52 protein-coding genes and 5 pseudogenes (2 of these 57 running past the window's edge) are annotated in these 57,671 nt (G+C 39.1%); 27 read left to right on the top strand and 30 right to left on the bottom strand.

Annotated elements, in window-relative coordinates; all coding sequences use genetic code 11:
- The 4 genes in view from PTRA_RS08160 to PTRA_RS08145 are tightly spaced (at most 5 nt apart) and all read left to right on the top strand, a layout consistent with a single transcriptional unit that may run on beyond the window.
- A protein-coding gene (locus PTRA_RS08160) for an AAA family ATPase (protein WP_058373390.1) crosses the window boundary here: on the top strand, positions 1 to 635 show its 3' portion. 271 nt of this gene lie to the left of the window's left edge; 635 of the gene's 906 nt are visible here — the last part of the coding sequence; its start codon lies off the left edge, out of view; the stop codon is at positions 633 to 635.
- Between the two features lie 5 nt (positions 636 to 640).
- Positions 641 to 1,630 carry a DUF58 domain-containing protein gene (locus tag PTRA_RS08155; protein ID WP_058373389.1) on the top strand — a complete coding sequence of 330 codons (990 nt, stop codon included), beginning with the start codon at positions 641 to 643 and terminating at the stop codon, positions 1,628 to 1,630.
- A complete protein-coding gene (locus PTRA_RS08150; protein WP_058373388.1) occupies positions 1,627 to 3,609 on the top strand; it encodes a transglutaminase TgpA family protein in 1,983 nt (660 codons plus the stop codon). Before PTRA_RS08155 ends, PTRA_RS08150 begins: the two co-directional genes overlap by 4 nt.
- A complete protein-coding gene (locus PTRA_RS08145; RefSeq protein ID WP_058373387.1) occupies positions 3,606 to 4,928 on the top strand; it encodes a Na+/H+ antiporter family protein in 1,323 nt (440 codons plus the stop codon). The genes PTRA_RS08150 and PTRA_RS08145 overlap by 4 nt, the downstream gene beginning before the upstream one ends.
- Positions 4,929 to 5,137: 209 nt before the next feature.
- Here the strand turns inward: PTRA_RS08145 and PTRA_RS08140 are convergent, their stop codons facing one another.
- From PTRA_RS08140 to PTRA_RS08130, 3 genes are read right to left on the bottom strand one after another with little or no spacing between them, the layout of a single operon-like run.
- Complete coding sequence (locus PTRA_RS08140; RefSeq protein WP_011328175.1) at positions 5,138 to 5,572, bottom strand: acyl-CoA thioesterase; 435 nt, start codon at positions 5,570 to 5,572, stop codon at positions 5,138 to 5,140.
- 5 nt (positions 5,573 to 5,577) lie between these two features.
- Positions 5,578 to 6,396 carry a M23 family metallopeptidase gene (locus PTRA_RS08135; RefSeq protein ID WP_058373386.1) on the bottom strand — a complete coding sequence of 273 codons (819 nt, stop codon included), beginning with the start codon at positions 6,394 to 6,396 and terminating at the stop codon, positions 5,578 to 5,580.
- Entirely contained in the window at positions 6,389 to 7,246 is an 858-nt protein-coding gene (locus PTRA_RS08130; RefSeq protein WP_058373385.1) for a 6-carboxytetrahydropterin synthase, read from the bottom strand. Before PTRA_RS08130 ends, PTRA_RS08135 begins: the two co-directional genes overlap by 8 nt.
- A gap of 203 nt (positions 7,247 to 7,449) precedes the next feature.
- Here PTRA_RS08130 and fabA point away from each other — a divergent pair, with 203 nt between their 5' ends.
- Positions 7,450 to 7,965 (top strand): bifunctional 3-hydroxydecanoyl-ACP dehydratase/trans-2-decenoyl-ACP isomerase, encoded by a 516-nt coding sequence (fabA, locus tag PTRA_RS08125; protein WP_058373384.1) that lies wholly within the window; start codon positions 7,450 to 7,452, stop codon positions 7,963 to 7,965.
- 78 nt (positions 7,966 to 8,043) lie between these two features.
- Here fabA and rmf read toward each other — a convergent pair whose 3' ends face one another.
- A complete protein-coding gene (gene rmf, locus PTRA_RS08120; RefSeq protein ID WP_058373383.1) occupies positions 8,044 to 8,214 on the bottom strand; it encodes a ribosome modulation factor in 171 nt (56 codons plus the stop codon).
- 375 nt (positions 8,215 to 8,589) lie between these two features.
- Between rmf and acuR the strand changes: the two genes are divergently transcribed.
- The 3 genes from acuR (at position 8,590) to PTRA_RS08105 (ending at position 10,754) form a co-directional block, all read left to right on the top strand.
- Positions 8,590 to 9,225 carry an acrylate utilization transcriptional regulator AcuR gene (gene acuR, locus PTRA_RS08115; RefSeq protein WP_058373382.1) on the top strand — a complete coding sequence of 212 codons (636 nt, stop codon included), beginning with the start codon at positions 8,590 to 8,592 and terminating at the stop codon, positions 9,223 to 9,225.
- Between the two features lie 47 nt (positions 9,226 to 9,272).
- The gene (acuI, locus tag PTRA_RS08110; RefSeq protein WP_058373381.1) at positions 9,273 to 10,265 is read left to right on the top strand and encodes an acrylyl-CoA reductase (NADPH); all 993 of its coding nucleotides are present in this window, start codon (positions 9,273 to 9,275) and stop codon (positions 10,263 to 10,265) included.
- A gap of 72 nt (positions 10,266 to 10,337) precedes the next feature.
- Entirely contained in the window at positions 10,338 to 10,754 is a 417-nt protein-coding gene (locus PTRA_RS08105; protein ID WP_058373380.1) for a VF530 family protein, read from the top strand.
- 116 nt (positions 10,755 to 10,870) lie between these two features.
- On the opposite strand, the gene PTRA_RS08100 is transcribed toward PTRA_RS08105, so the two are convergent.
- Both PTRA_RS08100 and PTRA_RS08095 read right to left on the bottom strand, forming a co-directional pair.
- The gene (locus PTRA_RS08100; protein WP_058373379.1) at positions 10,871 to 11,302 is read right to left on the bottom strand and encodes a DUF3859 domain-containing protein; all 432 of its coding nucleotides are present in this window, start codon (positions 11,300 to 11,302) and stop codon (positions 10,871 to 10,873) included.
- Positions 11,303 to 11,362: 60 nt separating this feature from the next.
- A complete protein-coding gene (locus PTRA_RS08095) occupies positions 11,363 to 13,177 on the bottom strand; it encodes a protein kinase domain-containing protein (RefSeq protein WP_058373378.1) in 1,815 nt (604 codons plus the stop codon).
- Between the two features lie 215 nt (positions 13,178 to 13,392).
- On the opposite strand from PTRA_RS08095, the gene PTRA_RS08090 reads away from it, so the two are divergent.
- The gene (locus PTRA_RS08090; protein ID WP_058373377.1) at positions 13,393 to 14,910 is read left to right on the top strand and encodes a leucyl aminopeptidase; all 1,518 of its coding nucleotides are present in this window, start codon (positions 13,393 to 13,395) and stop codon (positions 14,908 to 14,910) included.
- A gap of 111 nt (positions 14,911 to 15,021) precedes the next feature.
- On the opposite strand, the gene PTRA_RS08085 is transcribed toward PTRA_RS08090, so the two are convergent.
- Positions 15,022 to 15,375 (bottom strand): TM2 domain-containing protein, encoded by a 354-nt coding sequence (locus PTRA_RS08085; protein WP_011328163.1) that lies wholly within the window; start codon positions 15,373 to 15,375, stop codon positions 15,022 to 15,024.
- Between the two features lie 350 nt (positions 15,376 to 15,725).
- Here PTRA_RS08085 and PTRA_RS08080 point away from each other — a divergent pair, with 350 nt between their 5' ends.
- Entirely contained in the window at positions 15,726 to 16,385 is a 660-nt protein-coding gene (locus PTRA_RS08080; RefSeq protein WP_058373376.1) for an SCO family protein, read from the top strand.
- 357 nt (positions 16,386 to 16,742) lie between these two features.
- On the opposite strand, the gene PTRA_RS08075 is transcribed toward PTRA_RS08080, so the two are convergent.
- The 3 genes from PTRA_RS08075 to PTRA_RS08065 form a co-directional block, all read right to left on the bottom strand.
- Positions 16,743 to 17,291 carry a cytochrome b gene (locus PTRA_RS08075; RefSeq protein ID WP_058373375.1) on the bottom strand — a complete coding sequence of 183 codons (549 nt, stop codon included), beginning with the start codon at positions 17,289 to 17,291 and terminating at the stop codon, positions 16,743 to 16,745.
- Positions 17,292 to 17,441: 150 nt separating this feature from the next.
- Positions 17,442 to 18,251: a hypothetical protein gene (locus tag PTRA_RS08070; protein WP_058373374.1), complete on the bottom strand. Its 810-nt coding sequence runs from the start codon at positions 18,249 to 18,251 to the stop codon at positions 17,442 to 17,444.
- A 195-nt stretch (positions 18,252 to 18,446) separates the two neighbouring features.
- Positions 18,447 to 18,920 carry a hypothetical protein gene (locus PTRA_RS08065; RefSeq protein WP_058373373.1) on the bottom strand — a complete coding sequence of 158 codons (474 nt, stop codon included), beginning with the start codon at positions 18,918 to 18,920 and terminating at the stop codon, positions 18,447 to 18,449.
- 257 nt (positions 18,921 to 19,177) lie between these two features.
- On the opposite strand from PTRA_RS08065, the gene nirK reads away from it, so the two are divergent.
- The 3 genes from nirK to PTRA_RS08050 are packed head-to-tail and all read left to right on the top strand — an operon-like array spanning position 19,178 to position 21,933.
- Entirely contained in the window at positions 19,178 to 20,581 is a 1,404-nt protein-coding gene (gene nirK, locus PTRA_RS08060) for a copper-containing nitrite reductase (RefSeq protein ID WP_058373372.1), read from the top strand.
- Between the two features lies 1 nt (position 20,582).
- Positions 20,583 to 21,341 carry a formylglycine-generating enzyme family protein gene (locus PTRA_RS08055; protein ID WP_083497512.1) on the top strand — a complete coding sequence of 253 codons (759 nt, stop codon included), beginning with the start codon at positions 20,583 to 20,585 and terminating at the stop codon, positions 21,339 to 21,341.
- A 4-nt stretch (positions 21,342 to 21,345) separates the two neighbouring features.
- On the top strand, positions 21,346 to 21,933 hold the full coding sequence (locus PTRA_RS08050) for an SCO family protein (protein WP_058373370.1): 588 nt from the start codon (positions 21,346 to 21,348) through the stop codon (positions 21,931 to 21,933).
- A gap of 422 nt (positions 21,934 to 22,355) precedes the next feature.
- On the opposite strand, the gene PTRA_RS08045 is transcribed toward PTRA_RS08050, so the two are convergent.
- The 5 genes from PTRA_RS08045 to PTRA_RS08025 all read right to left on the bottom strand — a co-directional run bounded on the left by PTRA_RS08045 (position 22,356) and on the right by PTRA_RS08025 (position 29,301).
- Positions 22,356 to 23,354 carry a transposase gene (locus PTRA_RS08045; RefSeq protein ID WP_083497511.1) on the bottom strand — a complete coding sequence of 333 codons (999 nt, stop codon included), beginning with the start codon at positions 23,352 to 23,354 and terminating at the stop codon, positions 22,356 to 22,358.
- A 592-nt stretch (positions 23,355 to 23,946) separates the two neighbouring features.
- Positions 23,947 to 24,876, bottom strand: coding sequence for an MBL fold metallo-hydrolase (locus PTRA_RS08040; RefSeq protein WP_058373369.1), 930 nt, complete (start codon positions 24,874 to 24,876; stop codon positions 23,947 to 23,949).
- Between the two features lie 89 nt (positions 24,877 to 24,965).
- The gene (locus tag PTRA_RS08035; protein WP_208855505.1) at positions 24,966 to 27,521 is read right to left on the bottom strand and encodes a TonB-dependent receptor plug domain-containing protein; all 2,556 of its coding nucleotides are present in this window, start codon (positions 27,519 to 27,521) and stop codon (positions 24,966 to 24,968) included.
- Positions 27,522 to 28,259: 738 nt separating this feature from the next.
- Positions 28,260 to 28,610: a tautomerase family protein gene (locus PTRA_RS08030; RefSeq protein ID WP_058373368.1), complete on the bottom strand. Its 351-nt coding sequence runs from the start codon at positions 28,608 to 28,610 to the stop codon at positions 28,260 to 28,262.
- A 376-nt stretch (positions 28,611 to 28,986) separates the two neighbouring features.
- Positions 28,987 to 29,301, bottom strand: a complete 315-nt coding sequence (locus PTRA_RS08025) for a DUF6693 family protein (protein WP_058373367.1) — start codon at positions 29,299 to 29,301, stop codon at positions 28,987 to 28,989.
- Between the two features lie 537 nt (positions 29,302 to 29,838).
- Here PTRA_RS08025 and PTRA_RS08020 point away from each other — a divergent pair.
- Together PTRA_RS08020 and PTRA_RS08015 are read left to right on the top strand one after the other, a co-directional pair.
- Complete coding sequence (locus PTRA_RS08020; protein ID WP_058373366.1) at positions 29,839 to 30,813, top strand: DUF1852 domain-containing protein; 975 nt, start codon at positions 29,839 to 29,841, stop codon at positions 30,811 to 30,813.
- 70 nt (positions 30,814 to 30,883) lie between these two features.
- A complete protein-coding gene (locus PTRA_RS08015; protein ID WP_058373365.1) occupies positions 30,884 to 31,933 on the top strand; it encodes a methionine synthase in 1,050 nt (349 codons plus the stop codon).
- A 131-nt stretch (positions 31,934 to 32,064) separates the two neighbouring features.
- Here the strand turns inward: PTRA_RS08015 and PTRA_RS08010 are convergent, their stop codons facing one another.
- Positions 32,065 to 32,895 carry a sulfite exporter TauE/SafE family protein gene (locus PTRA_RS08010; RefSeq protein WP_058373364.1) on the bottom strand — a complete coding sequence of 277 codons (831 nt, stop codon included), beginning with the start codon at positions 32,893 to 32,895 and terminating at the stop codon, positions 32,065 to 32,067.
- A 271-nt stretch (positions 32,896 to 33,166) separates the two neighbouring features.
- Here PTRA_RS08010 and PTRA_RS08005 point away from each other — a divergent pair, with 271 nt between their 5' ends.
- On the top strand, positions 33,167 to 34,051 hold the full coding sequence (locus PTRA_RS08005) for a LysR family transcriptional regulator (protein WP_058373363.1): 885 nt from the start codon (positions 33,167 to 33,169) through the stop codon (positions 34,049 to 34,051).
- A gap of 133 nt (positions 34,052 to 34,184) precedes the next feature.
- A pseudogene (locus PTRA_RS19420) lies at positions 34,185 to 34,394 on the top strand (hypothetical protein); the annotation flags it as partial.
- Between the two features lie 36 nt (positions 34,395 to 34,430).
- Here PTRA_RS19420 and PTRA_RS08000 read toward each other — a convergent pair.
- Positions 34,431 to 34,727 carry a HigA family addiction module antitoxin gene (locus tag PTRA_RS08000; protein ID WP_058373362.1) on the bottom strand — a complete coding sequence of 99 codons (297 nt, stop codon included), beginning with the start codon at positions 34,725 to 34,727 and terminating at the stop codon, positions 34,431 to 34,433.
- Positions 34,727 to 35,006 (bottom strand): annotated as a pseudogene (locus PTRA_RS07995) (type II toxin-antitoxin system RelE/ParE family toxin). Before PTRA_RS07995 ends, PTRA_RS08000 begins: the two are co-directional and overlap by 1 nt.
- Positions 35,007 to 35,089: 83 nt before the next feature.
- Here PTRA_RS07995 and PTRA_RS19365 point away from each other — a divergent pair.
- Positions 35,090 to 35,384, top strand: a pseudogene (locus tag PTRA_RS19365) (group II intron maturase-specific domain-containing protein); the annotation flags it as partial.
- 86 nt (positions 35,385 to 35,470) lie between these two features.
- On the opposite strand, the gene PTRA_RS07990 reads toward PTRA_RS19365, so the two are convergent.
- On the bottom strand, positions 35,471 to 35,890 hold the full coding sequence (locus PTRA_RS07990; RefSeq protein WP_058373361.1) for a peptidoglycan-binding domain-containing protein: 420 nt from the start codon (positions 35,888 to 35,890) through the stop codon (positions 35,471 to 35,473).
- Between the two features lie 269 nt (positions 35,891 to 36,159).
- On the opposite strand from PTRA_RS07990, the pseudogene PTRA_RS07985 reads away from it, so the two are divergent.
- Together PTRA_RS07985 and PTRA_RS07980 are read left to right on the top strand one after the other, a co-directional pair.
- Positions 36,160 to 36,819, top strand: a pseudogene (locus PTRA_RS07985) (transposase); the annotation flags it as partial.
- Between the two features lie 73 nt (positions 36,820 to 36,892).
- Positions 36,893 to 37,372 (top strand): annotated as a pseudogene (locus tag PTRA_RS07980) (transposase); the annotation flags it as partial.
- Between the two features lie 44 nt (positions 37,373 to 37,416).
- On the opposite strand, the gene PTRA_RS07975 reads toward PTRA_RS07980, so the two are convergent.
- From PTRA_RS07975 to PTRA_RS07965, 3 genes are read right to left on the bottom strand one after another with little or no spacing between them, the layout of a single operon-like run.
- On the bottom strand, positions 37,417 to 38,364 hold the full coding sequence (locus PTRA_RS07975; protein WP_058373360.1) for a DUF4435 domain-containing protein: 948 nt from the start codon (positions 38,362 to 38,364) through the stop codon (positions 37,417 to 37,419).
- Positions 38,364 to 39,716 carry an AAA family ATPase gene (locus tag PTRA_RS07970; RefSeq protein WP_208855525.1) on the bottom strand — a complete coding sequence of 451 codons (1,353 nt, stop codon included), beginning with the start codon at positions 39,714 to 39,716 and terminating at the stop codon, positions 38,364 to 38,366. Before PTRA_RS07970 ends, PTRA_RS07975 begins: the two co-directional genes overlap by 1 nt.
- 31 nt (positions 39,717 to 39,747) lie before the next feature.
- Entirely contained in the window at positions 39,748 to 40,791 is a 1,044-nt protein-coding gene (locus PTRA_RS07965) for a hypothetical protein (protein ID WP_058373359.1), read from the bottom strand.
- Positions 40,792 to 41,180: 389 nt separating this feature from the next.
- On the opposite strand from PTRA_RS07965, the gene PTRA_RS07960 reads away from it, so the two are divergent.
- On the top strand, positions 41,181 to 42,449 hold the full coding sequence (locus tag PTRA_RS07960) for an IS110 family RNA-guided transposase (protein WP_058373358.1): 1,269 nt from the start codon (positions 41,181 to 41,183) through the stop codon (positions 42,447 to 42,449).
- A gap of 28 nt (positions 42,450 to 42,477) precedes the next feature.
- Here the strand turns inward: PTRA_RS07960 and PTRA_RS07955 are convergent, their stop codons facing one another.
- Positions 42,478 to 43,176: a hypothetical protein gene (locus PTRA_RS07955; RefSeq protein WP_058373357.1), complete on the bottom strand. Its 699-nt coding sequence runs from the start codon at positions 43,174 to 43,176 to the stop codon at positions 42,478 to 42,480.
- A gap of 242 nt (positions 43,177 to 43,418) precedes the next feature.
- Here PTRA_RS07955 and PTRA_RS07950 point away from each other — a divergent pair, with 242 nt between their 5' ends.
- Positions 43,419 to 44,381: an integron integrase gene (locus PTRA_RS07950; RefSeq protein WP_058373356.1), complete on the top strand. Its 963-nt coding sequence runs from the start codon at positions 43,419 to 43,421 to the stop codon at positions 44,379 to 44,381.
- A gap of 74 nt (positions 44,382 to 44,455) precedes the next feature.
- Here the strand turns inward: PTRA_RS07950 and PTRA_RS07945 are convergent, their stop codons facing one another.
- The 7 genes from PTRA_RS07945 to PTRA_RS07915 all read right to left on the bottom strand — a co-directional run bounded on the left by PTRA_RS07945 (position 44,456) and on the right by PTRA_RS07915 (position 52,120).
- A complete protein-coding gene (locus PTRA_RS07945) occupies positions 44,456 to 45,226 on the bottom strand; it encodes an SDR family oxidoreductase (protein ID WP_058373355.1) in 771 nt (256 codons plus the stop codon).
- Positions 45,227 to 45,235: 9 nt separating this feature from the next.
- The gene (gene mmsB / locus PTRA_RS07940) at positions 45,236 to 46,126 is read right to left on the bottom strand and encodes a 3-hydroxyisobutyrate dehydrogenase (protein ID WP_058374566.1); all 891 of its coding nucleotides are present in this window, start codon (positions 46,124 to 46,126) and stop codon (positions 45,236 to 45,238) included.
- Positions 46,127 to 46,130: 4 nt separating this feature from the next.
- Complete coding sequence (locus PTRA_RS07935; protein ID WP_058373354.1) at positions 46,131 to 47,273, bottom strand: enoyl-CoA hydratase/isomerase family protein; 1,143 nt, start codon at positions 47,271 to 47,273, stop codon at positions 46,131 to 46,133.
- Positions 47,273 to 48,070, bottom strand: a complete 798-nt coding sequence (locus tag PTRA_RS07930) for an enoyl-CoA hydratase (protein ID WP_058373353.1) — start codon at positions 48,068 to 48,070, stop codon at positions 47,273 to 47,275. The genes PTRA_RS07935 and PTRA_RS07930 overlap by 1 nt, the downstream gene beginning before the upstream one ends.
- A 10-nt stretch (positions 48,071 to 48,080) precedes the next feature.
- The gene (locus tag PTRA_RS07925; RefSeq protein ID WP_011328136.1) at positions 48,081 to 49,238 is read right to left on the bottom strand and encodes an acyl-CoA dehydrogenase family protein; all 1,158 of its coding nucleotides are present in this window, start codon (positions 49,236 to 49,238) and stop codon (positions 48,081 to 48,083) included.
- A gap of 126 nt (positions 49,239 to 49,364) precedes the next feature.
- Positions 49,365 to 50,855: a CoA-acylating methylmalonate-semialdehyde dehydrogenase gene (locus tag PTRA_RS07920; protein ID WP_011328135.1), complete on the bottom strand. Its 1,491-nt coding sequence runs from the start codon at positions 50,853 to 50,855 to the stop codon at positions 49,365 to 49,367.
- Positions 50,856 to 50,938: 83 nt separating this feature from the next.
- Positions 50,939 to 52,120 carry a thiolase family protein gene (locus tag PTRA_RS07915; protein ID WP_058373352.1) on the bottom strand — a complete coding sequence of 394 codons (1,182 nt, stop codon included), beginning with the start codon at positions 52,118 to 52,120 and terminating at the stop codon, positions 50,939 to 50,941.
- Positions 52,121 to 52,450: 330 nt separating this feature from the next.
- On the opposite strand from PTRA_RS07915, the gene PTRA_RS07910 reads away from it, so the two are divergent.
- The 5 genes in view from PTRA_RS07910 to PTRA_RS07890 are tightly spaced (at most 39 nt apart) and all read left to right on the top strand, a layout consistent with a single transcriptional unit that may run on beyond the window.
- Positions 52,451 to 52,885 (top strand): MerR family transcriptional regulator, encoded by a 435-nt coding sequence (locus PTRA_RS07910; protein WP_011328133.1) that lies wholly within the window; start codon positions 52,451 to 52,453, stop codon positions 52,883 to 52,885.
- 39 nt (positions 52,886 to 52,924) lie between these two features.
- Positions 52,925 to 54,100, top strand: coding sequence for an isovaleryl-CoA dehydrogenase (locus PTRA_RS07905; RefSeq protein ID WP_011328132.1), 1,176 nt, complete (start codon positions 52,925 to 52,927; stop codon positions 54,098 to 54,100).
- 10 nt (positions 54,101 to 54,110) lie between these two features.
- Positions 54,111 to 55,718, top strand: a complete 1,608-nt coding sequence (locus PTRA_RS07900) for a carboxyl transferase domain-containing protein (protein ID WP_058373351.1) — start codon at positions 54,111 to 54,113, stop codon at positions 55,716 to 55,718.
- 12 nt (positions 55,719 to 55,730) lie between these two features.
- Positions 55,731 to 56,501 (top strand): enoyl-CoA hydratase/isomerase family protein, encoded by a 771-nt coding sequence (locus PTRA_RS07895; protein WP_011328130.1) that lies wholly within the window; start codon positions 55,731 to 55,733, stop codon positions 56,499 to 56,501.
- A gap of 8 nt (positions 56,502 to 56,509) precedes the next feature.
- Positions 56,510 to 57,671, top strand: the 5' portion of a protein-coding gene (locus PTRA_RS07890) for an acetyl/propionyl/methylcrotonyl-CoA carboxylase subunit alpha (RefSeq protein ID WP_058374565.1). 845 nt of this gene lie beyond the right edge of the window; 1,162 of the gene's 2,007 nt are visible here — the first part of the coding sequence; its start codon is at positions 56,510 to 56,512; its stop codon lies beyond the right edge, outside the window.

The following is a 57,671-nucleotide window of genomic DNA, read 5'->3' as shown; positions in this document are numbered from 1 at the left end:
ATAAAGGGCCTATTTTTAGTCAAGTTGTTTTAGCAGATGAAATAAACAGAGCAGGACCTAAAACACAAAGCGCATTACTAGAGGCAATGGAAGAACAACAAGTTACTGTTGATGGTAAAAAGCACTCTCTTCCTACCCCATTTTTTGTTATTGCTACACAAAATCCATTACATCAATCAGGTACTTACCCTTTACCTGAGTCACAGCTAGATCGTTTTTTAATGCGTATTAGCCTAGGTTTCCCGCCAAAAGAAGCCGAAAAAAGGCTGTTACTAAATATGCAAAAACGCGATTACACCCAGCTTCCACAACGCATTACTGAGCAACAATTAGCTCAAATCCAAGCTCAAATTAGCAATATTACGCTAAGTAACCCTGTGATTGATTATATTATTGAATTGGTAAATTACACACGCGAGAGTAATAATTTTGCTGCATCGTTATCGCCACGCGCTAGCATGGCATTAGCAAAAGCAGCTAAATCATGGGCTTATATAGATGGTCGTGATTTTGTTATGCCTGAAGATGTGCAAGCCGTTTTCGCCAGCGTTTGTCAGCACCGTTTAGGGTTACATAATGAGTCGGGCGAAGCGCAAGTTATGCAAATATTAAAAGCTGTTTTGGTTCCGGTATAGCATTTATGCCAAATAAAACAGCTAAGCGCCCTGCTTTGTTTAAGTCGTTTAAACGTGCGATATTTAATAAATTATTAAAAAACAAACATTTAAAGCAGTCTATTACACTTGAGCACAAAACAATTTATGTTTTCCCGTCATCCCTTGGCTGCTACTTTATTAGTGTAGCTATTTTAAATTTTGTGATGGGAATTAACTATCAAAACAACTTAATTTTGATCATGGCTTATTTAATGTTTGTGGTTATGATTATTGCTGTACTACTGGGTTACAGCAATGCAAAAGGGCTAACTGTTACCTTTAAAAATTCACTTTCGAGCTTTGCACCACAAAAACCACAAGTTCAGTTTACTGTACAAAGCCCCTCGATTTGCCAATCTGTGATGCTAATTTATCAAGGCGATCAACAAACGCAAATTAATCATGATGAAATAACTAATACAACCCAAACGCTAAGCTTACCACTACCTTATAACAAACGCGGGTGTTACGCACTACAGCGAATAAAAATTGCCAGTAATTATCCGTTTGGTTTGATCACTGTGTGGAGCTATATTCAATTACACACTCGTGTTTATGTTTACCCTTCACTTGAAAAAGTGTTTAGTGACGCTCAGATTAATAGCCTAGCCGAGCAAGCCGAAAACGGTATTGCCAAACAAATTGGTAGTGAAGAGTTTGAAACATTAATACCGCACTTGCCTGAAATGGGATTGCAAAGAATTTCTTGGAAACATTTTGCTAAAACACAGCAGTTATTAGTTAAAGAGTTTGTTGATTTTAAAGCTGCTGATGCATTATTTGATTTTGATTTAATGCATGGCGATACCGAGCAACGCTTAAGCCAGCTGTGCTTTTTAGTATGTGAAGCAACAGAAAATAACACTCCCTTTATGCTAAAACTACCAAGTAAAATAATAGCTACCAACGTAGGTGTGAAACATAAAACACTTTGCTTAGAAGCACTTAGTACATTTAATGGTGATACAAAGTGACGGCATTAAAAAACTTAAAGGTAATAAATTATTCACTGTGTTTTATATACAGCGCTTTAGTAATGTTTTTTACTGCCCACTTACCAATTGTATTTATTAGTGTATTAGCATTACTTTGTGCATGGAATTTTTATGTAACCATAAGTAATAAAACTAAACCTAATGCCTGGTTGGCTAACGCTTTAGCAGCTCTTGCTTTAGGGTTAATGCTTTTTAGTGTGGGATTTAGCGACACGGTTATTTTATTTGTGGCTATGTTGTTGCTTTCAAGCTTATTTAAGTTATTACAGGCGAAAACTAAAAAACATTATCATGTAATAACAACGCTGACATTTTTTTCGCTTTCGGCGGTTTATTTATTTAACCAAAGTATTTTAACTACTTTAGTAGTGAGTAGTTTGTATATTTTAAACTTTGCTGTATTGGGCTTGTTAGAATCAAAACATAATTTAAAAGTCGCATCTAAACAAAGCGGTAAATTACTATTATTGGCATTACCGCTGGCGATATTTTTATTAATATTTTTACCAAAAATGCCGGCATTTTGGCAACTTCCTGGGCCAAAGTTAGCTAAAACAGGCTTGTCTGAGCAAATAGATCCGTTTGATATTGCCAAGTTATCTAATTCAGATGAACTGGTTTTTAGAGCTAAATTTAATGATCTAGCGCCTAAAGCACCTCTATATTGGCGAGCCTTAGTACACGATGAGTTTAACGGTAATGCGTGGCTCACTTCCGATTTATTAAAACATAACAGCGTAATTAAAACTAAAGCGCAACAAGTTAGTAGTTTAACAAAATACGACTATTCGATTATTGCCGAGCCCTCAAGTCAAAAATGGTTATATGGGCTCAACTTTGCAACCAGTAATAACGATAACGTAGAGAGTAATTCGCTGGGGTTATTACGTAAAAAAAATTACCAAGCTAAAAGTGTGCAGTACACAGCAAGTAGCTCTGCATTAACACTAGCCCCTTTATTACAGTGGCAAACTAAGCATTACAAACATTTAATAAATAACGACAATAACAAAGCAAGTGCCCTTGCCCACAATTTAAAGCAAAATTTAACCAGCGATCGCGATTTTTATACTGTATTACTACAGTACTTTATAGACAAAAAATTTAGTTATACGCTTAATCCAACGCCAATGAGCGGTAACAATACTATTGATCAGTTTATGTTTGAGCAACAACGCGGTTTTTGTGGGCACTATGCTAGTGCCGCAGCTTATATTTTTAGAAGTGCGGGTATACCTGCAAGAGTTGTCAGTGGCTATTTAGGTGGTGAGCTTAATACTGATAATAATACATTGTCCGTTCGCCAATATGATGCACATGCATGGGTAGAAGTGTATTTAGATAATGAAGGCTGGCAAATATTTGATGCCACAGCGGTGGTTGCGCCCGATAGACTTACAGGTTCGCTTTCGCAAAATGATGAATTAAATAATGAGTTTAAAAGTAATCTCGACTTTGGTTTGGTTAGTTTAAGTAACTTTGCAGCTATTAACTGGTTAAGGCTAGAGCTAGAAAACTTAGATTATAAGTGGTCTAGCTGGGTACTTGGTTTTGATGATGAAAAACAAAACGAATTTTTAAAATCTATTTTTGGCAGCCAGAATATTTGGCTGATACCGCTGGCTGTAATTGTTACTTTAGGGCTGACATTTGCTAGTTATTTTGTTTATTTAAATTGGCCTAAGCCCGCGACTAAATTAGCCCCCATGGTTAAAGAGTTTGAACAATTAATAAAATGGGCTAAAAAACGTAAATTTAAGATAGCCGATCATTTAACGCCTACCCAACAATTACACCACTTAGCTGCACAAGCGCCGCATATTGAGCAACAATTAATCGTGTTTAGCCAATTATTTAACCAAGTACGTTATGCTAAGAAACCATTTAATAAACAACGTAAAACTCAGGCAAAATATCTGATAAAATTAATTAAATCTACGAAACAGAGAAATCTATGAATGCGGTTGTTATAGGCGTTTTATTAATGCTTGGGCTAACCTTGGTCCGCGTAAATGTTATTGTTGCAATGATAATAAGTGCCCTAGTTGCTGGTTTAACCGCTGGTTTGGGCTTAAAAGAAAGTATAGACGCCTTTAATTCGGGGTTGTCGGCTGGTGCTGAAATAGCACTAAGTTATGCCATGTTAGGTGCTTTTGCAGTGGCTATTTCTAAGTCAGGTTTAACACGTATTTTAGCCGCAAAATTATTAGCAAAAGTTAATGCACAAAAAAGTGGCAGTGAAACCCTGCTCAGTTATTTTATTTTATTTATAATATTGATCTGCGCCGTTTCATCGCAAAACTTAGTGCCAGTTCATATCGCCTTTATTCCTATTCTTATTCCACCGCTGCTGGTGATTTTTAATAAACTTAGGCTAGATCGACGTGCCATAGCCTGTATTTTAACTTTTGGTTTAGCTACTTCTTATATGGTGCTACCGTATGGCTTTGGTGGTATTTATTTATATTCAATACTACATAAAAATTTAGTCGATAACGGGTTAGAAATAATAAATACCCAAGTGCCTATAGCAATGATAATTCCGGCTTTGGGCATGTTTGCTGGTTTATTAATTGCGATATTTTTTAGTTACAGAAAACGTCGTGATTACAAAGCGCTCCCGCTTACCATAGAAAGTAAAGAAACCACGGTAGAAAACCCTAAAAAGGTAATGTTGGTTGGCCTGTTTGCTGTACTTGCTTCACTTATTGCGCAAAATGCTAGCGGCTCAATGATTTTAGGCGGCTTAGTTGGTGTGATGATTTTTAGCGTTTTCGGTATCGTTAAATGGGAAGATAATGGTGACGTATTTAGTAAAGGCGTCGCTATGATGGCAATGATTGGTTTTATAATGATTTCAGCTCAAGGGTTTGCAGCTGTTATGCAAGCAACAGGTCATGTGGCTAGTTTAGTACACAGTGGCGCTGAGTTATTTGCTGGGAATAAACCCATTGCTGCGGCAGTCATTTTATTAGTTGGATTGTTTATTACCATGGGTATAGGTAGTTCATTTTCTACCGTGCCAATTATAGCTACTTTATTTGTTCCTTTATGTTTAGAGCTGGGCTTTTCGGTTATGGCCACTGCTGCCTTAGTGGGAACAACCGGTGCGTTAGGTGATGCAGGCTCCCCCGCTTCAGACTCTACACTTGGGCCAACTTCCGGGCTAAATGCTGATGGTCAACACGACCATATTTGGGACTCAGTTGTGCCTACCTTTATTCACTTTAATATACCGTTATTAATATTTGGCTGGATAGCCGCCATGGTACTTTAATCTAAGTAACGTAAAACTAAATTGAGGGATAACCTAATAATAGATTAGGTTATCCCTCCATCTCTGATTATTTATTAAAAAAACTTATACTGTTGTTTAGTTTATAGCATTTATAACTATATAGTATGATGTGTTCTTTAATGGGTTTTAAATAAGCACTACTTAAAGTGCTTACTTTTAATAACATTAAAATTTTTTATTCTAATGTTTTACTTGTCAAAACCATAAATCATTTTATCGCAAACCACAGGTGTTGGTCTGTGATCATCATTTACTGCTACAAAGGTAAAGCTGCCACTAATAGCAGAATGCTTGTTGTCATTATGCATAGTTTCAAGAAGTATATCGACATCAACTTTTAAACTGGTATTACCTACATGCACTACTTTAGCTATAAGTTCAGCAAAAGTTCCAGCAGGTATCGCTTCTTTAAAGTCTACTCTATCTGATGAAATGGTAACTAAAGGCTTACGGCAAAAACGCGTTGCCGCTATAAAAGCAACCTCGTCCATCCAAGCTAAAGCGTCGCCACCAAATAAAGTGTTGTGGTGGTTAGTTCGTCCCGGAAACACTGTTTTAGTTACCGACGTGGTGGAATCTTTAATACGTTGCGCGATAATAGCATCGCGCTCTACTTGTGTCATAATGTCTACTTTTTATTAGCTAATTTGTCTTGCATTAATAAGGCCGGATCAAGGCGTTGACCTTGCCAGTTAAAACGCCAATCTAAATGCGGGCCTGTTACTCGCCCTGTTGCACCTATTTCAGCTATTTTACTACCTTGCTCAATTTTATCGCCCAGCTTTACATCAAGCTTACTTAAATGAATATAAGTAGAAGTAACGCCGTGGCCATGGTCTAAAATAAGTGTGCCGCCAGAGTAATAAATATCAGGCTGCGAAAACACCACAGTGCCACTTATAGGTGCATACACAGGTGTGCCCGTTTTATTGGCTATATCTAAGCCAAAATGTGGTCTGCGTGGCTCGCCATTAAAATAACGTTGGCTACCATACACCCCAGATATACGCCCTTGTGCAGGTTTTAGCACAGGATCTAAAAAGTACAATAGGTCAGAATTAACTTGGCGCGCAGCTCTAATCGCAGCAGCCTCTTTACTTATACGTGCGCTGAGTTCTTTAGCCGGCGATACATACTTTTTAGCAACGCCAGTAATTTTATCAATTTGATAGTCGCGCTTAGTAATTACTAGGCTTTCACTGTGCTCAACACCAGCTTTATCAACCCATTTAAGTGTGTGATTTGTTGGTGCATCGCGACCAAAGCCAAATACAAAATCACCCTTACTCGAAAGCTTAAGTGCTTTATCGTTAAAGCTAACCGACTGCGCGTTACTTATATTACCGGTTACTAAACCGCCTTGAGTTAATTGCCCTTTTAGCTCAAGCGCCATCGCACTTAAGCTAGTAGAGGAAATTAACACGGCTGCTAATAATGTTTTAAGCATGGCTAATAGACCCTTTGCCTACTCCTTCGTAGGCCGTTATTTTTACCGCTTTTTCTGGATACTGTGCTTTTACCTGACCCGCTAAGTATTCGGCAATGCATTCAACCGTGGTATCGCTAGGTAAAATATCGCAACGCGATTCGCTAATAGCCATTTCAAAATAGCCTTGCGCTGAAGTATATGCAAAACATACATCACCGGCTTTTGCGCTAACGTGTTGTAACTCGTCTGCCTTAATTTGATCCTCAGCGGTGGCTAAATAAATGTCTTGCCACTTTTGTGACCATTCTTTTTGCAAGCGTGGCATAGAAATACCATCTAAGCTAATGCCAATTTGAGAACGGTGCCCATGAATAATACGTTGGCAATTGCCATCATGCTTTTTAAGGCCATGACTGTAATGGTAATAATAGCTTTGGTTATGCTCTGGCTTTAATGACAGCTCAATTTTTTCTATATTATCTGGTAGCTGTGGCAAAATAGTCGCTATTAAAAAATCAGTAACCGATGCAATAGTTACTTCATCAGCGTTAATCATACAATAAGCTTGATGTGGAGCACTCATAGCCAAATGGTGGTTATCACCAAAAGTACAATCTAATGTTTTATGGTCGCTAAACTCGCTAACCATGCCATTTAGATTATTAGGTACAGCTAAACGATGATCAATACACTCATCTATAATGCCTTTAATTTGCTTTTTAACTAACCCAAAGTCTAATACCATAGACTCATCGTTTAGTTTGCCATGCAAAGTTAAATCAACAATCCAGCTTTCGCCAACTGCGCCGCGTTTATTACACAAGTAAGAAAAATCTATCACTGTTAGTGAGTTAACAAAAAGGATCATAAATTTCCTTTAAACAGGTTAAAAGTCAGCTGTAATTATAATGATTTATGATTGTAATTGCGCGGTTTAATCAGGCTAAAATCAATTACACCAATCGATTGATGAAAAAACCTGCTAAATTTAGCTTTTTTAACTGATCCGAGTTGTTCAGCGTACAAGTGTACGCTAAAGTAGTTGGCAATTTATAAGCGAAGATAAGTGTTATGGAACCTAAAAATAGCTATACAAAAGAAGACTTGATCCTATGTGGTGAAGGTGAAATGTTTGGTGAAGGTAACTGCCGTTTACCAAGCGACAATATGTTAATGATGGACCGCATTACCTCTATTACTGCCGATGGCGGAATACACGGTAAAGGCGAAATTGTTGCTGAGCTAGATATTGACCCTAGCTTATGGTTTTTCGACTGCCATTTTAAAGGTGACCCTGTAATGCCTGGTTGCTTAGGTTTAGACGCTATGTGGCAGTTAGTTGGATTTTACTTAGGTTGGTCTGGCGGCCCAGGTCTTGGCCGTGCGCTAGGTGTGGGTGAAGTTAAATTTACCGGCCAAATTTTACCAACCGCTAAAAAAGTAACCTACCGCCTGGTAATGAAACGCGTAATTAAACGTAAATTATTTATGGGTGTTGCCGATGGCACGGTAGAAGTAGATGGCCGTGTAATCTACGAAGCGAAAGATTTAAAAGTGGGTCTATTTCAAGACACCAGTGCATTTTAATTAACTGTTAATAATTAAAATACACATACAAAAATGCCTCCACTTGGAGGCATTTTTGCTTAAATTCAGTTATATATACTATGTTTTATAAAGATTACGATTATCTATTGCTTCGCGCCAACCACCTAACCATTCTGATTTTGGATCAACTTGTTGATAGGGACAATGCTCTTTAGAGCGACCTGCTAAACCTGCTTTAAATCCTTGAGAATGTGCTCTCTCTAAACGATCTCTTTTTTGTCTCTTCATCGGTAATATCCTCACCTTTGTATTTATATATTTTGTAGCATTAGTGAAATCTACATGTAATGAATAGCTAATAAAAAAGGTTAATTCAAATTATAAAAGCAATTAATTAGTTTGACTTTAACTAAGTTGCTGATGCAATGATGAATTAGCTTTTTAAAAAGTAAGTGGTCGTACTTGCACTGTATTGACCGGTTTAAACTAACTTAAAAACACGATTAAACAATCGCTTTATTACACTCTTGTGTACATATTGTGACCGGCTAATTTAGCCTTAGTTCCAAATAAATTCAGTCTATTTTTGAATTTTTTTAGTTTATTTAATAAACAACACAATTAACGCTTGATTATTTAAAGTCGATCGGTCTAATATGATGCATGAACAAAAACACATCAACTCCAGTAAGGCGTGGTCGCCCACCCAAAGTAGCCAGAGAAAACGCTGATACCAAAGCGTTACTTATTCGCACAGGCCTAGAAACACTAACCGAGTTTGGCTTTAGCGCAACCGGTCTCGATACCATATTAAAAAAAGCAGCCGTGCCTAAAGGCTCTTTTTATCATTACTTTAAAAGTAAAGAAGCGTACGGTATTGCCCTAGTTGATGCTTACGACAGTTATTTTATTGCCAAACTTAATCATTATTTACAACAAAGTGACGTTCCCCCGCTGGAGCGAATAGTCAACTTTACCCAAAGTGCCATTAAAGGTATGAAAAAGTACGATTATAAGCGTGGCTGTTTGGTAGGTAATTTAAATCAAGAACTGAATCACTTAAGTGACGAGTTTAAAACCCGCTTATTGCAAAGTTATACTAGCTGGCAAAACCTGGTAGAGGTGTGTTTAAACCAAGCAAAGCAGCAAGGTACAATTGCCAGCAGTGTAAACACCCAATTAATGAGTGAGTATTTTTGGATTGGTTGGGAGGGTGCGGTTATGCGTGCCAAGCTCACTAAGTCTAATACCCCACTTACTTTATATACAGAAATGTTTTTACGCGCATTACTAACCTAATGCGTTTTTTTACCAATTAAAAGACGATCGGTCTAAAAGGATATCCCATGAGTAACCCAATTAAAGCCATTGTTATTAATAAAGATGATAATAACTACAGCGCCTCTTTAAGCAGCATTAATGGTAGTGACTTGCCGAATGAAAATGTGAATATTGATGTGCTATACAGCACTTTAAATTATAAAGATGGCTTAGCAATAACCGGAAAAGGTCCTGTGGTACGCAGTTTTCCTATGGTGCCGGGCATAGATTTAGTAGGCACTGTGAGCCACTCCACCAGCGATGAATTTAAAAGTGCCGACAAGGTAATTTTAAATGGCTTTGGTGTAGGCGAAAAACACTGGGGTGGGCTTGCTCAAAAAGCAGCACTTAATAGCGATTGGTTAATACCCTTGCCTGCTGGCATTTCACCTAAACAAGCTATGCAAATTGGCACTGCGGGTTACACCGCTATGCTCAGTGTAATTGCACTTGAAAAACAAGGCATAACACCCGATTCAGGCGAAGTACTGGTAACCGGTGCTAATGGTGGCGTAGGTAGTTTTGCAATATATTTACTAAACAAGCTTGGCTACAATGTAACCGCTGCCACAGGACGTATGGAGCAAAGTGATTATTTAAAAGAGCTTGGGGCAACAAACGTAATTAATCGTGATGAGCTTTCAACCCCCGGCAAGCCGCTACAAAAAGAACGCTTTGCCGCTGCTATAGACTCAGTGGGCAGCCATACTTTAGCTAATATTTGTGCCTCGTTAAAATACGGTGGTGTTGTAACCGCATGTGGACTTGCACAAGGTATGGATTTACCAGGCTCTGTAGCACCGTTTATATTACGTGGCATTCGATTAATAGGCATTGATAGTGTAATGCGCCCAAAAGCCGACCGAATTGAAGCATGGGATCGTTTAGCGTCTTTGGTAGTAGCTGATTACCTTGATAAAATATCGACTGAAATAACGCTTGAACAAGTAATTGATAACGCCGAGCAGCTTATGGAAGGTAAAATTCGTGGCCGTGTTGTAGTTAATTGTCAAAGTTAAGCTATTTACTCTGTTAAAGCCTCGTTATTAAATTTATAATACAATTTGTATTTTAATAACGAGGTAACACCTATGAGCAACCAAGAACTTTTCAGTAATAACCCACTGCAAGGCGTAAAATTAGAACAAGTGGTTGAAGAGCTGGTTGAACAATATGGGTGGGAACTCCTATACGCTTATTTACAGCTAAATTGCTTTAAAAATAATCCTGATCTTAAATCTGCGGTTAAATTTTTACGTAAAACACAGTGGGCACAAGAAAAAGTAGATAACTTTTATTTGTATCGCCTTAAAAACTTACCACGTCCTGATGATGTGCAATACGAATTACCACCGCGTGATCGCGTGATCCCTGCTGATCATAAACCTGGTGAGCCGTGTGAGTTAAGCTTTACTGATGCAAAGCGTATCATGGAGAAAAAAGAGACTAAGCAACGTGCGCGTACCCGTAAACAGCGTGTTAGCTCAACTAACCCTTGGGGTAACTAAACCACAAGGTTACAGTACACACTATTAAAGCTGGCATTGCCGGCTTTTTTATTACGCTAATCTACTCATACCATGTAAATTAACTACAACAGCTATATAAACTCCACTTTAGTAACTTAGTAGCCCCTATCTTGCCAAAAATCTACATCTGAGCGCTCTGTAGCCAGTGCTACATTAAATGTTTTATCCGCTATAAGTTTGCCATTGTACTCTATGGTCATGCGCCAATTACCAAGTTTATTATTAATTGGTGGCCATAAAGTATCGCCTAAATAAAAATGCCAGTCGCTGTCTTTAACATACACTACTCCGGAAAAAGGAGGCATTATATCGCCTTCGTCATCAGGTATATTAGGATGATAAATACAGTAATGTAGTTTTTCGCCTTTGGCTTTTTTAATATTTATGATCAAACCAAATTCAACATCAAGAGTAGCGATGACCTCAGTAGTAAATTGCTCTATTTGTGGCAATGCTTTACTGTCGTTATCCCATGTTGAGTATATACCGTAGCTTTGCAGCGTAATTATCGGTTTTATTTTAGCCATATTACCTAACTTTATATTTAACCTTTATTGTAACCAACTAAATGGTTGAATTTTCTATGCTTAAACTGTCACTTTTGGGTTTTTAGGATAGTAATGATTGCCCTGCTGCTCACACAAACTAAACTCACGAGTATTTTTGTAAGGTAACTTCATAAAACCGGCTACCCCTACATCGGTAATATTAACTGCGTATTGCATCAACTTATTAAGCAGCCGCCTAAACTCATCTTCTTTACTGGCATCGAGCAGTCGGTAGTAATGATGTATTTTGAGCCTATCGGGCAGCGCTTCAAAAATAATACAGCCAGTGTGATGTATTTGGTTTAGTTCAAACACACATTTAATTACTTTTTTAGGCAGTTGTAGTTGCTCGTCGGGATCTTTACCATCTTCAAAGTAAGAATGTGACCGGGTTACATCACTGGCATTTACATTCACCGTTTCAAAATCAAGTTCGGGTAAACTTTCAAACTTAAAAGCGCCGGTTCTGTCGCGCTCTAGCTGAATAGTTTTACGCGCGTCAAACAAACAACATTTAAACAGTCCTTTTTGGCTAATTGCTTGTGCCAGCATTACGGTGTTATTTACTGCATCGGTAAATGCAGCGGCTAACGTTTCGTTATACAAAATTAGCGATGATTCAACAAACAGTGACTCATCTTTCCAATGAAAGCTTAACCCGCCTACAGCAGGGTATTTTGCTAAACGACTAATTGAAGCTAAAAATGCTTTTTCGGTATCCCCGGTATCAAACAAAAATTCTTTATAGTAACGATCTAATTGGGCATCGTTTACATCAAGTAATTGCTGCTTATGATCCGCTTGGCGTAAAAACTGTTTTCGTGAACTGTATACAACGGTTTCGGGCTCTTCGTCATAACTAAACCAAAACGGAATAGCGGCTTTAACTACTTTTTTAGGCAACTCGGGTAAGTAGGCTTTCGCCATATTAGTAATGTTACGCATAAAGTAGTCACCTGCGCTATTTCTCACTTGTTTGTTTTTAGAGAGCATACCGTCAATTACTTTAGCCAGCTCTATTGGAAGCCCTAAACTGCTGGCCGGAATAACGTCTACTCCAAACCGGCAAGACTGTGCAGAAGCAAGCGCGTACAAAGTTGCCGCTACGCCTTGCTCATCAAAACGCGGAGATGATTGCTCTCCCGACATTTGTGCTTCACCAATAAAGTACACATCGCCCATACGTGCGTTAGTTGTGCTTAGGTCTGCCGACATTAAATCCATAAAATTACTGGCAATAGGGTTGCCGTCACTGTCTATTTGCGCGTATACCGAGCTTCCCCAATCCACTAACGACAGTGCATCACTGGCTTCGTCCCATACTAAGTTTGAAGGTTTAATGTCGCCGTGCACAATAGGTTGCGCTGTTATACCCGTATTATGATTACGCAGATCGAGCAGCACGTTTCTGAGTCGCACTGCCAGCGTCATAATTTTTGCAGCGCCAATTCGGCCTTTTTTTAACGATACTTTTTCAAGGTCTTCGCCCATAGCGCGAGCCATCATTAAAATACCTTGTTTTTTAATTCGCTCAAATGCATAAAATTCAGGTACAAGTGGATTGTTAATTTGCGATAGCATGTAAGCTTCGTCTTCTAGGCGGTCGCGTATACTTTGCGCTAGTGTAATACGCGAAAACTTAAATACCCAAGGTAAGCCGGTATCGTCATGCCCCGCAAATACAAAACCAAAAGCGCCTGAGCCAATCATTTCTACATTTTCGTAACCAAGTAAGGTAAGTTTTTTAATACATATATTAAGCCACTGCCGATGCTTTTTAGCATCGTGGTGTGAGAGCAAATAAACAGATTGCTCTTCGTTAATATAAAAGTTACGAATTTCTTTGGCTTGCACTGTATTTTCTCAATTAAGGAAGTAATAACGGCTTAAATTAATAACCCTTTTAGCTGTGTAATACTCTATTTTATTTAAAGTTTTATCTCAAGTAATAGCGCTCGTTTAAATTTAAAGGCTACATATCGCTATAAATTGCGCATTCAACGTATAGGGCTTAACCTATTGGGCTAAAATAAGGTAAAACAGGGCTTTGTATTCTTTTGGGTTAAACAATGACAAACATAATTAAAGCCTCTTCCTTAGCTATAGCGCTTTGTGCTGGCATGAGTTCGCACGCAGCTGAGTTTACTTTCTCATCAAACATAAACAAAGATGCACAAACATTAGTCGTATTTTATAGCCAAGATGGAAAAAACAAACAGTTTAAAGCACTTAATAAAGAGTTTAAACAGCATTTACAGCGCGTAATAGACATTGAAAATTTTAAGGGCGATTACGCCAGTGTTGCCGAACTTATAGCACCACAAAACAGTAAATATGATCGTATATTAGTGGTAGGTACGGGTAAACAAAAAGAACTAGATAAAGCCCGTATTGCAAAATTAGGTGGCAATATACATGCTCGCTTACTTGGCAATAAAGTAACAACCGCAAGTGTAATATTTGATGACGTAACCGGCTTAAATAATAATGCCGAGTTAGCAGCTAACTTTGCTCATGGTGCTAATTTACGTGACCACCGCTTTGAAAAGTATAAGCAAAAAGCCAACACAGAAACCATTAGTTACACATTTGATGTTACCAATACTAAGCAAACACAAAAAACATATCAGTTGCTGCAAAGCATTCAAGCAGGGGTGTTTTTAGCCCGCGACTTAACCTCTGAAGTTGCTACCCACATGACCCCGGTCGACTTTGCAAATGCAGCTAAAGAATTAGAGTCTCTTGGCGTTACTATTAGCGTACTTGAGCCAGCCCAATTAAAAGAGCTAGGCATGGGAGCGCTTGAAGCCGTTGGTCGTGGTAGCGAACAAGGCGCTCGCCTTGTAGTTGCTCATTATAAAGGCTCTAACGACGCACCTATTGCCCTAATAGGTAAAGGTATTACATTTGACTCTGGCGGCTACAGCATTAAAACAGGTGCATCTATTGCACGAATGAAATCAGACATGGCAGGTGCAGCAGCGGTGCTGGGTACAGTAAAAGCTATGGCCCTTGCTAAAGCAGATAAAAACGTAGTTGCAGTGATGGGGATGGCCGCTAACATGGTGTCGCAATTTGCTGTAGCACCGGGCGACGTAGTACGTACCGCTGAAGGCTTAAGTGTAGAAATACTTAATACCGACGCAGAGGGCCGCTTGGTTCTTAGCGATTCAATGTGGTATGCGCGCAAGCACTTTAATCCTGAAATTATGATTGATGTAGCTACCTTAACAGGCTCTAAAGTAGGTGCTGTTGGCAATGAATATGCGGCAGTATTTTCACAAGATGATAAATTAGTGACGCAATTAACCTTAGCCGGTAAACAGGTTAACGAAAACTTATGGCGCCTACCTTTAGGTTATAAAGATGCTTTAAAGTCGGATATTGCTGATTTAACCAATGTTGGCTCCAGCGGCCCTGGTGCAACTACTGCAGCAAGCTTTTTAGAGCATTTTGCCGGTGACACTCGCTGGGTACACATTGACATAGCTGGTAATGCATTAGCTAAAAAAGGCAAAGACGAAGTATCTGCAGGCGGTACCGGGTTTGGCGTGCGTTTATTGAGTGAATGGCTACTTAGTAATTAAATATACACATTAGGCTAAAACACAAAAACGCCAAAAGCGCATACATGCTTTTGGCGTTTTTTATTGTTAGTTAAAGCAATATAACCCTTAACCTAGAAGGTCAAACACCTTCTAGTCGTAACCATACTTATTATTAAACGCTTCATCGCTCATGGTTAATAAAATAATAAACTCTACAAATGCAATGATCGCCGGAATAGCTGTCCAAAAGAACAACAGATAAATAAAGCCTAAGCCAATTTGCCCTAAGTAAAACTTATGAACACCAAAGCCACCCAAAAATACCGCAAGCAGTGCTGCAGCTATTTTACTTTTACCATTGGGCGCAGTACCACCTAATGAGTTAGGTTGCGCTGTTTGTCTTACCCCACATTTAGGACAAATCTCTGCTTTTAAACTAATTACGCCTCCACAGTCCGAACAAAACTTTTCGTCTGCACTTTTTAATGTTGCTGCATCACTCATTAATAACTCGCCATTGTTTATAAATATGCTTCATAGCGTAGTTAAGTAAATATCAGTATATAAATTATTAGTTTTAATTTTTAGATACTTGAAAATATTTAACAGCTAAAAACTGAGCACAACAGGCAAACAACACCCAACATAAATAAAACAATAATTTTACATTTAAATGCTTTTAGACGATTTATATAGTACAAATAAACGATGTGCAGCTATTAAAACTCGATAGTATCAATAATCAACACTAAATAATGTTAACATAATTTACATTTAGTTAGTTGTTCTGCATAAACCCTTTTGCTTAATAGCGCAACACCAAGTTAATTGTGGTTTTTTAATGGAGTATCAAAATGATAAAATTTAAATCGATAACACTATTTTTTAAAATGTGTACTGTTACGGCATTATTAAGCAGTTCAGCCTCTTACTCATTAGGCTTCTCACAAACCTACACACAGGCTTACTTACAAGCCTATGCTCAAGCTTCATCTAAAGATAGCAAGCAAGCTCCAGCTCAAAACATTCCTCAAAACTCGGTATACCAATTAAATAATACCTGGTTAGATCAAGACGGCCACGAGCGTTTATTAAGTAGCTTTAGTGGTAAAAAGCAAATAGTGAGCCTTATTTATACACACTGTGCGCATACCTGCCCTACTATAGTGTCGACCATGCAAGCTATTGAAAATAAGCTTAGTGATGAAGAAAAAAACAATGTTGGGTTTATATTAGTCTCGCTTACCCCTGATACAGACACCCCGACGGTATTACAAAGCTTTGCACAAAGCAGAAAACTAAGTGCACATAATTGGAGCTTATTAACAGGCTCAGCCGATGATGTGCGCAGCTTAGCTGAGGTATTAAACATTAAGTATCAAAATATAGGGGATAGCGAGGTAGAGCACTCTAATTTAATGACGGTGCTTGATAAGCAAGGCAGGATCAAGTTTCAAAAAACGGGGTTAATTAGTAATGCAACTTTCACTGCTAAGGAACTTGCCAATTTTTAAACTTCTAACCTATTCACTATTACTAAAAATACAAATATAAACACTTTATTGGCAAATAGAGTGTTTATATTATTTTTATAATTATTTACTTTAAATACTTCCCTACCAGTTAAGTCCACTTTTAATCTCTAATATATTTTTAATCATCTACTTCAATTACTTACAACATAGAGCATTATGACGTATAGCTTGCTTTATCTCCCCCATCGCTAATTTTTCATTGTCTGGTTGGATTTACCTCGTTTTATTACTGCTTGGTGGAATACTGGGTAAGAAACTGCAACATGCTGTTATTAAATAATACCTTTTATATTAAAATGCCGACTTAAGTTATAAGGCGACATTTTTTACTAACCGTTATTTTTTAAACAGCATGCGCTTAAGTGTATTGTCTTTAATAATATAATGATGCAAAAGTGCTGCGCTGGCATGTAATGCAATTAAGTAATAACCAAGTACGCCCGTTGTTTCGTGTATGTATTTAATTTGTTTTGCCAGATCAGTGTTTTTTGCCGCTAATGCGGGTAATTCAAAGCCATAAAAAGGGATTGGCGCATCAAATAAACTCAGCATAAACCAACCAGCCAAAGGCATTGCAAACATAAAAGCATAAAGTGCAATGTGCGTAATACTAGCTGCCATGGTTTGCCATTTTGCTGGTCTGGGCGTTATTAATGGTTTAGAACCACTTTTTAAACGAATAAATAGCCTAATAGTAACAAGCAATAAAACTGATAACCCCAGCATAAAATGCCACATTTTAAATAAATCGCGAGTTTCTGTGCCCTTATCAAATAAAACCCGTAGTTCAATAGATGCATACACAGCAATTAATACTAATAGCATTAGCCAGTGCAAGGTTATTGAGAATTTATTGTAATGGGTAGATGTGTTTTTTATAGCCATAAAACCTCTAAAAATCTAAGAAATAAATGCGCTGTGTACTTCTCAAGCACACCGTACTTAAGAAGTTTAGCGCGTTTAAAACTTTTACAGTGTTTAAAGTAAGCTTTTAATGATCTAGCACAATGACTATTTAATTTATATCTATCGGCACTATCGGTATTGATAACTTAAACCAAGTCCCGCCCAAAATACATCTTGTAATAATTCATCATCGGCATAGCGGTTAGAATCTTTATTAATAGCCAAACTGTAGTTGCTATATGCGTATAACTGTATGTTTTTTATTACTGAGTAAGATAAATTGGTACTAAATTGCACATGATTAGCACCATTATGCCCATCGGCCACATACCCCGAATTAAAGCCAACACTGGTTTTAAAATCAAGCTGCATTACTGGCGTTAATTGATACTGTTTATTTAGCGCAACATCTAAAAAAGCACCTTGTGCATCAAAAGAATAATATAAACTACTTATAAGCTGAATCTGCTGTGCAAAAGAGTAAATAAGCTCAAGGCTAACCTCATTATCGTAAGCGTTACTGCTTTCTTCGCGCGAGGCAATTGCACTATACCCACTTAATAGCTCAAGGTTTTTTGATAAGGCCGTTGCATATATTATATTTAAATTAACTTCTGAATAGTCGGTATTAATACCTTTAGCAAACCAAGGAATAATTATGAAATTTTCATAATTTAGCTCTGTAGATACAGATGCAATCCCTTTATTTGCTAAATTATCACGCCCCTCAGTAACATAGCGGTTTTCCCAATAGGAGTGAATGTGCCAGTCGTAGCTGTTATTAGGTTCAATGTTAGTTAACGTCTCAACTTTTATATGACCCGCTGCATCTGCTGAAACATTTTGCACAGCACTATACTCTTGCGTAGTTTGCGCTAAAGCAAGGGAACTAAAACAGACACTAAACGCAAATAAAAAACCGAAAATACATAACTTCATTAATAACCTAAATTTTTATAGTAGTATTTAGCTCAGTTACTGAGCTAAAAAGGTCGGCTATACTACTACTCGAATAGGTAAATGAGCAATAAATTTTGTTAACTTTATTAAATAAAAACACTGCAGCTAGGGCTAGCTACAGTGTTAAAAATACGGAATATAATGTAGGTAATTTAAAATTTTATAAATGCGTTACTAAAGCTCTTCGCACTCCCAGTTTGGTTTTTCAAATTTAAACAGTGCTAATCCTAAAAGTGCTATCACTATTGCAAAAGCTAACCAAGATGATAAAAGCTGTGCTGCAAAAAACCAACCCACTGCAGCGGCAATAACACTAATAACAAGCTGAGCCATAAGCGGAACTTTACCTTTGGTACCGTAAGTAAGTTTATAAGCTTTAACTAATTCATCAGCCACAAAAAACTCACAAAGTGTTACGCTTTTAGTTAAACCGTGGGCATTTAACCTAATTTTGGCTGGGTTGCCATTTACTTCAAACTGATGAGTAGAGCTAAACTTAAAGTTTTGTGCTTCGCTAACTATCTCACCGTTAACTTTTACAACTTCTTTTCCCGATACGGGCGAGCAGTAATAGGTAACTTCTACGTCATCACTATAAAACTTAAAATGCATTCCATTTTTGGCCGAAACCTCTACTTGATTTGTCATCATCATCCTTATTGATATTAACTTTATTATATCGTTTCCAAAGAAAGTTAACAGTATGCTTACAACAATAAATCGCTAACTGACTGATAAAAATCTATACCTCAATAAAAACAAACTGTAGGCCTAAAATCAAACTCGTTAACATTGCTGATCAGTACTAAACTTTTGTTCATCGGCAGTTAATTGATCTGCATCAATACATTTTTGCACTTAAGCGCAATACTAAGTTAATCGTCATTTATAATGGAAAATATAAAATGAAAATACAACCTAATAAGCACACTCTATGGCTCCCTCTATTAGCTATTTTATTTAGTGGTAACCTACTTGCTGCCAGTAATTTAAAAACTGAACAAGCAATACTAACGCCTCCTCCTATGGTGCCACCCGCCATTAATAGAGATCACAGTGCAAAAGTAGTTATCAACCTAGAAACAAGAGAACAAGTAGGCAGAATTGCCGATGGCGTTGAATATGTATTTTGGTCATTTGGTGAAACCGTACCAGGGAGCTTTATTAGAGTTAGAGAAGGAGATGAAATAGAGTTTAACCTCTCAAATCACCCTAGTTCAAAAATGCCGCACAATATTGACCTACATGCAGTAACAGGCCCTGGTGGTGGCGCGGAGTCGTCATTTACAGCCCCAGGGCACACTTCTACATTTAATTTTAAAGCACTTAACCCAGGGCTTTATATTTACCATTGCGCCACTGCTCCTGTTGGTATGCACATAGCCAATGGCATGTATGGCTTAATTTTAGTTGAACCAAAAGAAGGCCTTGCGCCTGTAGACCGTGAGTATTATTTAGTACAAGGGGATTTTTATACTAAAGGTGAATTTGGTGAAGCTGGCTTGCAACCTTTTGATATGGCAAAAGCAATTGATGAAGACGCAGACTACGTAGTATTTAATGGCTCAGTAGGCAGTACCACAGATGAAAATTCTTTAATCGCTAAGGTAGGTGAAACAGTTCGGTTATATATTGGCAATGGTGGCCCTAATTTGGTTTCATCTTTTCATGTAATAGGCGAAATTTTTGATACCGTTTATGTAGAAGGCGGCAGTTTAAAAAATCACAACGTACAAACCACATTGATCCCCGCTGGCGGCGCTGCCATTGTTGAATTTAAAGTAGAAGTACCGGGTACTTTTATTTTGGTCGATCATTCTATTTTTAGAGCATTTAACAAAGGCGCGCTAGCAATGCTAAAAGTAGAAGGCCCTGACGACCATTCTATTTTTACAGGCAAAACAGCTGAAAACGTATATTTACCAGAAGGCTCAGCAATACAGTCGTTAGATAATACTTTTACCAAAATAACAGCCAACAATAAAAATGAACAAATACGATTCGGTCAACGTATTTATGAAGCTAACTGCATGGCTTGCCATCAAGCTAATGGCGAAGGTATTCCCGGAGCATTCCCGCCTTTAGCAAAGTCTGATTATTTGAACAACAACCCACTTTTAGGTGTTAATGCGATTATTAAAGGCTTATCGGGTCCGATTAAAGTTAATAACGTTAACTACAACGGCGTAATGCCAGCAATGAACCTAAATGACGAAGATATTGCCAATGTTATTACCTTTGTACTAAATAACTGGGATAACGCCGGCGGAAAAATCTCTGCTGAACAAGTTGCTAAGCAGCGCAAGTAACATGATTTTTTCTTTATTAATGATGTCATTGGCACTGGCAGAGCCACCTAAAATGGTAGCGCTGCCCGCAGGTAACTACAGGCCACTTTATATGAATAAAAACAGCCCACAAACATTTGTGGGCGCTTTTAGCATAGATATTACACCTGTGACTAACGCGCAATATTTAAAGTTTGTAACAAACAATCCACGTTGGCAGCCACAGCAAATACCTAGCATATTTGCAGAAGCTCAATATTTACAACATTGGCAACAAAATCAAACAGCAAAGCAGCCATCACAGGGGCAATTAAACAGCCCTGTAGTTAACGTGTCGTGGTTTGCAGCCCAAGCTTATTGCCAGTCACTTAATAAAAGCTTACCCACGGTTGCTCAGTGGGAGCGTGTTGCCAGTGCCAGTGCAACTCAGCCCAATGGCAGCCTAGAGAAAAGTTATAACCAACGTATTTTACAATGGTATAGCCGCCCTAGTAGCAAACAACTCCCTGAGGTTGGTACTAATCCAGCAAACTATTGGGGAGCACAAGACCTACACGGCTTAATTTGGGAATGGACAGAGGATTTTAACTCCGCTTTGGTCAGCGGCGAATCTCGTGGTGATAGTGATATAAATCAAAAATTATTTTGCGCCGCAGGAGCGCAAGGCGCTGCTGATCCCAGTGATTATGCCGCATTTATGCGCTTTGGCTTTCGCTCTAGTTTGCAGGCCAAATATACTTTACCTAATTTAGGGTTTCGCTGTGCGAAATCAAAGGAATAAACAAATGATAAAATATAACCCAGCTATAATTTCTAATAATATAACACTTAAAATATTAGGGCTGATCTGCATGCTTGCCAGCTCATACGCTTACTCGCAAAACATACCACAAGACTCTGTTTATCAGCTTAACAGTACATGGTTAGATCAAGACGCTAATAAACGTACTTTAAGTAGCTTTAGCGGTAAAAAACAAGTCATAAGCCTTATTTACACACACTGCTTACATACCTGCCCTACTATTGTTTCTACCATGCAAGCCATTGAAAATAAGCTGAGTGAAACTGAAAAACAAGACGTAGGCTTTATTTTAGTATCGTTAACTCCAGACACAGATACACCTGCAGCCCTAAAAGAATTTGCACAAAGTCGAAAGTTAAATTTACAAAACTGGAGTTTATTAACCGGCACACTACAAGACGTTCGTAGTTTAGCCATGGTATTAAATATAAAGTTTCAAAACATAGACAACAATGAAGTAAACCACTCCAACTTAATGACAGGTTTAGACGAACAAGGACGCATTAAATTTCAAGAGCTTGGAGTAATAAATAACGCAGCAATAGCCGCTGAAAAGCTCGAAAACTTTTAAAGCACGTTATCCAAACTATAAAAACAAATAAACACTCGCTCAAAAGCAGAGTGTTTATTTTAACTTTAAAAATTTTTAATATGGAATCTTTAATATGGGACAGGCATATAAATACTATTAAAAAGCAAATGCGAGTATATTTATTATTTACTCGAGCGTATTACTTTCTGGTTTGAAGTTTATTCGATTTTAGGGGGATAACGAGAGTAAGAGGCTTATCCCTCACCTGCTGGATATTTGCTAACTTAAACTGGCACAATATTTTGAATGACCTCAAGCCATTGTTATTTAGTTATTTAGTTATTTATTTAAGTAATCACACCAACTGCTTACTTCCGCCAAAACAATAAGAGTAAATTTTACTGGTTAGAACAAAAAAACAGCGGGTGATCGTATTTACTCTGCATTAAATAACTTACACATTAACCAACACCTTTGTACCACTTGGCTTGGTTCTGCGCAGCTAAATTCATTAACCTTACTTTACTCCCTGCAAAGTTTGCATATTGTCTACGAAAATGCTGAATTGCGTTTAGCCACTCAGCCTCTTCTATATTTAATTTGGCTAATATATTGAGTACATTTTCACTTACTTCTCCTTGTTTATCGCAAGTAAAGCTACGGCTACTCCAACTTACTAACTCTAAATAGTCTATTAACCTAAATGGGATCGTGTCTGGATCTGCATTACTCCCCAATTTAAGTAATTGCATTGGTTGACTTTTATGCTCAAACAGTTCTGTTTTTTGTATAGATTGCTTACTATTTTTTGGCGTGTTTTTATAATTATGAATGCGCTCTTGAATTGATGTGAAATCACTATTTTTAAGTTCTGTAGCTATTTTCGCTCTAATTGGATTTAAATCAACATACGCCATACAACTTAAAATGGCCTTATCATCTAATAGTGCTTGGGATTTATAACGCCCTTCCCAGTATTTTCCAGTGCAGTTATCTTCTTTATTTGCTTGCCTGGCAATATACTCATTAAGGTTTTTGATATACCAGCTAATATCATAAAGTCGTGCTCGCCATGTTGCTATTATTCCACTAAAAATATGCAAGCTAGCCTCATTTAATTTCTCGCTATTTAAAAAGCGTTCAACCAAAGGGTCTCCTCGTTTGTATAACTTATACCAACGCCTTATAACCTCGTCAACAGACCAATCAAGTGCTTTGTTTTTATTTACTTTAACCACTATATGATAGTGATTACTCATAATAGCGTAAGCTGCTATATCAATAGCAAATACATCGCTCAGTAATTTCATCCGCTTAACAAGCCATTCCCTACGGTGGTCAAAGTTTTTGCCTGAGTATTTATCATTGCCGCACAAAAAAGCACGGCGAACACAGCGCGCTATTAGGTGGTAATAAGGTGTTGCCGATAAATCTATGAGTGACTTTCTAGCGCGGGTCATGTTTAACACTCCTGCTTTACATGTATATATAAACAGTAGTTCAAAGCGAGGAAATTACCAATTTTTTATGCCTGTCCCTTATTATCATGCATTAGCCGTTAAATATAGAAAACCGTTATTAAAAGAAAATTAGATACGTTTATAAAAGGAAGATTTAGATATTTCGCATAGATCAGATTTTGACGTTGAAGAAAGAGAGATAGACGGCAACCACACTCACATGCAGCCCAAGATTGGAGTGAAATTTTCTGTTAGGCATAATTAAGTAAGAAAACACCTCTAAGATTGTGGCTAAATTTTATTTTGGCCTCTTGTATTTAAAGCTTTGGAACGAAAAGGCTTTTTGGTCAGACTGTTATTTCGTTTGCTTTGTTGGTTGGGAATGCAAGTGCTGAAATCATCACGAAGTATATTCAAAAACAAGGGTAAAACAGATTCCCCCCGCGACATCACCTCGCTCTGCTCACAGATTTTCTTCTGCTAATTTATATAAACGGCCCTTTTACTGTTAACTGAAGGGCCGTATAAGTAGCAACTAATAATAGTTATACTCTGTTTTGTATCGCTAATTTAATTAATAATTTTATAAGTGCTATAAAGCAAGCTTTAGCCCTTCAACAGCGATATTGTATCCACGCGACTTTACTAATTGGCTTTCTTTACTCTCTAAATTAAGTAATGGGTTACTGTGATTCATATGAATAAACCACACTTTATTTTTTTCTGTGTCGCCTATATCTTTTAGCTCTGTCATTGTTTCTGCAACAAATGGATGAGGAATTTTAGACATATCTCTTCCTGGTAACTCACCATCATCATAAAAGGCTGCATCAATGAGTGCGTAGTCTACTGCTTTAATTGCATCCACCAGCCTTGTATCCCATTGTGGCCATTTATTAATATCAGGGATAAATAATGCTGACTTATTTGGCCCTTTTATTATGTAGCCCACAGTTTCTGAATACTCATCGCGATGCGGTACTAAAAATGGAGTTACTGTTATTTGGCCAAGCACTTCTGGTTGATTGTGTTGTAATGGCATTAGCTGAATGTTTTTATATTTAACTAATTGCTCCCAAGGGCCATTTCCCTTTAAAAACTGGGTCATTTTAGGCATTGCGTACACAGGCGTATTACTGGTGCCTGCCGCTTCGTGTCCCAAAAACATTAACCCCGTATAATGGCCAATATGGGCGTGAGTAATAAAAATGCCTGCAAGGTTGTAACGCGAAGAAGGCGCAACTCGCTCAAGTTGATAAAGTTGCTCTGGAAAGTTAGGCGTTGCTTCAAACATGTATTTTTTGTTATTTTTTGGGTCAATTACTCCCAATGACACCGCTCCGCGTTTTAACAGTGGATTTTCCCAGCCTGGCATACAATGTTGCTCATAACAGCCTGTTTGCGGGTATCCTGCATCTTGTGTTACACCCAGAATATAAAGATACGGCTCATTTTCAGCCGCCGTTGCATTAATAAACATGCACGAAAGTGCATAGCTAAAAATAAACAATAGTTTTTTCATTTTGCTTTTCATTTAGTACTTCTGCCGTTAATTTATATTTATAATATTTGAGGCACTTACAGTGCCCCAGCTAAAACAAGAACAACTAATTAAAACACAAAGCCCACGCGTGCGTAATAACTCATACCGTCAAAACCATATGGAACCGCACGTAATGGGTAGCGAAATGCCTGTTGAGAAATAAATTGCAACACTTCATCATCTCCCAGTTCATCAGGTGTAACATCAAATAAGTTATTAACACCCATACTAATAGTAAATGCACTGGACACTTGATAATCCACGTTTACATCTATTAAAGTAGCGGCCTCAACCACGCTGGTTGGTTTAAATGCTCCCGTGGGTGAAAGCGTACCCGGCAAGTTAATATGATTCGCACCAAATAATGACACTTCAGTTTCACCAAAATAATTGGCACGGATCAGAGTACTCCATGGCCCTTTATCATAGTCAAACGAGAGTGTAGCTCGCTCACTAGGCTGGGAGTCGGTAATAAAGTCACGATTATTTTTATCTAAAGTAACCGATGCGGGGATCCCTTCTCGGGTATTCACTCTATCTATTTCTGTATCATTAATATTACCGGCAAACGTAATTGCAAATTCACCCTCGTTTACAGTAGTTTGATAAGTGACGATTAAATCAACTCCTTTTGTTGTTAAATCAACAGCATTTGAGAAGTAATTAACACTCACTGCACCCGATGCAGCAAGCGCTTCGCTCGCCTCTGGGCTAAAGGCAACATCGGCAGCGGTTAAAAAACCTGTGCCTGAGATACGATCTTTTATTTCGGTGTGGTATGCATCTAAGGTAATAGATACTTCATCGCTGGCATTAAAAACAAAGCCTAGACCAATACTTTCTGATGTTTCTAACTTAAGTTCATCGACCCCTAATGCACGTGGAAACGCAGATCCTGCATTAGCAGTGAACGATCTTTCTAATTCACCACCTTCGCCTATATTAGTGGTATATGCCGTGTATGCACTTTGTTGTAACGACGGGGCTCTAAAACCGGTTGATACACTGCCTCTTACCGAAAAGTCGCTAGTTACTTCATAACGCGAAGATAACTTCCAAATAAGGTCATCACCCGAGTTAGAAAAGTCTTCATAACGCAGTGCTGCACCCACTAACCAATTATTATTTAGCTGGTTTTCAACGTCGATATAAACAGCGTAGCTATCGCGCCCCTCTTTACGTGCCGCTGCAGGGCTAATACCATTAAATGCCTCAAAGCCACAGGTAGCAAAAACGTTAGGGTCAATCACTGATGGAAATGGGCTGTTTTGATTGCTGGCACCACAGGCATAAGATGCTTGCTCGCCATTAACTATTTGGTAGTTTTCTTCTCTGTATTCAACGCCAAATGAAACATAGAGCTCATTGCGTAAATTAACATCAACCTCACCCGATACATCAGCGTTAAATGTTAATTGATCAAAGCGATAGCCACCTGAATACCCTGATTTTTTACCCGCATTAGCGGCAATTTCACTGTCAGTCGCCGATGGGTTATTAGTTAAATATTCAGCAGCATAAGAAGGATTTATGGTATTTGCAGAATAAAAATCATAACCGTTTTCGCCGTAAACAGCCGACACATCAAAAGCCCATAAGCTACTAATATCGCCTTTAACACCTATCGCAATCGACTTATCCTCTGATTCATTATCAATTTGAGGTAAAAAGCCATCAGGGTATACTTGAGGTACATTTTTCGCAGCTTCATTAAAATAACGATAAAAGCCATTTCCCAGCGCGGTACGCTTAGAGTAACCGCCAAATGAATATAGCTCTAACTCCCCAACTGGCAGCATCATATTATAAAATAGGGTTTTAAATTCAGCATCGGCGTTACCTTGCTTCCAACGCACATTTTGCGATAAAGTCCCCGGTGCAACACTCGACGACCCCCCTGTATCTCGTTGCGCTCTATTGGTACCATCTGCATTACGATACTCTAACGATAAATTAATAAAGCCGCCATCGTTGCTTAAATCAAACCCCGTATTTAAACCTAACGTTAAAGTGTCTCCATCTCCCTGTTTAGTTGTGCCTGCTTGTATAAAACCGCTAGTCACATCGGTAGTATCTTTTAACGACAAATTAATAACGCCCGCAATCGCATCCGAGCCATATTGCGCCGCAGCGCCATCGCGTAACACTTGTACATTTTTTAATGCTGTTAAAGGAATAGCATTCATATCAGTACCCGCAGCACCACCACCCACGGTATTAAAAATACCAAATATGGCTTGGTTATGTCGTCGTTTTCCATTTACTAAAACGAGAGTTTGATCTGGTTGCATACCACGTAATGTAGCCGGTCTAAATAAATCTGCACCATCCGATACTTGTGTTCGGCTAAAGTTAAACGACGGGGCGGTTGCTTGTAAAGATTGTCCTAACTCAGTAAAGCCGCCTTTACTGAGTGTCTCTGATGCAATTATATCTATCGGCGATGTTGACTCTGTAGAAGTACGACTAGACACCCGTGAACCTATTATTTGTATTTTTTCCACGGCGGTGGCTTTTACTGTTGCAGCACTTTGTGTTTCTGTTGCTTGTACTGATAGTGCTGAAGTTCCTAGTGCGAGCCCTATCGCTATAGTAACCTTACACAGCTTAGATGTGTTTATCATTGGCTTTCCTGTGTTGTATTGTTATTAAGACTTATTCACTGTTGACGATAATAATTATTTGTTATTTGGTGCAAGTACACGCCTGCCATCTGTATAATGTAAGGTAATTTAATTGTTTGAAAACACTGACTCAAAGCTGCGCTATAAATAATAAATACGCATCACTCTAAACATCAGTTAAGTATGAGCTAACCAATCCTGCTACTTTGTTATAACAAATGCATACAAATTTTCATTTGTTAATTATTGTAAACGAACTTGAATATACGATTAGTGAAGTTTGCGGGCAAGTGTAACCATATGAGACAAAGGTCGCGTAAGCATAAAAGCTGAGGGATAATTAATTAGTAAGTTTGGGGGGTTATACTTATAAATAAGCATAAACACTGTGGTAGTTATGCCTAGTATTTATAGCCTTATTACAACAAAGCAAGATCTTCCTGAATCCATCTTTTAGCTTGTCGTCATTGTTTAATATTCATCATTTTCCTTTCCAGCTGTACGATTCTTTATGGCAGTTTTACACAAGTAATAACACGACATAGCCTAGTTCTGTCAACGACAGCTACCCACTTTCCTCGCCTAACGCCTTGCTAGAAAAAAATAGCAACGCGAGAGAGTAATTTCTCGCAGCAGTAAACGTATTATACGTTTTTAAAATTTAACACATAGCACCAACCGCATTAAATAAGTGAGTACGCTATTTAATAAGCGAGAATGAGCAGGTTTTAATAAACCTTATATACCTGCCAAAATATCGTCATCAACAAGGTGAACATTGGTGGTGTAATAAGCTTGGCTATATTCTATATTTAACGAAAAATACACGCTTTGTTTAAGGTGTGTTTTTATGGATGTTTCTAGTTCATTACTTAATGCTAATGTGAATTCTTTATTTCTGTGAGCCTTAGTTAATAACGATATTGTAATGAGAATATGCGAGTACTTATATTCTAAACATGGGTAAGCTCTTGATTTACATACACCAGCACTGCCATCTTTGTTATTTATAATCTGCTCTATAACATCAAAAATTTCTTTTATGTTTATTTTTAAGTTATCTGAATATTTAATTTCTACATGTGGCATAAATATATTTTCCTGAGTGCATAACGCTTGATTAATAATAAATCACTGCGTTTGAGTGCAACAATCAACAGTAACTTACCTAATGAGTTTATTCCGCTTGAGCCTGTAATACATCGTGCCGTATATCTACATAGCATTATTTAAAATTAAACTTTGTTTATAAAACTTCCCTTTTTAAACATTATAAGGTGCTTACTTATTATGGGGTTAGCTCCTTTATTCGTTTTATGGTATTTACCCTCAAATTTCTGACTTAAACAAAAAAGCATAACCCTATTAAAGTTATGCTTTTTAATTTAGTTTATTTAATAAACGAATGCGCCGTATATCTCTCTTACCAGCTTAACTGCCTTAAAGTATTTTGTTAAAAGGCTAGTTACTCAATAGCTGTATTATTTAAAGAGTAGTTCCACACCTTATAAAAATAAAAGGCATAACCAAGGCCAAGGGTAAGTATTGAAATTATAATCCAAAGAATTACATGGCCAATGCTGCCAAAAATATCTGTATTACACACCATTTTTCTTGCATTACCGTGTTCGTCAATTAACTCAGAGCGGTTCAAAATAAACTTAGAGAACGAATAAGGAAAAAAGAACGCCCCTATACCAAACGTTATTAGTATTAAAATAAACCACAGTATTAAATGCCCTAAAATATCTATAGTTCCTACATTTGCTTGAATCTTCATATTTAATCCTTGATATGATTTTACTTAACGAGCGTTAAAACCTACTCGCTTTAATTTATTGTTATTGCTAAATAAACCATAGCCGAATTCCTATTTCAGTTCAATTATTTACTTTGCATTTACATAAAACAAAGAAGAAGTTTACAGTAACTTTATTTACTTATAAGCAGCTGCTACATACTTTTACTTAGCTTTATTAAATAAACATTATTTAACCCAACTTATTCCACATTAAAAGTTCACTTTACAAAGCCACAACAATGCTAATAAACGCAGAAAACTAACAAGAAAAACAACTCATGAACAACGCTCATATATAAATGAAATTAAATCAGTTTTATTCATAACAGTAACAACGTATAAAATACATTCTTGCTTCTACCTTTGGCCGTACTGCATTTGGTTGCAATTAAGCCTTTAGGTAAAAATAAAAAATAATATGGTGACTACTGACACGGAAATCTGAAGATATTACCGAAAACCTCAGAAGTTAAACAAAAAATTCAGCTTTAATTATATAAATGGATACCAAAAATCATGAAAAAAGACTTTAAATTTACTATTAAGAGCACTTCTCTTGATGAAAGTTATCAGCCATCTAACGATACGCGCCTTACAACCAACTTTGCTAACTTGGCCAGAGGAAAATACCGCCAAGCTAATTTGCGCAACGCGTTAAAAATGATTGATAACCGCTTTAATGCTTTAGCGAATTGGGATAACGAAAATGGAGATCGTTACTCTGTCGAACTCGAGATTATTTCTGTAGATTTAGATATTAAAGGCAGTGGTAATACTTTTCCGTCAATAGAAATATTAAAAACAATTATTGTTGATCATAAAACCAATAAACGCATTGAAGGCATTGTAGGCAATAACTTTTCCTCTTATGTGCGCGATTATGACTTTAGCGTATTACTGCAAAATCATAATAAAAACCAAGCTAAATTTAGTATCCCAGATAACTTTGGCGAGCTGCACGGCAAGCTGTTTCAGCATTTTATTAACTCAAGTACTTACAGACTAAATTTTAATAAACTACCTGTAATATGTATTAGTGTTTCTGATAACAAAACGTATCATCAAACTCAAAACCAGCATCCAATTTTAGGCGTTGAATACCTGCCAAACGAGTCGTCTTTAACCGAACAATATTTCAAAAAAATGGGCTTGCAGGTACGTTACTTTATGCCACCAAACAGTGTAGCGCCTTTAGCATTTTTCTTTTTTGGTGACCTGCTTAATGATTACACTAACCTTGAACTTATAAGCACCATTTGTACCATGGAAACATTTCAGAAAATCTATCGACCTGAAATTTACAATGCAAATGCACCTGCAGGAAAGTCTTATCAGCCAAATTTAAACAACCAAGATCATTCATTAACACAAATTGTTTATGATCGAGAAGAACGTAGCCAAATGGCCAGTCAGCAGGGAAAGTTTACCGAAGAGCACTTAATTAAGCCATACCAAACTGTGCTTGAACAATTCTCTGCCAATTACGTTTAAAAGTGGCGCTTAACTGCGCCGCTCTATAGCTAGGTTCAATTATAACTTTAAATATACGGCACTATTTATTATGAAAACACTTATTAGCAATACACTATTACCTACGTCAACTGCGGGCAGCTTGCCTAAACCAATTTGGCTTGCACAACCACAAACACTTTGGTCGCCTTGGAAATTACAAGACGATGAATTAATTGAAGGTAAGCAAGACGCCCTACGCTTGTCATTACACGATCAGCAACAAGCAGGCATTGATATTGTCAGTGATGGCGAGCAAACCAGGCAACACTTTGTTACCACCCTTATTGAGCATCTCAACGGTGTTGATTTTGAAAAGCGTAAAACCGTTAAAATTCGCGATCGGTACGATGCAAGTGTACCAACGGTTGTTGGCCCTGTTAGTCGGCAAAAGCCGGTTTTTGTTGAAGATGCTAAATTTTTACGCCAACAAACTAACCAGCCAATAAAATGGGCTTTGCCTGGCCCAATGACAATGATAGATACCCTTTATGACGATCATTATAAAAGTCGCGAAAAACTTGCGTGGGAATTTGCCATAATTCTTAATCAAGAAGCCAAAGAGCTAGAAGCCGCAGGGGTAAATATTATCCAATTTGATGAACCGGCATTTAATGTGTTTTTTGATGACGTTAATGACTGGGGCATTGCCTGTTTAGAGCGCGCAATTGAAGGACTAAAATGCGAAACCGCGGTGCATATTTGCTACGGCTACGGCATTAAAGCCAATACCGATTGGAAAAAAACATTAGGCTCAGAATGGCGCCAATACGAAGAAGCGTTTCCTAAGTTACAGCAATCAAATATAGATATTATTTCGCTAGAATGTCATAACTCTCATGTACCAATGGAGCTACTTGAACTTATTCGCGGCAAAAAAGTGATGGTAGGCGCTATTGATGTAGCAACCGACACCATAGAAACACCCGAAGAAGTTGCTAATACCCTGCGCGAAGCGCTTAAATATGTTGATGCCGATAAGCTCTACCCTTGTACCAACTGTGGTATGGCTCCTTTAGCGCGTAATGTAGCAAACGCTAAGTTAAATGCCTTAAGTGCAGGAGCAGAAATAATCCGCAAAGAACTAGCTAACAAACGTTAATCCTATAAATCAATCTATATAATCCAACTAGTATTAGCACTTAAATATAGTTTTTATAAAAAGAATGCGCGGTATAGAGATCTCTATACCGCGCATTCTTTTTATAAACAAACAATAACTAAATTAAAAACCTATAAAAAAACTTGCGCTAACATGCGTAAACCAGTAATTAATAGTACACAAGCAAATACCTTCTTCAGTTTACCTGCATCTAATTTTGCAGCTAACGACGCCCCTACAGGCGCAAACAACACGGTTAGCGGTACAATACACGCAAAACCAAATAAATTAACCAAACCAAAAGTCCCCGCGGGCGCATCAATTGGCGTACTGCCCAATATCAACATAGTTAGCGCACCAGGCAATGAAATAATTAACCCAATTGCTGCAGCAGTACCAACAGCCTTATGAGCAGGATAGTTATATAAGGTAAGTAATGGCACCGAAATAGTACCGCCGCCAATCCCCACCATAGAACTTAAAAAACCAATAAATGCGCCCATAAAACTTTGCCCTACTGTACCTGGTAGTCTTTGATATAACGCCGACTTACCCGTTCTAAACAGCATATTAAGTGCAGATAACAGCGCTATTGCCCCAAACAGCACCGTAAGCAACTTGCCATCAACCCGGGTAACTAACCAGCTACCCAACAATACACCTATAAGAATAAATGCAGCCCAACGTTTTAAAAGGCTAAAGTCTACATTGCCTTTTTTATTGTGAGACCTAATTGAACTAATAGATGTAGGCACTATGGTTGCCAAAGACGTTGCTGTTGCAATTAACATTGCAGACTCGGGCGATACTCCAAAGCTCTGAAACAAAAAAAACAACACAGGCACAATTACAATTCCACCGCCCACACCGAGTAAGCCAGCTAAAATACCGGCAAATACGCCTGTGGCTACCAATGCCAACAAAGTTGATATATTACTTGTTATAAATTCAATGATATTCATTAATTATTACTTCTATTTTTAATCACAACAAAGACCTTTCAGTCAATTTACGAGGTAATTACAGCCCCTGCTTTTTGGTTTTTAAATATAACAATAACGTTAGCAAGTCCTACCAACTCAGCTCTCGCTAAGTTTAATATAACGCTTTGTTATAATTAGTTATTCCCACCTTAATAGTAAATAAACTTGTTTGCCTGATAAAATGATATAATTTCATCAACCAATGAATATCAGTCATCATTAAAGCTAAATTAAAGATAGGAGTTAACTTGTGCTGGAAAGGATCCACTTAGAAATACTAACCGCCATAAAAGAACATGGAACCCTAACTAAGGCAGCAAATTCGTTGTACTTATCGCAATCGGCACTAAGTCACAGTATTAAAAAACTAGAAGGCCAAGTTGGTACGCCAATATGGAAAAAAGACGGTCGAAATTTGCGCCTTACAGCGGCTGGTGAGCACATTCAAACACTGGCAAACAGAGTATTACCGCAGTTTGTACATACTGAATTATTACTAAATCAAATTGCCAAAGGTGAACTGGGCTCGCTACGCATTGGCATGGAGTGCCATCCTTGTTACCAATGGTTACTTAGAGTAATTGAGCCCTATTTAGAGCATTGGCCAGACATAGACATTGACGTAAAGCAGGAGTTTCAGTTTGGCGCTTTAGGTGCATTACTAAGCTACGAAATTGACGTACTAATAACACCCGATCCACTTTTTAAACCTAAAATAAGCTATATACCTGTGTTTAACTACGAACACAGACTCGTAGTTGCTAAATCCCATAAACTTGCAACGCAAGAGTTTGTGTTACCCGAGCAACTAAGCGAAGAAGTATTGTTTAGTTACCCTGTAGAGCCACTAAGGCTTGATATTTTTAGCCAGTTTCTTAATCCGGCAAAGTGCTCAGTAAAAAAACATAAAACCATTGAAACAACCGAAATTATGCTGCAAATGGTCGCTGCGGGTCGCGGTATTTGTGCTTTACCTGGCTGGCTAGTAGACGAGTATTCTAAAACAATGCCTATCAAAAGCCTAAGGTTTGGAGAGCAAGGTATTAACAAACAAATATTTGTCGGTATTCGTAACAACGAGCAGCATATAGACTACTTAAATGACTTTATTGACCAAGCTAAAAAAACAACATAACCATAGCCAAATTATATGCACAGTGTGGGCTCATTAGCGCGTTATCCTACCCACATGTTTAGTACAAACCCAGCTGTGCAGGCTGGGGGTTGTAAATAGCTGATTGAATTCACCACAGTGCATTTTAAGTAACAAAGCCAAAAGTAAACCACATAACAGCATTATTAGCTCACTGGCATTTAAATAGATAAGGAGCGTATTTAGGTGTTAGAAAGGGACTGGCAAATATTTTATGCCTGTCCTTTTATTTTTTGGAAAACGCTAAGATGAATCAACGTATTTAGCAGCCTTAAAACACAGAGGCTCACCACTTTTAAAATTTGCGATGGAAAGTAAGTTTTAATACTTGCTGTCCACCTCAGGGCGTATTGCTATATTTTTATGCCCCTGCAAAATTTACACAGTGGACATTGGTTAAATTTATTTTCTGTTTAGCATGCCAGAGATCGTAGTTATCTTGCATTGATAGCCAACTCTCAGGAGTTCTGCCAATTGCTTTAGATAAGCGAAGTGCCATTTCAGGTGAGATAGCGCTTTGACCTTTTAGAACTCTATTTAAAGTCGACGATGCAACATCCAACTGTTTAGCTAAATAACGGCAGCTAAAGCCAGAAGGCTCCAAATAAACGTCATAGATAAACTCCCCAGGATGTGGTGGATTATGATGCATACTCATTAGTGATAGTCCTCATAGTTCAAAATATAAGCATTACCATCGATAAACTCGAAAGTAATACGCCAATTACCATTTACAGTAATAGACCAAACTCCGTCACGATTCCCTTTTAATGGATGTAACTTAAAGCCTGGTAAATTGATATCATCAATTTCTTGTGCGGTATCTATTGCGGCAAGTTGCATACGTAATTTACGTTCATGCTTTGCCTGAATACCGGAGACGCTGCCAGTTTGGAAGTATTTTTTTAAGGCCTTTGTGCTTAAAAGATTTAATCATGTAATAAGTGTAGCGTGATGCGCATCAGTTGTCGATGGGAATATCATATCAAGCGTAGGCTAAAGACGAACTAGCTGATACGACACTATTATCTAGTAGCCAATACTTATCAGCTAACGGTGGATTTAGATCATTGGATCCGCCGTAGGATATGAATGTGCTACTGGCGGCAATAGCGTAAACCACGCACTAATACGCAGTTTAATAAAACTAGGTGTTAGCGAACGGCTCGCCATAGCCTGTGGTATCACCAGTAAAGGCCCTTGTAGAAGCTCAAAAAAAAAAAGAATTAACATTGCGCTAGGTAATGACTATTTAGCGTCACAAGGTTTAGTGTCATTGAGAGATATTTGGATCGGTATTCGTCACGGGAGATGAACCGCACATTGCGGACCCGCATGATGGGTGGTGTGGGGGCTGGAGGTTAGAGACCTCCGGCTACCCGATTAGTTGGCTGATTACACTTAACTATTGGCTAAGACTAATTTTACCAACAAGTCCGTTGTTGGCTTGCCATCAACCAAGAGATGACTATTGGCTTGAAACTTTTTAATGGCTGATATTGTGTTTTTACCCAGAATACCATCAGCTTTTCCTACTTTATAACCGAGCACATTAAGTTGAATTTGAATACCTTGAACAAGGCTATCTATTTCATTAATTTTTTTACTTGCTGAGGAGTAGCTAGTTGTAGTTTTACTTTTTGATGTATAAGTCGTACTTTTAGGCTTATAACTTGATGTTTTAGGTGTCCCATGGCAATGATAGCCAACTTTTTTACTATTGTGACAGCCTGATGAGTTTGTTCTTCCACTAGTGGCATTTGCAAACTGAATTGAAATAAAGCTAAAACTTATTAGCAGTACGATAATCCATTTTTTCATTTCTGAGTCCTTTCTATATTAATTAAATACAACTTACTTTGAGGTGTGACTAATATCAAAAGCCAGCTAACGAGGCTGTAGAATAACTCCAACAGCCAAAATCTATTAAAAAACGAGCTCCTACAATTAATTCTAAGCGTTTTTAGAGCATTAGGTAATGCATTTGGAACCCATAAAACAGGCTGTTTTTCTTAAAAAAGAGTAATTCTACAGCCTCAACGCCTTGCTAAGCGGATAAAAATGGTTGGCTATAATCGCGTAGCGATGGCCAACTTTTACTCGACTTTTTCGAGAGTCATAACTCACACTATTGCACGGTCAATAATGCACGACTAGACAGTATTAAAAATGCGATGCCATTAACTCTGGATGAAGGAGTCATTGTGCCTAATCAAATGCTCGTTGAAGTGCTTATTACGCAGTTTAAAGTGTTATTAAAAGGTATTGAAAAGCTCGATAAAGCAATAAAATCGGCTTATAAAGCCCAGCAAGATAAAAAGATATTTGATAGCTTACCCGGTGCAGGTCCACAACTCGCCCCACGTTTACTTGTTGCTTTTGGGAGCAATCGTGCGCGTTACAATGATGCTGCAGAACTTCAAAAGTACGCTGGTATAGCGCCTGTTATTGAGCGCAGTGGTCAAAAGATGTGGACGCATTGGCGTTATAGTTGCCCCACTTTTTTAAGGCAAACATTTGTAGAATGGGCAGGCTTTTCTATTCGTTATTCATTTTGGGCTAAAGCGTATTATGAGCAACAAAAAGCCAAGGGTAAGCCGCATAGCAGCATTATTAGATCACTGGCATTTAAATGGATAAGGATTGTATTTAGGTGTTGGAAAACGAATACACCCTACGATGAATCGACGTATTTAGCTGCATTAAAACGCAGAGGCTCACCACTTTTAAAATTTGCAATTAATAGCTAAATTTTACTAGTCGTCCACCTCAGGGCGTGTTGTTCCTCAACTCAAACATCTAATGCAGGCAATAACCCGATTTGATGACGAAATTAAAACGCTTTATAAGCAACATTCAGATCGCGCTATTTTTGATAGTTTACCAGGTGCAGGACCACAATTAGCGCCTCGGTTATTAGCCGCTATGGGGTCAAATCGTGACCGTTATAAGTGCGCTGCTGACATACAAAAATACGCAGGCATTGCCCCTGTTACCGAGCGCAGTGGCAAGAAGGAATGGATACACTGGCGATATTCGTGCACTAAATTTTTAAGGCAAACATTTGTTGAATGGGCAGGATTATCTGTGCGTTATTCATTTTGGGCAAAAGCATATTATCGGCAGCAAGAGGCCAAAGGAAAACCCCATAATACCATCATCAGATCATTAGCATTTAAGTGGATAAGAATACTATTTAGGTGCTGGAAAACACATACGCCCTACGATGAATCAACTTACTTAATCGCATTGAAAAGTAAGGGATCACCGCTGTTAAAATTTGCGGTGGAAAGTGAACTTTAGTGCTTGCTGTCCACCTCAGGGCGTGTTGTTAGCACTACTGTTTATTAGGCCACTGATTTATCTAGTATTTGTCTTTCTAAGAACTCTTTTAAACAAGTCGGTGTATCTGCATACTGACTCAATTCTGAAATACAATTTGCCTTAGTTAAACTCAATTTTACATTGACTTTAGCATGAAATATCGTTCTGTCTTTTTTCTTACATCTATCTTCTTTAATTCTTCCTAAGAAGACTCTAAGGAATTCCAAATGTTGCTTCCCTCTAAACCATTGCTCAAAACAGAGATCATTAAAGTGCTCAACAGAGCTTTGAAGTGAAACTTGGAGATTTTCAGGAAGTTCTGGAAATAGAGTTATTGGTTTACTTTCATCGTATTCTTTAGAAACACTCCCTAAATTCACTGATATTAAGTCACTAATATTCAAATTATTAATATTAAGTCTGCTACTCAATGCCCCATTTTTTTCCATATTCCTTAATTCTCTAATAAGGTAATTAAATTCCTTAATCACTTGTAGATAACTCTCTTTGGTCGTGTCATATACCTCTAAAGCTCTTTGGTAGCATTTATGCTCTTCTGAAACATCAGATAAACCGAATTCAGCTGTCATCACTCTTTCAAAAGTTGCGCTTGACAAAAAGAGATTTTCGATTGAATAGCATGGCGTTATATATATATCATTAAAACCATTTATATCGGAGTTACAATCAAAATCACTATCTACAAAGAATAAGCACGAAGCATTCTGATAAGTAGAGTGTTTCCGTATTTTATTTCTTAACTTTATTACATTTGACTTCCCTTTAGAATTAACGCCCGACCATTGTATGTCCGGACGTATGTTGTTAATTCTTACTGAAAAATATTTCTCGTCTTCACCCTCAAAAAATACAGCTACCTTATTAGCCCCTTTCGAGACAATTCTAGTAAACTCTAAAAACTTTACTGAAATGGAATCCCTAGATTTTTTAAGCACATCAACTCTAGACATTACAATTCCTCAATGTACTCAAACAAATCAACAGTATGATCTTCAAGTTCATTTTCAAAAATAAAAGGAGAGTGAGTAGTTGAAAAAAGAAATTTACATTTTCCAGAATTAACAATGTCAGGTAGCAGAGTCTTTTGCCACTCCATAGATAGGGATAATTCAGGCTCATCAAAGAAAATAGCTAGGTTTTCTTTCTTTTGAAGATACAACAATGCAAACAATGAAATAATTTGCTTTTCACCAGAGGACAAACTTTCAATATCAACCGTTCTATTATTCTTTTTTCTAACAATATCAATAGTCACATTACTTTCATCGTAAATAATTTCTTTATCTACTAGATACCTATTACATACATTTGTGAATTTTTGAATCGCTTCATCGTTTTCTTGCTGTTGCTCATATACCTTTAAAAGGTTACTTACAAAATATATTAGAGGATCATGATCATTCTGAATTTTTCCTGTCTCAACTAAATCTAATATTTGTTTTTTCTGAGGTTCAGAAATATGCTTACCAATACGCTCAAGCACAATTTCAACTGCTTTGGGATCAGAAATTGAAGTCTTCATTTCAGGAGTGACTAAGAATCCACTTACTAACTGACTCAGCATTTCTCCATTTATTTTCGAAAACCATTCAACTGATGAACTTAAAATTTCAGAGGTTATTTTTTCAATACTCAGCTGAACATCACGCATCCCAAAATTGATTGAACTATGTTCATCTAAAGTGCCCTTCCCGGAACTATTAAAAGCTCTAATATCTTCTTCGACTCTTCGATATGTAGGAAGGTATAAAGTCTTCAAATTCACTTTATTAGCAATACTTTCTAATTTATTTTGTGTTGATGACTTTACTTTTTTTCTATTGAAGCCTTTTGGGCGAATTTCTCGTAAGCTATCCTTTAAAACCCTAGCTGGCAAGTCAAGTTCATCAACCACTCTCCTAAATACAGGTGACATTTCCATTCTATGGCTTGGGAAACGCCTAACATCATCAATTAGTTGTAAAATGAACTCCTGCCCAAACCTTGATTCAATATGCTCAAACAGAGGGTGCTCCCGAATTAAAGCCAGATCAGCATCAAACTCTGATTTTTTGAAGCATATAGTCTCTCCATCGCTAAACACTATGCCTACTGTTTCAAAAGAAATTTTTCTTAGCTTCGAAATTTCACCAGATAATAATGCATAAAAAGAGTTTAAAATGGTTGTTTTACCGTAACCATTCTCAGCTACTAATATTTTATATGGATCGTCGAATTTTATTCTTACATTTCTCTCTTCATAGAGTTCTGTAATAAAGAATTCCTTTATCATAACTTCTCCAGTTAATTGATGAATATTCATTGTAGTGCTAACGCCAAAAACAGCGGCGCGTTTACGCGTCCGACTGATTTTTCTTGTTAGCTGACGTAGCACTGAAATTCTGCAATACATCTTCATTTGAAAGATTTTTTAAGCTTACTACCTCTTCTCTGATTTCCTTCAACTTCTCAATATCTTCTAGTATTCTTAAAAGAACGATAGCCATCTTATTTCTATTGCTTTCTTTTGATATCCTTTTAGACCTAATGGATATTTTTAATTCATCGTCATTATCCCTATAGCCGTAGCCTTCCCCCTGAAAGCTGCCATTTTTTAAGTGTTTTTTGAAGAAATTAATCACTTGAAGTGATGTTGAGAACCTTGAATCATACGAGACTAGTCGATCGAGGTCATGGAGGTCATAATTATCATCAAACAAGTACATGCTGTACAGAGACTCCTCCATGGGTATAATATTTATTAATTCCCCATCCTTGTTCTTTTGTTTGCTAGATTTAGCAAGAACCTGTTCATAGAGTGATCTAACAGCCCCTTCAAAACTAAGAATTTTAGATATAATTACTTTATCTTTTGAGAACTTATCCCTATGAAGGATGTAGGTACTGACGATATATGAGAATAGGATCTTAACATACGCATTTAATGAGCCAACAAATCTTTCCGTATCTATTTTTTCAAGCTCATCAATATCTAAAGCTTCAATCTCTCTCCTTATCTTATTATCAAATGACACTGAAATTTCAAGACAGATCTGATGAACTTTTTCAATTCCAGTATCATAAGTATTAAAAGAATCCAAATAATCTAACACTAAGTTATATTGTTCTTCTAATTCGTTGTATAGGCTTGACTCTCTCTCATGTGAAATAGCTTCAAGGATAGGAGAAAGGTCGGCCTGATATATATAATTATGGTGCACCTGAATGAAGGTTGAAGGGATGTGGTTCAAACTTTCTTCTTTCTGCTTCAGCACCTTTACAACTTGTCCATTTGATACATCACGAATTAGGATTCCATCTTCTTTGAAGTTACCCTGTGCAATTCCTTCTTCTATGCTTTTATCAGATACTTTTAAAGCAGTTTTATTGTTACTCATATTTATCCATTTTCCAAAATCCTGAATTTAGTTCAAATGCCAGTTTAGTCAGCTAACGCCTTGCTAAGAGGCAAAATATAGTTGGTTAAAATAAGTGAGGCACGAGCAAAAAACCAACTGTATTTTGTCCTGCTTGAGCAACTTATAGTTACTCCGTTCCATTAATTAATGTATTTACCTATCTCATTAATACATGGAATATGCTTCTGTTGATCACGAATATTTGAGCGGAAACAATCAATGTTTGTAACAAGACTTTCGGATCAACAGGAGTAATTTGTTTCAATACGCATACTCAGGGATTGTCGTAATGCCGACTATCTATAAGACTTGCGAGAAACACTATTAGCCTCTATTTATTCTTTCACTTTACCTCTAGGAGGCCCAAAATGGAAGCCTTTAACGTCTCAGGTTTTGCTGCCCTTATCGGGATCGATTGGGCCGACCGTAAACATGATATTTGTGAAATAAACCGCGACACAAACACACAACATTTAAGTGTGATTTCCTCTGAACCTAAGTCAATTAATGCATGGGCGCTTGAGTTAAAACAACGCTACAACGGCAGACCCGTTGCTGTCGCGTGTGAGCTAAAAAAAGGTCCACTTATATATGCACTCAGTAAATTTAAGCACATTATATTATTTGTGATTAACCCATCAAGTGTCGCCAAATACCGTGCAGCATTTTCGCACAGCGGGGCTAAAGATGATCCTACTGATGCGATTATTCAAGTTGAAATTCTACAACTTCACATGGATAAATTAACGGTTATTAGACCTGACACAGAAGAAGTTAGGTGCCTTGCACAGCTTGTCGAATACAGACGTAAATTAGTACAAGATCGTGTTAATTTAACCAATAAAATAGCCACAACGCTAAAAAATTATTACCCCCACGTGATTGATTGGTTTAAAGAAAAGGACACTCAAATATTCTGTGACTTTTTACTGCGTTGGCCATCTCTTACTCACGCTAAAAAAGCGAGAAAGCAAACACTACTCGACTTCTTTAATCAACATAACTCCCGCTACCCACTCGTTAATGAAAAGCGGATAAAAGAAATAAAGGATGCTGAAATTCTCACCGATGATATGGCCGTGATCACGCCAAACTTATTGCTTATTGAATGCCTCGTTCCTCAACTCAAACATCTAATGCAGGCAATAACCCGATTTGATAACGAAATTAAAACGCTTTATAAGCAACATTCAGATCGCGCTATTTTTGATAGTTTACCAGGTGCAGGACCACAATTAGCGCCTCGGTTATTAGCCGCTATGGGGTCAAATCGTGACCGTTATAAGTGCGCTGCTGACATACAAAAATACGCAGGCATTGCCCCTGTTACCGAGCGCAGTGGCAAGAAGGAATGGATACACTGGCGATATTCGTGCACTAAATTTTTAAGGCAAACATTTGTTGAATGGGCAGGATTATCTGTGCGTTATTCATTTTGGGCAAAAGCATATTATCGGCAGCAAGAGGCCAAAGGAAAACCCCATAATACCATCATCAGATCATTAGCATTTAAGTGGATAAGAATACTATTTAGGTGCTGGAAAACACATACGCCCTACGATGAATCAACTTACTTAATCGCATTGAAAAGTAAGGGATCACCGCTGTTAAAATTTGCGGTGGAAAGTGAACTTTAGTGCTTGCTGTCCACCTCAGGGCGTGTTGTTATAAGTTGTTTTGCACGAGTTTTAAAGGTTGCTGTATTAAAGATTTAGTACCAGTGATATGAGCAATGTCTGATAGGTTGCCGACTCTTAACTCTAAGGGACCACTCGACGAAATTTGTTTGAGTGCAACTCGCCATTCATGTTGCCATTTGTACTCGGAAAACTTAGTGAAAACATTTAATTCGCTATGATGTTCACTAGCATCTACATAAGTCACCTTTTTCGCGACGTTTTCTTCTAACGTAAATAAATCTTCGTTATTATTTATCGCCTCAGTGACTCTGTTCCAAAAAATATTGATATCGCTACCACCAATAAAAACAGCTTTGTTTCCAAATTTATTGAAATCTTCAGATAAATATAAACCTTTTTCACCTGCATCTAATATGTCAGCATCACTTACAATGGTCATGCTGTAAATGTTAGTTTCATTTTGATGAGATTCTCGAAGTTCAACTTTACCAACAAGAGCAGTCAAGGTTCTACCGTTTAGTTCTAATGTAATATTTTCAGGCAAGTAACTTGCGCGAAGGCCTTCTTTCGCATCGCCACGTAATGCGGGATCTGAATCTTCATACTCTCGAAAGAACTGGATATTATTCATAAATATCAGGCCTTCATTAATGAAGCTTTCTACATATTCTTCATCCATAAATTTAATTAAAACTCTATGTCGTTTCTCTGCTGATATACTCATACTTTCCAAAACTTATAACAGCTTATTGAACACCACTTTGGGGGGTTATAACCCCCCAAAACGGCGTATATTACATAGCTTAATAGTTCCACCAAACAACTCTAATGTAAACAGGTAATTACGTGTGTTATAAAATTGCCTTTGTTAAAATGCCCCAAAACGACTTTTAATAATGTTATTAGACAAAATACAAACAGCTGTCTATATATACAGTATCTGATTTAAATAATTGAATATCATTTATGAAGTCTATCTTCCTAACCATGATTAAAGATCATATGTATAGCAAGCGTTATGCAAAGAGCACTATTGAAGCTTATCTGTTTTGGATAGCTGCCTATATCCGCTTTAATAATATGCAACACCCAAGCTCTATGGGGGATACTCAAGTGGAGTTATATCTAAATCATTTAGTAAACTCGCAAAATGTAGCGCAAGGCACACAATCCCAGGCATTGAATGCGCTAAGTTTTCTATATAAAGAAATAATTAAAAGTCCTCTCTCATTATCATTAGATTTTGTAAAAAGTGAACGGTCTAGAAAATTACCCGTTGTGCTTACACAAACAGAAGTTTCAGCGTTATTTAAACACTGTATTACAAAGCATTATTTAGCGTGTGCACTACTTTATGGTAGCGGTATGCGGTTAATGGAGGTACTACGTTTGCGGATACAAGATATTGACTTTGATTATAACTGTGTTCGAATTTGGGATGGTAAAGGGGGCAAAAATCGTGTTGTAACGCTTGCAGAGGAGCTGATACCACAAATACGAACACAAATTCAATTAGTCGATAATTATTTACAATTGGACCTAAATAACCCGCTGTTTTGTGGCGTGTATATGCCGCATTTATTACGTAAAAAATATCCAAATCATAACAAACAGCTGGGTTGGCAATATGTATTTCCATCTTATAAACTCAGTATTGATCCTGAGAGTAAACAACTAAGGCGCCATCATATTGATGAAAAGCAATTACAGCGTGCTGTTAAAAAAGCGGCTTTTGATGCACACATTAATAAACACGTTACACCACATACTTTGCGCCACTCATTCGCTACGCACTTACTGCAAAGCGGCGCTGATATACGCACAGTACAAACACAACTTGGGCACAGTGACGTTCGTACTACACAAATATATACCCATGTTTTACAACAAGGTGCTAATGGTGTTATTAGCCCTTTTTCAAGATTATAAGCTTCTCTATTTAAAACAAAAAAGCACAACCCACAAGAGTTATGCTTTTTTAATTAATCTTAAATCTGAGTATGTTACAAACGAATGCCGCCGTCTATTTCTACTACGCGACCGGTAAAAAAGTCGTTTTCGATAATATATTGTGCGGTATGGGCTATTTCTGCAGTTTCACCTAAACGCCCTACTGGGGTTACGCTAAGCATGCGCTCTTTAGCTTCTGGTTTCATTACGTCGGTCATTGCGGTGCTTATAACACCTGGTGCAATTGCGCCTACGCGAATACCAAAACGGCCAAGCTCTTTAGCCCATGTAGTAGTAAGCGCTACAACGCCTGCTTTAGAGGCTGCGTAGTTTGTTTGCCCTATGTTTCCGGCGCGCGCTACGCTCGACATATTTATAATAACGCCGCCTTTGCCCGACTCAATCATATGGCTGGCGGCTTCGCGGCCTGCCAAAAACACGCCAGTAAGATTTACGTCTATTACTGATTGAAATTGCTCAAGCGACATTTTTTTAACTACTTTGCCGTCTTTAGCTTTAATAAACATGCCATCGCGTAAAATACCGGCGTTGTTGATCAATACACCAATATGGCCAAAGTCGCTATTAATGGTGTTAAATACCGCTTCCATTTCGCTCTCGTTGGTAACGTTGGCGGCGTAGCCTTGAATACGCGTAGTCACGCCTTCAAGTTGACTTAATTGCTCGGTTGCTGTGTTAAGTGCATCTTGCGCCATATCGATTAGGGCAATGTTTGCGCCCATTTTTGCAAACTTTTGCGCCATAGCAAAACCTAAGCCTTGTGCGCCACCGGTTATTACTACCGTGTTATTTTTAATTTCCACGCGTTACCTCTACTTCGAAAATAATTTAAATATGGCACTAAAATCTTCAGTGCCTGCACCTTGGTGCTGCAATGTAGCGTATAAGTCGTTAGCCATTGAACCCATTGGCGTGGCTGATTTACTTTGCTTTGCCGCTTCCATTGCCAAGCCTAGATCTTTCGCCATTAGATCGACCATAAAGCCTGGTTTATATTCGTTACTTGCAGGAGCCGATTCCATTACACCCGGACACGGGTTATATAATTCTAACGTCCAGTTACGTCCTGAGCTTGCGGTCATTATGTCGCTAAGCACTTTAGGATCTAGGCCATTATTTATACCCATTTGTAGTGCTTCGCTGGTGCCTGCCATTAAAATGCTCAATAGCATGTTATTACATATTTTTGCTACTTGCCCTGCGCCAATATCGCCAGCATGAAAAATATTTTTGCCCATATCAACCAGCACAGTATTGGCTTTGTCGAACGCGGCTTTATCACCACCTACAATAAAGGTAAGTGTGCCGGCGGTTGCGCCTGCAACGCCACCCGATACCGGAGCATCTACAAAGCTAATACCTTGTTGGGCTAACTCTTTACCAACCACACGCGCCGATTCGGCATCTATGGTTGAGCAATCAATAACTAAAGTGGTTTTGTTTAAGCTGTTAATTAGTCCGTCTTCGCCTAAATAAAGCGCTTTAACATGCTTACCGGCAGGTAACATACTAATAAGTATGTCTACGTTGTTGGCACATTGCGTGGCATCTGCGGCTGCGTTTGCACCTTTGCTTTTTAGCTCGTTAACTGCATTTTGGTTTAAGTCGAACACACTTACTGTGTGCCCTGCTTTAATAAGGTTTGCCGCCATGGGCCCACCCATATTGCCTAAACCAATAAATCCTATATTGAGTTTGCTCATAGCTTTAGCCTTGTTGTAATTGTTTAAGTGGGTGGTTGTTGCCATAGCGATCTTCAAAAAAGCTATCTACCACTGTGCTTGGCACATCGCTGAGTGTTTTATATTGCCAGTTTGGCGCACCGTCTTTGTCGATTAACAATGCACGCACACCTTCTTGAAACTCGCCCACTTCGCCGGCACGTACCGACATACCTAGCTCCATTCTAAAACACTCAGCAAGGCTTTTGCCTTTGCTGGTTTTTAATTGGCGGCTTACTAATGCACAACTTAGCGGACAACCATGCTTAAGCGACTTTTGCGCTTTTAGTAGCCATTTGTCGTCTGTGTTTAAGTTTAAAATATAGTCAACCTGTTGCTGTAGCGTAGTAAACTCAGCAAGTTCTTGAATGGTTGCCAAATTAGCTTTGATATTACCTTTAGGTAAACGCCCTGATTGCTGATCTAAATCGGTTAACAGCGTAGTAAGTTTTTCGTGATTTAAACTGGCCGTTTTACCCCACTTAATGCTGAGTAAACCCGCTAAAAGAGCATCGTATTTATCTGCTTTTACATAGTGATCGGCAAGGGCAACAAAACGGGCATCGTCGCAGTTTATAGACGCTGACGTAAGCCCTAAAAACAACCCAACACTGTGAGGCATTTTATGTAAAAAATAACTGCCGCCAACATCTGGGTATAAGCCAATAGTTTGCTCAGGCATTGCTATACGCGATGTTTCGGTAACTACGCGGTGGCTTGCACCAGCCATTAAGCCTAAACCGCCGCCCATTACAATACCGTTACCCCACACTAATAATGGTTTTTCGTAACAGTGAATTAAATAGTCAAGGCGATACTCTTGCGTAAAAAAATCTTCTACTAAGTCGCTTGCGCTGCCTTGCGCCATAGCGTGGTGCAAACTTACAACATCGCCGCCAGCACAAAAAGCTTTGTCGCCTGCGCCTTTTAATACCACCATGGCAATACTGCTATCTTGCGCCCATGCTTTTAGTTGCGGCTCTAATAGTTTGATCATTTCAAAATTAAGCGCGTTTAACGACTTTGGTGCATTAAGCGTGGCAAACGCTATTAAAGCACCGTTTGACGCGGTTGCCGTTTCGAATACGACTGCGTCATCTGCATGATTTAATAATGTTAAACCGCTCATTAGCCGTTCACCCAATTTGCACGACGCTTTTCTAAAAAGGCACTTACGCCTTCTTGCTGATCTTCGGTGTCAAATAAGGCCACAAACAATTCACGTTCTAGCGGTAAAATGCTCGCCATAGGCTGATGACGCCCTTTTTGAATCAATGTTTTACATGCTGTAACCGATGACGGACTTTGATCGGCCACTTGGTTAGCTAGTTTAAGCGCTGCAGCAAAGCTTTCGCCTTGTGGAACAACTTCTTCAACTAAGCCAATTTGCAGTGCTTTGTCGGCTTTTAAGCGCTCGCCACATAAAATCATGCGTTTTGCCCAGCCTTCGCCTACTAGCCATGCTAGGTTTTGTGTACCACCAGCGCACGGTAGTAAACCTACTTTAGCTTCAGGAAGCGCCATTTGTGCTTGCTCTTCGGCAATACGAATATCACACGCGAGTGCTACTTCTAAACCACCACCCATGGCATAGCCATTAATAGCCGCAACCGACACGCCTCTAAAGTTACTAAGTGCTTCAAATGCTTCGCCAAATACGCGCGACATTTCGGCGGCTACGCCTTTATCGCCACCGGCAAATAAGTTTAAGTCGGCACCTGCACTAAAAAACTTTTCACCTTCGCCAGTAAGCACTAATGCATAAATATTTTTATTTTTGTTTAACTTATTAACGGTGTTTTTTAAGGCAATTAATGTGTCTTTGGTCCAGGTATTTGCTGGCGGGTTTGACATAGTTAATATGGCTACATGACCTTCGGTCGTTAATTCAATGCTAGGTTTAGACTTAGTATTTGACTCTGACATAAATAACTCCTTATAAAACTTCGCTGGCTGACTCTGCTAAAATACGACGCGCTATAATAACGCGCATTATTTCGTTAGTGCCTTCTAAAATTTGGTGTACACGTACATCACGTACATGGCGCTCTAATGGGTATTCTTTAATATAACCATAGCCACCATGAATTTGCAGGGCGTCGTTACATACTGTAAAGCCTACATCGGTTGCAAAACGTTTTGCCATGGCGCAATACGTGGTTTTTTCGCTGTCGTTATTATCAAGCTTAAATGCAGCCAACCTTACCATTTGGCGCGCGGCTACAAGCTCGGTATTCATATCGGCAATTTTAAACTGCAGTGCTTGAAACGCGGCTAGTGGTTTACCAAACTGAGTACGTTCTTTTAAATATTCGCGGGCCGTATTAAGCGCCGCTTGCGCCGTGCCAATTGAACAAGTTGCAATATTAATGCGCCCGCCATCAAGCCCTTGCATAGCAAATTTAAAACCTTCGCCTTCTGCACCTAATAAGTTATGCGCCGGAATACGCACATCTTCAAAACTAATTAAGCGTGTAGGTTGTGCGTTCCAGCCCATTTTTTCTTCGGCTTTACCGTATTCAACGCCTTTAGCGTCGGCTGGTACTATAAAGGCCGAAATACCTTTAGGGCCATCGCATCCGGTGCGCGCCATCACCACTAATACTTCGGTTTCGCCCGCGCCCGAAATAAACATTTTTGAGCCGTTAATTACGTATTCGTCGCCATCGCGTACTGCTTTGGTTTTTAGCGATGCGGCGTCTGAGCCAGAGCCTGGCTCGGTTAAACAATACGATGCCAGTAAGTCGCCTGTAACCAGTTGTTCGCAGTATTTGTCTTTAGCGGCGTCAGTACCAAAGCTTGCTACCATCCAAGTGGCCATATTATGTATGGTTAACATGGCGGTAGTTGCTGTACAGCCCATAGCAAGTTGTTCAAATATAATGCTTGAGTCTAAGCGCGATAAGCCAAGTCCACCGGCTTCTTCTGGCGTGTAAAGGCCGCAAAAACCAAGTTCGCCTGCAGCTTTAATCGTGTCTTTAGGAAAAATATGTTCGCGGTCCCACTTAGCGGCGTAAGGTGCGAGTTCTGAGTCAGCAAACTGACGTGCTGTTTGAGCAAATGCTTGCTGATCATCTGATAAATTAAAGTCCATATAGACCTCTTCAATTAGTTATGTGTTGTCTAGGTGATTAGTGAAGAGCAACGAAGGTAATAGGAGTTACCTTCGTGCCCTTCTTTATTATTAATTATGCTTTTTTAAACTATTTATTATGAGTAATTACTTTAAGTTAATGCTCATATTTGGACCCGACGCTATGTCGTCTTCAAACCAACGTGAAGTAATGGTTTTAGTTTCGGTATAAAAACGAATACCTTGCTTACCATAAGTGTGAGTGTCGCCATAAAACGAGCCTTTCCAACCAGTAAACGAAAAGAACGGCAGTGGCACCGGAATTGGCACGTTAATACCTACTTGGCCTACTTCAATTTCGTGTTGGAACTTACGTGCAACTGCGCCGCTTGAGGTAAACAGCGATGTGCCGTTACCATATGGGCTGTCGTTTATTAGGGCAATGGCTTCATCTAATGTATCTACAAACATACACGCCAGTACTGGACCAAAAATTTCTTCTTTATATAAGTCCATGTCTTTAGTAACATCGGTAAACAATGTTGGGCCTACCCAGTTACCTTGCTCGTAGCCTTCAACCGTAAAGTTTGAGCCGTCAATTAAACATTTAGCACCTTGCTCTTTACCACCGGCAATAAGCGATAAAATACGTGCTTTGGCAGCTGGTGACGTTTGCGGGCCATACGCTGCACCTGCATCATCCCATACGCCTGGGCGTACACCTTCAAAACCTGCTTTAATTTCATCAACCCAGTCTTTTGCTTGGCCAACAAATACCGCAACCGAAATACCCATACAACGCTGGCCAGCTGCACCAACCGACGCGCCAACTAAGTTATTTACAACATGCGATTTGCTGGCATCTGGCATAATAACCATGTGGTTTTTAGCACCCACACACGCTTGTACACGTTTAAGGTTTGCTGTGCCTTTTGAATAAATATAAGCGCCAACGCCACACGAGCCAACAAACGAAATAGCGCGTACTGCTTTATCCTCTAGTATGCGATCTACTTGTGGTTTTGTACCATGTACTACTTGTAACACGCCTTTTGGCGCGCCAGCTTCCATAAATAACTCAGCTAAGCGCATTGGTGTAAGTGGATCTTGCTCAGACGGTTTTAAAATAAAGGTGTTACCACACACAATTGCCAGCGGAAACATCCACAATGGGATCATTGCCGGAAAGTTAAACGGCGTAATACCCGCACACACACCTAATGGTTGCATGTAAGAATACGTATCGATTTTACGCGCTACGTTTTCCATGGTTTCACCCATCATTAATGACGGTGCGTTAGCCGCTTGCTCAACTACTTCAATGCCACGCCATACGTCGCCTTTAGCGTCTTCAAAGGTTTTACCCAGCTCATGACAAATAATAGTGGCAAGCTCATCGTGGTGCTCTTTTAATAGCGCAGCGTATTTCATCATAATGCGCGCACGTTCAGTAATTGGCACATCTTTCCACGTTTTAAACGTTTCTGAAGCCGAGGCAATAGCTGCGTCCATTTCTGCGTCTGTGGTGCAAGGTACTTGAGCTAGCACTTCTTGGTTGGCTGGGTTTATTACGTCAATAAGTTCTTTTGAGCTTGATTGAATAAATTCGCCGTTAATCAGTAGTGGTACTTGGTGCATAATTAAATCCTGTTTTATAAGAGTGTTAGTGCAGCTTTATTATTATAATTAGCGCTGCATTGATTATTATTTTGTGATAAAAATTAAAGTGCTTCTACTGCCATGGCAACGGCTTCACCGCCACCAATACATAAAGACGCTACGCCTTTTTTAAGACCGCGATTTTTAAGTGCATGAATAAGCGTTACTAAAATACGTGCGCCGCTTGCACCAATTGGGTGGCCCAATGCACAAGCACCGCCATTTACGTTTACTTTGCTTTCATCTAGTTTAAGCTCGTTAATAGCAAGCATAGTAACCATGGCAAACGCTTCGTTAATTTCCCACAGGTCAACATCGTCTGTAGTCCAACCGGCTTTTTCTAGTACCTTGTTCATTGCGCCCACTGGCGCTACTGTAAATTCGCTTGGTTTTTGAGAATGCGTGCTGTGCGCTACAATTTTACAAAGCGGGGTTAAGCCCTGCTCTTTAGCTTTTGACTCGCTCATTAAAATAAGTGCTGCGCCACCGTCTGAAATTGACGATGAGTTAGCGGCTGTAATAGTGCCGTCTTTTTTAAATGCGGCACGTAGGCTCGGAATTTTTTCTGGGCGGGCGTTACCTGGTTGCTCGTCAATGGCAACGGTAACGTCGCCTTTGCGTGTTTGCATAGTGTGCGGTGCAACTTCGTTATTAAAGCTGCCGTTTTCAATTGCGGCTTTTGCTTTGGTTAGCGAGCTTAGTGCAAAGTTATCCATTTGTTCACGGCCAATACCGTATTCATCGGCGGTGTCTTGTGCAAAACAACCCATTGCTTTGTTGTCGTAAGCATCTTCAAGGCCATCGCTCATCATGTGATCTTTAATTTCGCCATGTCCCATGCGCATGCCGCCACGTGCTTTAGGAATAAAGTACGGTGCATTACTCATACTTTCCATGCCACCAGCTACTGCTGAATTAATAGAGCCCGCTTTAATTAGATCATGTGCCAACATTGCCGCTTTTAAGCCCGAGCCACACACTTTATTTATAGTGGTAGCGCCAGTGCTAAGTGCTAGGCCTGCTTTTAACATTGCTTGACGAGCAGGCGCTTGGCCTACACCAGCGGGTAATACACAGCCCATAATTACTTCATCAATTGCATCTGTGCTTAGGCCTGTTTCTGCTAATGCACTAGCAATAGCGGTTGCCCCCAGCTCAGTTGATTGCGCATCATTAAGTGCGCCCATAAATCCACCCATAGGGGTGCGTTTTGCTGCTACAATAACAACGGCTTCAGTAGTCATAAAAAGGCTCCATTTAGTAATTGGCACCGTGCAATTAAATGCGCTGAGCCAAACAATTTATTTATAATCTGTTTACGAGCATACATAATATTTACGTTTACGCCAACGTAAATCTAAAATCAACTTTTAGTTGACTGTAAAAACTGTAAACTTATTTGTATTATGTTTCATTACACTTCAGTAAAAACGCCTGCGCAGGCTTTAAAGCCTAACTTTAATGAAAGTTTACTCGCCATTTTCATTAGTCTAAAGTATTACACAAACATCTTGCTTTACCTTTACGTAAACTTCACTTATATTGGGGTTCTTCGAATGAGGTAAAACACTATTATGAAACCAGATAATCAAACAAGCTTTGCAACGTCGGCCACTGTGCCTGCCAATAATGAACAAACTTTTAGTATTAGCGAGCTCGCAAAGGAGTTTGACATTACCACCCGCTCTATCCGCTTTTATGAAGACCAAGGGCTTGTTACGCCAAGTAGAAATGGCCAAACCCGTATTTACTCTAAACGCGATAAAGTACGCTTAAAATTAATTTTACGTGGTAAACGCTTAGGTTTTACGCTGGCAGAAACAGGACGTTTGTTTGAACTTTACGACGCCGACAAATCAAGTGCTAAGCAACTGGTAACTATGCTGGACCTTATTAGCGAGAAAAAAGCCGACCTATCACAACAAATGGACGACATTAAAGTTGTTCTTATGGAATTGGTAACAGCCGAGCGCCGTTGCCGCGACACACTTAATAAAATAGATGAGTAATACGCGGTATTAACTTAATCAATCACACAGGAATGAATCATGAGCACTATTTCACTATATAAAGAAATGAACTTTGGCCTTGGCGAAACCGCCGATATGATCCGCGGACATGTAAACAGCTTTGCCAGCCAAGAAATTGCCCCACTAGCCGAAAAAACTGACCTTGATAACGCTTTCCCAAATCAACTTTGGCCACAAATGGGCGAAATGGGTTTACTGGGAATGACAGTAGCTGAAGAATTTGGCGGTGCTGGTTTAGGTTATTTAGAGCATGTTATTGCCATGGAAGAAATTAGCCGTGCAAGTGCTTCTATTGGCCTAAGCTATGGTGCGCATTCAAACCTGTGTGTAAACCAAATTAACCGTAATGGCACGCAAGCCCAAAAAGAAAAATACTTGCCTAAGCTTATTAGCGGTGAGCACATTGGTGCCCTTGCTATGAGCGAGCCAAATGCGGGGTCTGACGTAGTTTCAATGAAGCTTAAAGCCGAGAAAAAAGGCGATAAGTACATTTTAAACGGTAATAAAATGTGGATCACCAATGGTCCAGATGCGCATACTTTAGTTATTTACGCTAAAACCGATTTAACAGCCGGCGCAAAAGGTATTACTGCATTTATTGTAGAGAGCGACTTTCCTGGTTTTTCAACCGCACAAAAGCTCGACAAACTTGGTATGCGAGGCTCAAATACGTGTGAACTGGTATTTGAAAACTGCGAAGTACCCGAAGAAAATATTTTAGGTAACTTAAACGAAGGCGTTAAGGTATTAATGAGCGGCCTAGACTACGAGCGCGTAGTGCTTGCAGCAGGCCCACTGGGTATTATGCAAGCGTGTATGGATATTGTTGTACCTTATATTCATGAGCGTAAACAGTTTGATACACCTATTGGTCAGTTTCAGTTAATTCAAGGCAAAGTAGCCGACATGTATACGCAAATGAACGCCGCGCGCTCGTATGTATATACAGTGGCTCGCTCGTGTGATCGCGGTGAAACCACCCGTAAAGATGCTGCCGGTGCTATTTTATATGCAGCAGAGCTGGCAACTAAAATGGCGCTAGATGCAATTCAAATTTTAGGTGGCAATGGTTACATAAACGAATACGCAACGGGCCGCCTACTACGTGATGCTAAATTATATGAAATTGGTGCAGGTACCTCAGAAATACGCCGTATGCTAATTGGCCGCGAACTTTTCACTGAAAGCCGTTAAGGATTAAATAATGACGATTTTAACATCGAGCGTTAATCCTCACGATCCAACGTTTGTACAAAACCATAAAAATATGTCGGCGTTGGTAGATGATTTACGTAATAAAGTGGCAACCATTAGCCAAGGTGGCGGCGCTGCATTAAAAGAGCGCCACGAAGGCCGCGGTAAATTATTTGTACGCGACCGTATTAGTACCTTAATTGACGAAGGTTCGCCGTTTTTAGAAATTTCGCAATTTGCCGCCTTTGGTGTTTACGAGCAAGAAATTGCGTGTGCTGGTGTAGTAGCCGGTATTGGCCGTGTTAAAGGTGTTGAATGCATGATTATTGCGAACGATGCTACGGTTAAAGGCGGTACTTACTTTCCGCTAACGGTTAAAAAGCATTTACGCGCGCAAGATATTGCTGAGCGTTGCCATTTACCCTGCATTTATTTAGTTGACTCAGGCGGTGCAAACTTGCCAGAGCAAGATGATGTATTTCCAGATAAACTGCATTTTGGCCGTATATTTTACAACCAAGCGCGTATGTCGGGTAAAGGTATTCCACAAATTGCAGTGGTTATGGGTTTATGTACCGCAGGCGGGGCGTATGTACCGGCCATGGCCGATGAAAGTATCATTGTAAAAGATCAAGGCACTATATTTTTAGCGGGCCCGCCTCTTGTTAAAGCTGCTACCGGTGAAGTAGTAACCGCCGAAGAGCTTGGTGGTGCCGACGTGCACTGTAAAACATCGGGGGTTGCCGATCATTACGCCCAAAATGACGAACATGCGTTGTCGATTGCGCGCCAATGTATAGCGCGTATTAACTACACCCGCCCTACTGCGCCGTTGCTAGAGGAAGTTAAAGCACCTCGTTTTGATATTAACGAGCTTTACGGCATTGTTGGCACCGATCTTAAAAAGCCATTTGATGTACGCGAAGTAATAGCGCGCACAGTTGATGATTCGTCGTTTGACGAATTTAAACGCTACTTTGGCGAAACCCTAGTAACGGGATTTGCGAGTATTTATGGCCACCCCGTTGGTATAGTCGCTAACAACGGTATTTTATTTAGTGAGTCGGCGCAAAAAGGCGCGCACTTTATTCAGCTATGTACGCAGCGCAACATTCCTTTAGTGTTTTTACAAAACGTAACCGGCTTTATGGTAGGTAAAAAATACGAAGCCGAAGGTATAGCTAAACACGGCGCTAAAATGGTTATGGCGGTATCGTGTGCCGATGTGCCTAAATTTACCGTACTGATTGGTGGCTCATATGGCGCAGGTAATTACGGCATGTGTGGCCGTGCATTTGAACCTACCATGATGTGGATGTGGCCTAATGCGCGTATTTCTGTAATGGGCGGCGAGCAAGCAGCCGGTGTAATGACGCAAGTTAAGCAAGACGGTTTAGCCCGTAAAGGCCAAAGCATGAGCGAGCAAGAGGTAAGTGACTTTAAACAGCCAATTATTGATCAGTACGAAGAGCAAGGTCATCCGTATTATGCCAGTGCCCGCTTATGGGATGACGGCATTATTGATCCTGCCGACACACGTAGCGTTTTAGGACTTGCCTTAAGTGCCGCTAGTAATGCACCAGTGCAAGAGTCGAAATTTGGCGTATTTAGAATGTAATCGGAGCGCAAAATGTCAGTTACTCTACAAATAACAAAATCAAATGTGGCGGTACTCGTTTTAAGCCGCCCAGAAAAACGCAATGCATTTAACAGCGAAGTCATTCAAGAGCTTATAAAATGTATTGAACATGCTAATACGCTCGATATTCGCGCCTTGGTGTTAAAAACTGAGGGCAAACATTTTTCAGCCGGTGCCGATTTAGCCTGGATGAAATCGATGGCAGATAACAATGTTAACGATAATTTAGCCGATTCAATGCAGTTAGCTAAATTAATGCAAGTGTTAGCAACAAGCCCGCACCCTACTATTTGTGCCGTGCAAGGTGCTGCGTTTGGCGGCGCTTTAGGTTTAATTGCCTGTTGTGACATTGCAATATGCCAAGACAATGCACAATTTTGCCTAAGCGAAGTAAAGCTAGGGCTTATTCCTGCGGTTATTAGCCCTTATGTAATTAAAGCCATTGGTGAGCGTGCAGCGCGCAGATACTTTTTAACTGCCGAGGTGTTTGATGCGCATACCGCTAAGCAACTTGGGTTAATTCATCAAGTAACCGGTAATTTAGAATGTGCACTCGACGCTATGCTGCAAACATTGATTGATAATGGCCCGGTTGCAGTAAAAGCGGCAAAAGCACTTATTAACGATGTAGCAAATAAAGAAATAACCGATGAGCTAATTGAGCTTACCGCTCATCGTATTGCCAAAATTCGTGTATCGGATGAAGGCCAAGAAGGCTTAAGCGCTTTTTTTGACAAACGTCCACCACAATGGCAACTGTAGGATTAATTATGAACGTAAATAAATTACAAAAAATACTCATTGCTAACCGTGGTGAAATAGCATGCAGAATAATGCGCAGTGCTAAATTAATGGGCTTAACCACAGTTGCTGTGTATTCCGATGCTGATAAACACGCGCAGCATGTAAAAATGGCTGACGAAGCCTACCACATTGGCCCAGCGCCAAGTAAAGACTCGTATTTAGTTGCCGATAAAATACTGCAAGTAGCAAAAGACAGCGGCGCAGATTGTATTCACCCTGGTTATGGGTTTTTGTCTGAAAACAGCACGTTTGCCAACGCATGTGAAGCAAATAATATTGTATTTGTTGGGCCACCAGCAAGCAGCATTGAAGCAATGGGCTCTAAAACGCGTGCTAAAGAAATTATGGCCGCGGCTAATGTGCCATTAGTACCTGGTTATTATGGCGACAAGCAAGATCCTGCTTTTTTACAAGCAGAGGCCGAAAAAATTGGCTATCCGGTACTGATCAAAGCAGCATTTGGTGGCGGCGGTAAAGGCATGCGCGTGGTAAATCATGCCAATGAATTTATTAGCGCACTTGAAGGCGCACAGCGTGAAGCCGTTGCTGGTTTTGGTAACGACTTAGTATTGCTAGAGCGCTACGTTAACCAACCACGCCACGTAGAAGTACAAGTGTTTGCCGATAACCACGGTAACTGTGTTTATTTAGGCGATCGTGATTGCTCGTTGCAACGTCGTCATCAAAAAGTAATTGAAGAAGCCCCTGCCCCGGGTTTATCAGACAAGTTGCGCAAAGAAATGGGTGAAGCTGCGGTACGTTGTGCACTTGCCATAAACTATCGCGGTGCAGGTACGGTTGAATTTTTACTGTGTGGCGATGAGTTCTTCTTTATGGAAATGAACACGCGCCTGCAAGTAGAGCACCCGGTTACCGAAATGGTTACTGGTGTTGATTTAGTTACGTGGCAAATTAATATTGCGGGCGGGCAAACACTGCCACTCAAACAAGCCGATATTAAATTGCAAGGCCACAGCTTTGAAGCGCGTATTTACGCTGAAGACCCTGCTAATGAGTTTATTCCGTGCTCAGGCACAATTGAAGCACTTTATACCCCGCTAAACAGTGAGTTTGTGCGCATTGATACTGGCATTGCAGCCGGTGATGAAATTAGCCCATATTACGACC

This window comes from Pseudoalteromonas translucida KMM 520 (genome assembly GCF_001465295.1).
Lineage (GTDB): Bacteria > Pseudomonadota > Gammaproteobacteria > Enterobacterales > Alteromonadaceae > Pseudoalteromonas > Pseudoalteromonas translucida.
Note: the sequence above shows the minus strand (reverse complement) of the source record. Positions and strands in the feature narration are given on the sequence as shown.

Excerpts from the sequence above, each read along its gene's own strand:
- rmf (WP_058373383.1), bottom strand. The coding sequence starts at position 8,214 with ATGAAGAGACAAAAAAGAGATCGTTTAGAGAGAGCACATTCTCAAGGA.
- PTRA_RS07960 (WP_058373358.1), top strand. The coding sequence starts at position 41,181 with ATGGAAGCCTTTAACGTCTCAGGTTTTGCTGCCCTTATCGGGATCGAT.
- nirK (WP_058373372.1), top strand. The coding sequence starts at position 19,178 with ATGAAAATACAACCTAATAAGCACACTCTATGGCTCCCTCTATTAGCT.
- PTRA_RS08020 (WP_058373366.1), top strand. The coding sequence starts at position 29,839 with ATGAAAAAAGACTTTAAATTTACTATTAAGAGCACTTCTCTTGATGAA.
- PTRA_RS07915 (WP_058373352.1), bottom strand. The coding sequence starts at position 52,120 with ATGACTACTGAAGCCGTTGTTATTGTAGCAGCAAAACGCACCCCTATG.
- PTRA_RS08090 (WP_058373377.1), top strand. The coding sequence starts at position 13,393 with ATGACAAACATAATTAAAGCCTCTTCCTTAGCTATAGCGCTTTGTGCT.
- PTRA_RS07970 (WP_208855525.1), bottom strand. The coding sequence starts at position 39,716 with ATGAATATTCATCAATTAACTGGAGAAGTTATGATAAAGGAATTCTTT.
- PTRA_RS08030 (WP_058373368.1), bottom strand. The coding sequence starts at position 28,610 with ATGCCACATGTAGAAATTAAATATTCAGATAACTTAAAAATAAACATA.
- PTRA_RS08085 (WP_011328163.1), bottom strand. The coding sequence starts at position 15,375 with ATGAGTGATGCAGCAACATTAAAAAGTGCAGACGAAAAGTTTTGTTCG.
- PTRA_RS07910 (WP_011328133.1), top strand. The coding sequence starts at position 52,451 with ATGAAACCAGATAATCAAACAAGCTTTGCAACGTCGGCCACTGTGCCT.
- PTRA_RS08105 (WP_058373380.1), top strand. The coding sequence starts at position 10,338 with ATGAGCAACCAAGAACTTTTCAGTAATAACCCACTGCAAGGCGTAAAA.
- PTRA_RS07965 (WP_058373359.1), bottom strand. The coding sequence starts at position 40,791 with ATGAGTAACAATAAAACTGCTTTAAAAGTATCTGATAAAAGCATAGAA.
- PTRA_RS08000 (WP_058373362.1), bottom strand. The coding sequence starts at position 34,727 with ATGAGTATGCATCATAATCCACCACATCCTGGGGAGTTTATCTATGAC.
- acuI (WP_058373381.1), top strand. The coding sequence starts at position 9,273 with ATGAGTAACCCAATTAAAGCCATTGTTATTAATAAAGATGATAATAAC.
- PTRA_RS08015 (WP_058373365.1), top strand. The coding sequence starts at position 30,884 with ATGAAAACACTTATTAGCAATACACTATTACCTACGTCAACTGCGGGC.
- PTRA_RS08140 (WP_011328175.1), bottom strand. The coding sequence starts at position 5,572 with ATGACACAAGTAGAGCGCGATGCTATTATCGCGCAACGTATTAAAGAT.
- PTRA_RS08025 (WP_058373367.1), bottom strand. The coding sequence starts at position 29,301 with ATGAAGATTCAAGCAAATGTAGGAACTATAGATATTTTAGGGCATTTA.
- PTRA_RS08055 (WP_083497512.1), top strand. The coding sequence starts at position 20,583 with ATGATTTTTTCTTTATTAATGATGTCATTGGCACTGGCAGAGCCACCT.
- PTRA_RS08130 (WP_058373385.1), bottom strand. The coding sequence starts at position 7,246 with ATGATCCTTTTTGTTAACTCACTAACAGTGATAGATTTTTCTTACTTG.
- PTRA_RS07935 (WP_058373354.1), bottom strand. The coding sequence starts at position 47,273 with ATGAGCGGTTTAACATTATTAAATCATGCAGATGACGCAGTCGTATTC.
- fabA (WP_058373384.1), top strand. The coding sequence starts at position 7,450 with ATGGAACCTAAAAATAGCTATACAAAAGAAGACTTGATCCTATGTGGT.
- acuR (WP_058373382.1), top strand. The coding sequence starts at position 8,590 with ATGAACAAAAACACATCAACTCCAGTAAGGCGTGGTCGCCCACCCAAA.
- mmsB (WP_058374566.1), bottom strand. The coding sequence starts at position 46,126 with ATGAGCAAACTCAATATAGGATTTATTGGTTTAGGCAATATGGGTGGG.
- PTRA_RS08050 (WP_058373370.1), top strand. The coding sequence starts at position 21,346 with ATGATAAAATATAACCCAGCTATAATTTCTAATAATATAACACTTAAA.
- PTRA_RS07930 (WP_058373353.1), bottom strand. The coding sequence starts at position 48,070 with ATGTCAGAGTCAAATACTAAGTCTAAACCTAGCATTGAATTAACGACC.
- PTRA_RS08065 (WP_058373373.1), bottom strand. The coding sequence starts at position 18,920 with ATGACAAATCAAGTAGAGGTTTCGGCCAAAAATGGAATGCATTTTAAG.
- PTRA_RS08100 (WP_058373379.1), bottom strand. The coding sequence starts at position 11,302 with ATGGCTAAAATAAAACCGATAATTACGCTGCAAAGCTACGGTATATAC.
- PTRA_RS08145 (WP_058373387.1), top strand. The coding sequence starts at position 3,606 with ATGAATGCGGTTGTTATAGGCGTTTTATTAATGCTTGGGCTAACCTTG.
- PTRA_RS07895 (WP_011328130.1), top strand. The coding sequence starts at position 55,731 with ATGTCAGTTACTCTACAAATAACAAAATCAAATGTGGCGGTACTCGTT.
- PTRA_RS08070 (WP_058373374.1), bottom strand. The coding sequence starts at position 18,251 with ATGAAGTTATGTATTTTCGGTTTTTTATTTGCGTTTAGTGTCTGTTTT.
- PTRA_RS07975 (WP_058373360.1), bottom strand. The coding sequence starts at position 38,364 with ATGTCTAGAGTTGATGTGCTTAAAAAATCTAGGGATTCCATTTCAGTA.
- PTRA_RS07905 (WP_011328132.1), top strand. The coding sequence starts at position 52,925 with ATGAGCACTATTTCACTATATAAAGAAATGAACTTTGGCCTTGGCGAA.
- PTRA_RS07920 (WP_011328135.1), bottom strand. The coding sequence starts at position 50,855 with ATGCACCAAGTACCACTACTGATTAACGGCGAATTTATTCAATCAAGC.
- PTRA_RS08035 (WP_208855505.1), bottom strand. The coding sequence starts at position 27,521 with ATGATAAACACATCTAAGCTGTGTAAGGTTACTATAGCGATAGGGCTC.
- PTRA_RS08010 (WP_058373364.1), bottom strand. The coding sequence starts at position 32,895 with ATGAATATCATTGAATTTATAACAAGTAATATATCAACTTTGTTGGCA.
- PTRA_RS08080 (WP_058373376.1), top strand. The coding sequence starts at position 15,726 with ATGATAAAATTTAAATCGATAACACTATTTTTTAAAATGTGTACTGTT.
- PTRA_RS07900 (WP_058373351.1), top strand. The coding sequence starts at position 54,111 with ATGACGATTTTAACATCGAGCGTTAATCCTCACGATCCAACGTTTGTA.
- PTRA_RS07990 (WP_058373361.1), bottom strand. The coding sequence starts at position 35,890 with ATGAAAAAATGGATTATCGTACTGCTAATAAGTTTTAGCTTTATTTCA.
- PTRA_RS08075 (WP_058373375.1), bottom strand. The coding sequence starts at position 17,291 with ATGGCTATAAAAAACACATCTACCCATTACAATAAATTCTCAATAACC.
- PTRA_RS07950 (WP_058373356.1), top strand. The coding sequence starts at position 43,419 with ATGAAGTCTATCTTCCTAACCATGATTAAAGATCATATGTATAGCAAG.
- PTRA_RS08155 (WP_058373389.1), top strand. The coding sequence starts at position 641 with ATGCCAAATAAAACAGCTAAGCGCCCTGCTTTGTTTAAGTCGTTTAAA.
- PTRA_RS07955 (WP_058373357.1), bottom strand. The coding sequence starts at position 43,176 with ATGAGTATATCAGCAGAGAAACGACATAGAGTTTTAATTAAATTTATG.
- PTRA_RS08135 (WP_058373386.1), bottom strand. The coding sequence starts at position 6,396 with ATGCTTAAAACATTATTAGCAGCCGTGTTAATTTCCTCTACTAGCTTA.
- PTRA_RS08045 (WP_083497511.1), bottom strand. The coding sequence starts at position 23,354 with ATGACCCGCGCTAGAAAGTCACTCATAGATTTATCGGCAACACCTTAT.
- PTRA_RS07925 (WP_011328136.1), bottom strand. The coding sequence starts at position 49,238 with ATGGACTTTAATTTATCAGATGATCAGCAAGCATTTGCTCAAACAGCA.
- PTRA_RS08040 (WP_058373369.1), bottom strand. The coding sequence starts at position 24,876 with ATGAAAAAACTATTGTTTATTTTTAGCTATGCACTTTCGTGCATGTTT.